The organism is Anaeromyxobacter soli (assembly GCF_022808855.1).
GTDB lineage: Bacteria > Myxococcota > Myxococcia > Myxococcales > Anaeromyxobacteraceae > Anaeromyxobacter > Anaeromyxobacter soli.
Window position 1 is genome coordinate 66195 of record NZ_JAKZLF010000009.1, and the last position, 56090, is coordinate 122284.

At 74.0% G+C, this 56090-nt stretch carries 54 protein-coding genes (1 of these 54 only partly in view); 23 read left to right on the top strand and 31 right to left on the bottom strand.

The features are described 5' to 3' along the window. Window positions 1-78: 78 nt before the first annotated feature. A complete protein-coding gene (locus tag MLV88_RS08895; RefSeq protein WP_242336732.1) occupies window positions 79-954 on the top strand; it encodes a lysophospholipid acyltransferase family protein in 876 nt (291 codons plus the stop codon). Between the two features lie 22 nt (window positions 955-976). Here the strand turns inward: MLV88_RS08895 and MLV88_RS08900 are convergent, their stop codons facing one another. From MLV88_RS08900 to MLV88_RS08925, 6 genes are all read right to left on the bottom strand, one after another. After that, window positions 977-1279 carry a hypothetical protein gene (locus tag MLV88_RS08900; RefSeq protein ID WP_242336736.1) on the bottom strand — a complete coding sequence of 101 codons (303 nt, stop codon included), beginning with the start codon at window positions 1277-1279 and terminating at the stop codon, window positions 977-979. A 103-nt stretch (window positions 1280-1382) separates the two neighbouring features. After that, window positions 1383-2843: a DegQ family serine endoprotease gene (locus MLV88_RS08905; protein WP_242336739.1), complete on the bottom strand. Its 1461-nt coding sequence runs from the start codon at window positions 2841-2843 to the stop codon at window positions 1383-1385. A 73-nt stretch (window positions 2844-2916) separates the two neighbouring features. Further along, window positions 2917-4263, bottom strand: a complete 1347-nt coding sequence (locus tag MLV88_RS08910; protein WP_242336742.1) for an ATP-binding protein — start codon at window positions 4261-4263, stop codon at window positions 2917-2919. Between the two features lie 23 nt (window positions 4264-4286). Further along, complete coding sequence (locus MLV88_RS24560; RefSeq protein WP_242336745.1) at window positions 4287-4949, bottom strand: response regulator; 663 nt, start codon at window positions 4947-4949, stop codon at window positions 4287-4289. 45 nt (window positions 4950-4994) lie between these two features. Continuing rightward, entirely contained in the window at window positions 4995-5621 is a 627-nt protein-coding gene (locus MLV88_RS08920; protein ID WP_242336748.1) for a class I SAM-dependent DNA methyltransferase, read from the bottom strand. Between the two features lie 222 nt (window positions 5622-5843). Next, window positions 5844-6170: a DUF2917 domain-containing protein gene (locus MLV88_RS08925; protein WP_242336752.1), complete on the bottom strand. Its 327-nt coding sequence runs from the start codon at window positions 6168-6170 to the stop codon at window positions 5844-5846. A 161-nt stretch (window positions 6171-6331) separates the two neighbouring features. Here MLV88_RS08925 and MLV88_RS08930 point away from each other — a divergent pair, with 161 nt between their 5' ends. Together MLV88_RS08930 and MLV88_RS08935 are read left to right on the top strand one after the other, a co-directional pair. Further along, a complete protein-coding gene (locus MLV88_RS08930; protein ID WP_242336755.1) occupies window positions 6332-6808 on the top strand; it encodes an Lrp/AsnC family transcriptional regulator in 477 nt (158 codons plus the stop codon). 145 nt (window positions 6809-6953) lie between these two features. After that, window positions 6954-8627, top strand: coding sequence for a sensor histidine kinase (locus MLV88_RS08935; RefSeq protein ID WP_242336758.1), 1674 nt, complete (start codon window positions 6954-6956; stop codon window positions 8625-8627). On the opposite strand, the gene MLV88_RS08940 is transcribed toward MLV88_RS08935, so the two are convergent. The 10 genes from MLV88_RS08940 to MLV88_RS08985 form a co-directional block, all read right to left on the bottom strand. Further along, window positions 8585-9853, bottom strand: a complete 1269-nt coding sequence (locus MLV88_RS08940) for an MFS transporter (RefSeq protein ID WP_242336761.1) — start codon at window positions 9851-9853, stop codon at window positions 8585-8587. The two genes, MLV88_RS08935 and MLV88_RS08940, sit on opposite strands and share 43 nt — an antisense overlap. A gap of 135 nt (window positions 9854-9988) precedes the next feature. After that, window positions 9989-10792 (bottom strand): polyphosphate kinase 2 family protein, encoded by an 804-nt coding sequence (locus MLV88_RS08945; RefSeq protein WP_242336764.1) that lies wholly within the window; start codon window positions 10790-10792, stop codon window positions 9989-9991. A 56-nt stretch (window positions 10793-10848) separates the two neighbouring features. Next, the gene (locus MLV88_RS08950; RefSeq protein ID WP_242336767.1) at window positions 10849-11841 is read right to left on the bottom strand and encodes a sensor histidine kinase; all 993 of its coding nucleotides are present in this window, start codon (window positions 11839-11841) and stop codon (window positions 10849-10851) included. Window positions 11842-11959: 118 nt separating this feature from the next. Continuing rightward, window positions 11960-15148, bottom strand: a complete 3189-nt coding sequence (locus MLV88_RS08955) for an efflux RND transporter permease subunit (RefSeq protein ID WP_242336770.1) — start codon at window positions 15146-15148, stop codon at window positions 11960-11962. Window positions 15149-15163: 15 nt separating this feature from the next. After that, on the bottom strand, window positions 15164-16297 hold the full coding sequence (locus MLV88_RS08960) for an efflux RND transporter periplasmic adaptor subunit (protein ID WP_242336773.1): 1134 nt from the start codon (window positions 16295-16297) through the stop codon (window positions 15164-15166). Between the two features lie 166 nt (window positions 16298-16463). Next, the gene (locus MLV88_RS08965; RefSeq protein WP_242336776.1) at window positions 16464-17768 is read right to left on the bottom strand and encodes a TolC family protein; all 1305 of its coding nucleotides are present in this window, start codon (window positions 17766-17768) and stop codon (window positions 16464-16466) included. 215 nt (window positions 17769-17983) lie between these two features. Beyond that, window positions 17984-18604 (bottom strand): hypothetical protein, encoded by a 621-nt coding sequence (locus tag MLV88_RS08970; RefSeq protein WP_242336779.1) that lies wholly within the window; start codon window positions 18602-18604, stop codon window positions 17984-17986. A 378-nt stretch (window positions 18605-18982) separates the two neighbouring features. After that, window positions 18983-19549, bottom strand: coding sequence for a hypothetical protein (locus tag MLV88_RS08975; protein WP_242336782.1), 567 nt, complete (start codon window positions 19547-19549; stop codon window positions 18983-18985). A gap of 195 nt (window positions 19550-19744) precedes the next feature. Further along, window positions 19745-21145, bottom strand: coding sequence for a sigma-54-dependent transcriptional regulator (locus MLV88_RS08980; protein ID WP_242336786.1), 1401 nt, complete (start codon window positions 21143-21145; stop codon window positions 19745-19747). After that, on the bottom strand, window positions 21120-22439 hold the full coding sequence (locus MLV88_RS08985; RefSeq protein WP_242336789.1) for a two-component system sensor histidine kinase NtrB: 1320 nt from the start codon (window positions 22437-22439) through the stop codon (window positions 21120-21122). The genes MLV88_RS08980 and MLV88_RS08985 overlap by 26 nt, the downstream gene beginning before the upstream one ends. Window positions 22440-22700: 261 nt before the next feature. Here MLV88_RS08985 and MLV88_RS08990 point away from each other — a divergent pair, with 261 nt between their 5' ends. Together MLV88_RS08990 and can are read left to right on the top strand one after the other, a co-directional pair. Next, window positions 22701-23051: an HPF/RaiA family ribosome-associated protein gene (locus MLV88_RS08990; protein WP_242354050.1), complete on the top strand. Its 351-nt coding sequence runs from the start codon at window positions 22701-22703 to the stop codon at window positions 23049-23051. 65 nt (window positions 23052-23116) lie between these two features. Continuing rightward, window positions 23117-23746: a carbonate dehydratase gene (gene can, locus MLV88_RS08995; protein ID WP_242336795.1), complete on the top strand. Its 630-nt coding sequence runs from the start codon at window positions 23117-23119 to the stop codon at window positions 23744-23746. A 36-nt stretch (window positions 23747-23782) separates the two neighbouring features. On the opposite strand, the gene MLV88_RS09000 is transcribed toward can, so the two are convergent. Both MLV88_RS09000 and MLV88_RS09005 read right to left on the bottom strand, forming a co-directional pair. Further along, complete coding sequence (locus MLV88_RS09000) at window positions 23783-24277, bottom strand: CcdC family protein (protein ID WP_242336798.1); 495 nt, start codon at window positions 24275-24277, stop codon at window positions 23783-23785. A 112-nt stretch (window positions 24278-24389) separates the two neighbouring features. Continuing rightward, window positions 24390-24731 (bottom strand): cupin domain-containing protein, encoded by a 342-nt coding sequence (locus MLV88_RS09005; RefSeq protein WP_242336800.1) that lies wholly within the window; start codon window positions 24729-24731, stop codon window positions 24390-24392. A 417-nt stretch (window positions 24732-25148) separates the two neighbouring features. Between MLV88_RS09005 and MLV88_RS09010 the strand changes: the two genes are divergently transcribed. Together MLV88_RS09010 and MLV88_RS09015 are read left to right on the top strand one after the other, a co-directional pair. Beyond that, complete coding sequence (locus MLV88_RS09010; protein ID WP_242354048.1) at window positions 25149-26549, top strand: phosphoribosyltransferase family protein; 1401 nt, start codon at window positions 25149-25151, stop codon at window positions 26547-26549. A 19-nt stretch (window positions 26550-26568) separates the two neighbouring features. After that, complete coding sequence (locus MLV88_RS09015; protein WP_242336806.1) at window positions 26569-27129, top strand: CBS domain-containing protein; 561 nt, start codon at window positions 26569-26571, stop codon at window positions 27127-27129. Between the two features lie 196 nt (window positions 27130-27325). Here the strand turns inward: MLV88_RS09015 and MLV88_RS09020 are convergent, their stop codons facing one another. Continuing rightward, entirely contained in the window at window positions 27326-28084 is a 759-nt protein-coding gene (locus MLV88_RS09020) for an SIMPL domain-containing protein (protein WP_242336809.1), read from the bottom strand. 133 nt (window positions 28085-28217) lie between these two features. On the opposite strand from MLV88_RS09020, the gene MLV88_RS09025 reads away from it, so the two are divergent. The 8 genes from MLV88_RS09025 to MLV88_RS09060 all read left to right on the top strand — a co-directional run bounded on the left by MLV88_RS09025 (window position 28218) and on the right by MLV88_RS09060 (window position 34777). Further along, entirely contained in the window at window positions 28218-28586 is a 369-nt protein-coding gene (locus tag MLV88_RS09025; RefSeq protein WP_242336812.1) for a response regulator, read from the top strand. A 95-nt stretch (window positions 28587-28681) separates the two neighbouring features. Continuing rightward, window positions 28682-29452: a TSUP family transporter gene (locus MLV88_RS09030; RefSeq protein WP_242336815.1), complete on the top strand. Its 771-nt coding sequence runs from the start codon at window positions 28682-28684 to the stop codon at window positions 29450-29452. 82 nt (window positions 29453-29534) lie between these two features. Continuing rightward, a complete protein-coding gene (locus tag MLV88_RS09035; protein WP_242336818.1) occupies window positions 29535-30809 on the top strand; it encodes an acetyl-CoA hydrolase/transferase family protein in 1275 nt (424 codons plus the stop codon). A gap of 263 nt (window positions 30810-31072) precedes the next feature. Next, window positions 31073-31342: an STAS domain-containing protein gene (locus tag MLV88_RS09040; protein WP_242336821.1), complete on the top strand. Its 270-nt coding sequence runs from the start codon at window positions 31073-31075 to the stop codon at window positions 31340-31342. A gap of 406 nt (window positions 31343-31748) precedes the next feature. Continuing rightward, a complete protein-coding gene (gene ku, locus MLV88_RS09045; protein WP_242354037.1) occupies window positions 31749-32630 on the top strand; it encodes a non-homologous end joining protein Ku in 882 nt (293 codons plus the stop codon). Then, entirely contained in the window at window positions 32627-33652 is a 1026-nt protein-coding gene (gene ligD / locus MLV88_RS09050; protein WP_243337323.1) for a non-homologous end-joining DNA ligase, read from the top strand. Before ku ends, ligD begins: the two co-directional genes overlap by 4 nt. Window positions 33653-33872: 220 nt before the next feature. Continuing rightward, on the top strand, window positions 33873-34319 hold the full coding sequence (locus MLV88_RS09055) for a phage holin family protein (RefSeq protein WP_242372769.1): 447 nt from the start codon (window positions 33873-33875) through the stop codon (window positions 34317-34319). Then, window positions 34316-34777 (top strand): hypothetical protein, encoded by a 462-nt coding sequence (locus MLV88_RS09060; RefSeq protein ID WP_242341274.1) that lies wholly within the window; start codon window positions 34316-34318, stop codon window positions 34775-34777. Before MLV88_RS09055 ends, MLV88_RS09060 begins: the two co-directional genes overlap by 4 nt. Window positions 34778-34837: 60 nt before the next feature. Here MLV88_RS09060 and MLV88_RS09065 read toward each other — a convergent pair whose 3' ends face one another. Next, complete coding sequence (locus tag MLV88_RS09065; RefSeq protein WP_242341275.1) at window positions 34838-35077, bottom strand: hypothetical protein; 240 nt, start codon at window positions 35075-35077, stop codon at window positions 34838-34840. A 201-nt stretch (window positions 35078-35278) separates the two neighbouring features. Between MLV88_RS09065 and MLV88_RS09070 the strand changes: the two genes are divergently transcribed. Next, window positions 35279-35749, top strand: a complete 471-nt coding sequence (locus MLV88_RS09070) for an SRPBCC family protein (RefSeq protein ID WP_242341276.1) — start codon at window positions 35279-35281, stop codon at window positions 35747-35749. Here the strand turns inward: MLV88_RS09070 and MLV88_RS09075 are convergent. Together MLV88_RS09075 and lpxC are read right to left on the bottom strand one after the other, a co-directional pair. Then, window positions 35746-35979 (bottom strand): hypothetical protein, encoded by a 234-nt coding sequence (locus tag MLV88_RS09075; protein ID WP_242354033.1) that lies wholly within the window; start codon window positions 35977-35979, stop codon window positions 35746-35748. The genes MLV88_RS09070 and MLV88_RS09075 overlap by 4 nt on opposite strands. 6 nt (window positions 35980-35985) lie before the next feature. Next, window positions 35986-36900 carry a UDP-3-O-acyl-N-acetylglucosamine deacetylase gene (lpxC, locus tag MLV88_RS09080; protein ID WP_243337325.1) on the bottom strand — a complete coding sequence of 305 codons (915 nt, stop codon included), beginning with the start codon at window positions 36898-36900 and terminating at the stop codon, window positions 35986-35988. A 291-nt stretch (window positions 36901-37191) separates the two neighbouring features. Here lpxC and MLV88_RS09085 point away from each other — a divergent pair, with 291 nt between their 5' ends. Next, window positions 37192-37935, top strand: coding sequence for a rhomboid family intramembrane serine protease (locus MLV88_RS09085; protein ID WP_242341279.1), 744 nt, complete (start codon window positions 37192-37194; stop codon window positions 37933-37935). A 53-nt stretch (window positions 37936-37988) separates the two neighbouring features. On the opposite strand, the gene ruvB is transcribed toward MLV88_RS09085, so the two are convergent. The 6 genes from ruvB to MLV88_RS09115 all read right to left on the bottom strand — a co-directional run bounded on the left by ruvB (window position 37989) and on the right by MLV88_RS09115 (window position 44984). Beyond that, window positions 37989-39017 (bottom strand): Holliday junction branch migration DNA helicase RuvB, encoded by a 1029-nt coding sequence (gene ruvB / locus MLV88_RS09090; RefSeq protein WP_242354028.1) that lies wholly within the window; start codon window positions 39015-39017, stop codon window positions 37989-37991. An 88-nt stretch (window positions 39018-39105) separates the two neighbouring features. Then, complete coding sequence (ruvA, locus tag MLV88_RS09095) at window positions 39106-39699, bottom strand: Holliday junction branch migration protein RuvA (protein WP_242341281.1); 594 nt, start codon at window positions 39697-39699, stop codon at window positions 39106-39108. Next, complete coding sequence (gene ruvC / locus MLV88_RS09100; protein WP_242354013.1) at window positions 39696-40319, bottom strand: crossover junction endodeoxyribonuclease RuvC; 624 nt, start codon at window positions 40317-40319, stop codon at window positions 39696-39698. The genes ruvA and ruvC overlap by 4 nt, the downstream gene beginning before the upstream one ends. Before the next feature lie 53 nt (window positions 40320-40372). Next, window positions 40373-41629, bottom strand: a complete 1257-nt coding sequence (locus tag MLV88_RS09105) for an MFS transporter (RefSeq protein ID WP_243337327.1) — start codon at window positions 41627-41629, stop codon at window positions 40373-40375. Between the two features lie 40 nt (window positions 41630-41669). Next, entirely contained in the window at window positions 41670-42914 is a 1245-nt protein-coding gene (locus MLV88_RS09110) for an MFS transporter (protein WP_242356307.1), read from the bottom strand. Between the two features lie 75 nt (window positions 42915-42989). Beyond that, a complete protein-coding gene (locus MLV88_RS09115) occupies window positions 42990-44984 on the bottom strand; it encodes a potassium transporter Kup (protein ID WP_242356306.1) in 1995 nt (664 codons plus the stop codon). A gap of 277 nt (window positions 44985-45261) precedes the next feature. Here MLV88_RS09115 and MLV88_RS09120 point away from each other — a divergent pair, with 277 nt between their 5' ends. The 6 genes from MLV88_RS09120 to MLV88_RS09145 all read left to right on the top strand — a co-directional run bounded on the left by MLV88_RS09120 (window position 45262) and on the right by MLV88_RS09145 (window position 52466). Continuing rightward, on the top strand, window positions 45262-46659 hold the full coding sequence (locus tag MLV88_RS09120; RefSeq protein WP_242356305.1) for an MATE family efflux transporter: 1398 nt from the start codon (window positions 45262-45264) through the stop codon (window positions 46657-46659). A 48-nt stretch (window positions 46660-46707) separates the two neighbouring features. Further along, the gene (locus tag MLV88_RS09125; protein WP_242361497.1) at window positions 46708-47142 is read left to right on the top strand and encodes an archease; all 435 of its coding nucleotides are present in this window, start codon (window positions 46708-46710) and stop codon (window positions 47140-47142) included. Between the two features lie 208 nt (window positions 47143-47350). Next, on the top strand, window positions 47351-48790 hold the full coding sequence (locus MLV88_RS09130) for an RtcB family protein (RefSeq protein WP_242361499.1): 1440 nt from the start codon (window positions 47351-47353) through the stop codon (window positions 48788-48790). 104 nt (window positions 48791-48894) lie between these two features. Continuing rightward, a complete protein-coding gene (locus tag MLV88_RS09135) occupies window positions 48895-49119 on the top strand; it encodes a hypothetical protein (RefSeq protein WP_242361502.1) in 225 nt (74 codons plus the stop codon). Window positions 49120-49173: 54 nt separating this feature from the next. Further along, window positions 49174-51351 (top strand): thioredoxin domain-containing protein, encoded by a 2178-nt coding sequence (locus MLV88_RS09140; RefSeq protein ID WP_242340361.1) that lies wholly within the window; start codon window positions 49174-49176, stop codon window positions 51349-51351. A 65-nt stretch (window positions 51352-51416) separates the two neighbouring features. Further along, window positions 51417-52466 carry a threonine aldolase family protein gene (locus MLV88_RS09145; RefSeq protein WP_242340360.1) on the top strand — a complete coding sequence of 350 codons (1050 nt, stop codon included), beginning with the start codon at window positions 51417-51419 and terminating at the stop codon, window positions 52464-52466. Between the two features lie 7 nt (window positions 52467-52473). Here the strand turns inward: MLV88_RS09145 and MLV88_RS09150 are convergent, their stop codons facing one another. From MLV88_RS09150 to MLV88_RS09160, 3 genes are all read right to left on the bottom strand, one after another. Beyond that, complete coding sequence (locus MLV88_RS09150) at window positions 52474-53508, bottom strand: cytochrome d ubiquinol oxidase subunit II (protein WP_242340359.1); 1035 nt, start codon at window positions 53506-53508, stop codon at window positions 52474-52476. Next, entirely contained in the window at window positions 53505-54836 is a 1332-nt protein-coding gene (locus MLV88_RS09155) for a cytochrome ubiquinol oxidase subunit I (RefSeq protein WP_242356304.1), read from the bottom strand. The genes MLV88_RS09150 and MLV88_RS09155 overlap by 4 nt, the downstream gene beginning before the upstream one ends. A gap of 95 nt (window positions 54837-54931) precedes the next feature. Then, window positions 54932-56090, bottom strand: the 3' portion of a protein-coding gene (locus MLV88_RS09160) for a sigma-54-dependent transcriptional regulator (protein ID WP_242356303.1). The gene runs 194 nt beyond the window's last position; 1159 of the gene's 1353 nt are visible here — the last part of the coding sequence; its start codon lies beyond the right edge, outside the window — the gene reads right to left on this strand; it ends in the stop codon at window positions 54932-54934.

Sequence of the window (56090 nt, forward strand, 5' to 3'; positions counted from 1 at the left end):
CGCCGCCTCCGTCCCCGCCGCCGCGGCGCCGGCGCCCCCCCCCCCCCCCCCCCCCCCCCCCCCCCCCCCCCCGCGACGGTGATCCTCGCGTTCGTCCGGACCCTGGCGGTGCTGCCGCTCGGCTTCGGCCTCGCGCTCGGCGGCGCGCTCGGCCGGCTCGCCTGGCACCTCTCCTCGCGGATGCGCCGCGAGATGCGGGCGAGCCTCGCCGCGGCCTTCCCGGCGCTGGACGTCGCCGAGCGCGACGCGATCGCGCGCGCCAGCCTCGTGCACCTGGGCTGGCTCGGCGGCGAGGTGATCACGCTGCGGAGCTGGGCGCCGCGCATGGACGAGTACGTCGAGGCCACCGCCGAGGCGGTGTCGGCCCTGAAGCGTGCGCAGGCGCGGGGCACGGGGGTGATCCTCGTGCTCGGGCACATCGGGAACTGGGAGCTCACCTGCCGGCTGTCCCGCTACGTGCAGCCGAACGCGGTCATCGCCAAGCGGAGCTGGCACGCGAGCATCGACGCGACGGTCGCGCGCGCCCGGGCCGAGAACCACGTGGAGACGTTCTGGCGGGACGACCCGGCGACGGGGCGCGCCATGCTGAGGCTGCTCAAGCAGTCCGGCACGCTCGGCATCCTCATCGATCAGGACATCCGCGGCGTGCAGAGCGTCCACGTGCCCTTCTTCGGGCGCCCCGCCGCGACCCCGCGCGCCGCCGCCGACTTCGCGCTGCGCTTCGGCGCTGCCGTCCTGGTCGTGACCTGCCACCGGCGGGGACCGCGCCCCGGCGACGGTCACCGCCTCGAGGTGACCGAGGTCCCGTACGACCGCGAGCCGCTGGACCGCGAGGCGGAGGTGATCCGGCTCACGGCCGCGTGCGTCGCGCTGCAGGAGCAGGCGATCCGCCGGCATCCCGCCGAGTGGGTGTGGATGCACCAGCGGTGGAAGTCGGCGCCGCCGGCGGCGTAGCCCGTCACGCCCGTCACGCCCGTCACGCCCTCTCGCCCGCCCCGCTCCCCGCTCCTCCGCGGGGATCGGTTGCGTGGGCGTGGCGCTGATGGCGCATCAGCGCGTCCGCCAGGGAGAGGGGCCCGGAGGCGATCTCGTCCTCGTCGAGGACGATGACGTCGGGCGACGCGGGCGGGGGCAGGTTGGCCGCCGCGACGACGAGCAGCGCGGCCGGCACGAGCTGCCTGAGCCAGCTCAGGATCGGGCGCGTCCGCCCGCCAGGGTGGAGCACGATCACGAGCTGCGAGGATCCCGATCCCGTCGAGTGCTCTCGGAGTGCGTTCATGCGGGGACTGCCTCCTGCTCGCGGCCTTCGCGTCATCGGCACTCGCGCGTCCCGCGCACCTCTCGCGCCGCTTCGGCGTGCGGTGCGCGGGACGCGTACCGGCTCAACCCAGGTCGATCGGGACGAAGATGCGCGCCTCCCCCCGCTCGACGAGCAGCGCCACGTGCTTGTCGGCCTTCGCGGCGAGCCCCCGGAGCTGCTCCACGCTCGTCACCGGGGTGCCGTTCAGCGCCAGCACCACGTCGCCGGGCTGGATGCCGGCGCTGGCGGCGGGGCCCTGGACGTCCTCCACGAGCGCCCCGCCCGCCACCCCGACCTGCTGCTGCTCCTCGGGCGTCAGCGGGCGGACCGTGAGCCCGAGCCGCCCGTGGTCGTCGCGCTCGGGCGCGGCGGCCGCGGTGGCGTCCTTCGCCTCGCCCACCTGGATCTCGAGCTCGCGCTTGCGGCGGTCACGCCAGACCTCCAGCTTCGCGCTCGTCCCGGGGCGGAGATCGGCGACGCGCGGAGGCAGGTCGGACGAGCTGGAGACCTCCTTCCCGTCGAGCGCGAGGATGACGTCGCCGGGCAGGAGGCCCGCCTTCGCCGCCGGGCTCCCCTTCTCCACGGCGCTCACCAGGGCACCGCCGGTCTTCGGCAGCCCGAAGGACTCGCCCAGCGACTGGTTCACGTCCTGGACCGTCACGCCGAGCCGGCCGCGGACGACCTTGCCGTGGGCGAGGAGCTGCTGCTCGACCTTCATCGCGACGTCGATCGGGATCGCGAAGGACAGGCCCATGTAGCCGCCCGACTGTGAGTAGATCTGGGAGTTGATCCCGATGACCTCGCCCGCGGTGTCGAACAGCGGACCGCCGGAGTTGCCGGGATTCACCGCCACGTCGGTCTGGAGGAACTGCACGTACCCCTCGCCCGGGAGCGAACGGGACCGCCCCGACACGATGCCGGCGGTCGCGCTGTTCTCGAACCCGAAGGGCGAGCCGATGGCGAGGACCCACTGGCCGACCCGGGTCGGCGCGGGATCGCCGGTCTTCACGACGGGCAGATCCTTCGCCTCGATCTTCAGCACCGCGACGTCCGTGCTCTTGTCGACGCCGATGACCTTGGCCGGAAACTCGCGCTTGTCGGTGAGCTTCACCTTCACCTCGCTGGCCCCGGCGACGACGTGGGCGTTGGTGAGGATGACGCCGTCGTCCCTGACGATGAACCCGGAGCCGAGGCCGCGCGTGAGCTGGTGGTCGTTGCCTTCCGGCACCCGGAAGCGCCTGAAGAACGGGTAGAGGGGATCGTTCGGATCCAGCTGCCCGAACGGCGAGCCGGCCTGGGCCGTCTTCACCATGCCGGTCGTGCTGACGTTCACGACCGCCGGCCCGTACCGCTGCACGATGCCGCTGAAGTCCGGCAGCGCCGCGGCTGCGGTGGGCGCGGCGACGGGGACTGCCGGTGCGGGCTGCTCCACGCCGGCCGTGGGGGCCGAGGCCATCGCGCGGCCCCGGTAGAGGTAGCCGCCGGCGAGCGCCGCGACGAGCGCGGCGGTCACGGCGGAGCCCTGGATGAATCTGCGTGGCATGTCTGCTCCTTCCATTCGTGCCCTTCTGTCGAGGGCTCGGAACGAACGGTAAGGGGCGAGGCTTAAGGGGTGCTTAAGGCCGGCCGTCCTCGCCGGGTACCCGCGCCGGCGGCGTGGCCCCGGCGTCGGATGGCGCCTGCGCCGCGAAGCGGGCCGGGAAGTCGACGCGGGCGGTGAGTCCACCTCCGGGCGTGTCGCGAAGCACGACGCGCGCTGCGTGTCGCTCCGCGATGGCCTTCACGATCGCGAGCCCGAGGCCGCTGCCCGTGTCGGAGCCGGCGCGGCGGTAGAACCGGTCGAAGACCCGCTCGCGCTCCGCCTCGGGGATGCCGGTCCCGTGGTCCGACACCTCGAGGTAGGGACGATCGGCCTCGATCCCGGCGTCGACGTCCACGCGCGCGCCGGGGGGCGAGTGCCGGATCGCGTTGTCCACGAGGTTCGCGAGCAGCGTCCGCAGCGTCGCCGGATCTCCCGCCACGACGGCGTCCTCGGCGGCCTGCCCCGCGCCGAGGTCGATCCGCCTCGCCTCCGCCAGGAGCGCGTGGTCCGCGACGGCCTGCGCCACGAGCTCGGACAGGCTCACCGGCTCTCCCGCCAGGGCCGCGCCGGCGTCGGGCCCCGCGCGCGCCAGCGTCAGGAGCTGCTGCACGACGTGGGTCATCCGGCCGAGCCCCGCGCGCAGATCGGCGAGCGCCGCGGCGTGCCCCGCCGTGTCGGGGGCGCGCTCCACGAGCTGCACCTGCAGGTCCAGGGCGGCGAGCGGCGTGCGCAGCTCGTGCGCGGCGTCGGCGACGAAGGCGCGCTGGGCGGACAGCGCCGCGCCCAGGCGCGCGAGGAGATCGTTGAGCGCGCGCACGAGCGGGATGGCCTCCTCCGGAGCGCCGGCCTCGCCGATGGGCTCGAGCGCCGCGGGAGTCCGCGAGGCGACCTCCCCCGCCAGCCGGTTCAGCGGCGCCAGCGCCCGGGCGACGATGTTCCAGATCAGCAGGGCGAGCAGGGGCAGCATGAGGAGGACCGGGGCGAGGGTCCGCGTCGCCGCGGCGACCGCGAGCGCCTGCCGCACGCGCACGGGCTGGGCGACCTGGATGACGAGGTCCCCGAGCTCGACGGAGTAGACGCGCCAGTCGCCGCTCCGGGCGCGCACCGTCGCGAACCCCAGCTCGGCGCTCTCGGGCAGGCCTGCGACGAGCCTGGAGCGGTACAGCCGCCTCCCCTCGCGGTCCCAGATCTGGATGACGAAGTCGAGCTCGGCGTCCTCGCCACCCACCACCGCGCCGCCCCGCGGCGCGCGGTCACGCAGCGTGAGCGCGATCTGGCGGAGGTGGTAGTCGGAGACGGCGTCGATCTCCTCGCGCGCCATCCGGTAGACCACCAGGGCGGCGGCGAGCGTGACCGCCGCGGCCGACGCGAGGAGCGCCACGAGCAATCTCCGGCGGAGCGATCTCACATGCGCCTCGGGACCATGTAGCCCACCCCGCGGAGCGTCTTGATCCACTCGGCGCCCAGCTTGCGGCGGAGCGCGTGCACGTGGACCTCGACTGCGTTGCTCGCGACCTGCTCCGACCACCCGTAGAGCCGCTCCTCGAGCCGCGCCCGGGAGATGGGCCGGCCGGGGTGCTCGAGCAGCGCGTGGAGCAGGGCGAACTCCCGGGCGGACAGGGTGACCGGGGTGCCGGAGAGGAAGACCTCGTGGGTGGCCGGGTCGAGCGTGAGGGGTCCGTGCTCGACGAGGGGATCCGCGCGTCCGCTGGCGCGGCGCTGGACCGCCCGGATGCGGGCGGCCAGCTCGTCGAGGTCGAAGGGCTTCACGAGGTAGTCGTCCGCCCCCGCGTCGAGCCCCGCGACGCGCTGCGAGATCGCGTCCTGGGCGGTGATGATGAGCACCGGCACGCTGCGGCCGCGGCGGCGCAGCTCGCGGAGCACCTCCAGGCCTCCCTTGCCCGGCAGGCCCAGGTCGAGGAGGACGACGTCGTACGGCTCCCCTGCCAGCGCGAGGTCCGCCTCGCCCCCGTCCCGGACCCAGTCCACGGCGTGCCCGAGCTGCCGGAGCCCGCGCCGCACTCCCTCGCCCAGCATCGAATCGTCTTCGACCACGAGGACGCGCACCGGCTCATCATAGCGAGCGGCGGCGGAGCGTACCGCCGCGGTGGGTCACGCCCGCTCTGCGATCGCGAGGAAGACCGGGAAGGCGCGCGCGCCGTCGGCGGTCTCCCTGACCACCTCGTGCACGGTCGAGAACCGCACGTTCCGGAAGCCGCTGCGCTCCATCCGCGCCCCGAGGTCCGCGCGCTCGAACCCCTTGTGACCCGAGAAGCCCGGGCCGTGAAACGAGCCGTCCTCCGCGTCGAGGTCGGCGATGCAGAGGACCCCGTCCCGCTCCAGCAAGCGGTGAAAGGCGCCCAGCACCCCGTCCGTGTCGGGGATGTGGTGGAGGGTCATGAGCGAGCAGACGAGGTCGAAGCGCAGGTCGGGCGGCGGGCCCGCCGCGAGGTCGAGGTACAGCGTCCTCGCGTTGCGGACGCCGCCCGAGGCGATCTTCTCGCCTGCGACCGCCAGCATCTCGCGGGAGCTGTCGGCGAGCGTCACCTCGCGGACGAGCGGCTGGAGCGCGAGGCCGAGGAGCCCCGTCCCCGCGCCGTACTCGAGCACCGCCTTGCCCGAGAGCGACGGGACGACGGACGCGATCGCCGCGGCGACGCGCTGCGCCCGCTCCACCTTGGAGGCGTCCTCGTCCCAGGTCCTCGCCCGGGCGTCGAAGTCGCTCGGAGGGCGGGTCAACGCGCGCTCCAGCGGTCGGGCACGTCCACGACGAGGAGCCGCTCCGCCTCGCCGAGCTGCTCCGCGCGCGGAGCAGCGTGATCGGTGCTCGACGTCGTCATCCCGCTCTTCATGCCTGCTTCGAGCCGCGCCTCGCGACGGAGATTCCGGACCCGTCCCGAGAGAGACGAGGCGTTCGTGGACCGGCGTACTCCCGGCCGGCCGTGCAGGGGCCGGCGGGCGCTACCGCCGGGCGACGCGCGCGCGGCTCGGGCGAAGCGCCGAGACGACATGGTGCCCGCGCCGGCGCGTGACGTACGTCTCGCCGCGAACGACGACGTGGTCCTCGAGATCGCCCTCGCAGGTGACGAGCAGCTCACCCTCGAGGCAGGTGATCGCCACGGGGGCCGATCCGACGCGCACGCTCCTCGCGTCGGTGAGCTCGAGCCTCAGCTCGAGCGGCGCGCGGGTGCTGCGCGCGGAGTCCTGCTGCTCCCACGCTCGCCCCCACGTCCAGTCCCAGAGCCGCGGGTTCAGTCGCGCCATCGCCGTCGCCCGTGCAGCCTTCATCGCTCGTCTCCTCCGCAAGAGCCGAGGCGATGATGCGACCGGTCATGAAGGGAATGCCATTCGGTTGTGAGGGGTCGAAACCTTCCGGAATGAGCCTGCGACAACGCGTCCACGGAAGCTGGTTAGGCATAGACGCCTCGGCCCGGCTAGAATGGAAAGCGATGGCCCGAACCCCCTGGAATCTCGACGAGATCGACCTGAAGATCCTGAAGTTTCTCCAGGTGAACAACCGAATTTCCAATCAGGAGCTGGCGGGGAAGATCGGACTGTCGCCGCCCGCCTGCCTCGCGCGCTGCCGGCGGCTCCGCGAGCAGGGCGTCATCAAAGGGGACGTCTCCCTGGTCGATCCCGCCGCGCTCGGGTACAGCGTCTTCGTCCTGATGCGCATCGCGCTCGAGCGTCCCCGCGAGGACCTGCTCGCCGCTTTCGAGAAGAAGGTCCGGGACTTGCCGGAGGTGCTGCAGTGCTGGACGGTCACGGGTGACGTGGACTTCGTCCTGCTCGTCTGCGCCACCTCGATCGAGGACTACCAGCGCTTCGCCCGCACGGTCGTCGCCGCCGAGCACAACATCAAGAGCTACGCGAGCGACGTGATCCTCTCCACGACGAAATCCAGTTTCGCCCTGCCGATCCCCTGAGGAGCCGGCGCCCCGCGAGACTTCTGGGGCTCGCGGGCGCGCCCGCCCGGGCCTTCTTCTCGAGTCGACTGGAGACGAGGCGCGCGCGCCGCTATCTCAGCGCCGCGCCGTGGTGCCGGCGCACCACCGATCGGGGAGCAGAGCGTTGGAGGTTGGCGACCAGAGCTGCAAGTTCGTCGCACGGCTGTCCCTCCTCTCGAAGGTGGGCGCGCTCGCCGCGACCCTCGACTACGAGGAGGTGCTCTCCGCGGTCGCGCGGCTGTCGATCCCGGAGCTCGCCGACTGGTGCATCGTCGACTTCGTCGAGGACGGCGAGGTCCGCCGGATGGAGGTCGCTCACCGCGATCCCAGCCGCGCGCCGCTCGCCGCCGCGCTGCGCGGCTTCCCGCTCGATCACTCCGCCCGGCGGAGGCTCCCGGCCTCGCGGGCGCTGCAGTCGGGACGCCCCGTGCTCGTCCCGGACTACGGCGACGACACGCTCCGCGCGGAGACCGAGGGCGAGTACCTCGCGCTCGCCCTGCAGCTCGGGGTTCGCTCGGTGCTCGTGGTGCCGGTCACGCTCTCGAGCTCGCTCGCGACCATGACCTTCCTCACGACCTCCGAGTCGGGGCGGCGGTACGGACAGGAGGACGTCGCGCTCGCCGAGGAGCTGGTGCGGCGCGCCGCGCAGGTCGTCGAGAACGCGCGGGTGCACCAGCGGCTCAGGCAGACCGAGGAGCGGATCCGCGTCGCGCTCGCCCACTCCGACATCACCCTCTTCGAGCGGGACCTCGGGCTGCGCTACCGCTGGCTGTACAACCCGCCCTTCGGCTACCCCGCCGCGGAGATGCTGGGGCGCACCAACGCCGAGCTGATCGCGCCGGACGAGGCGGCGCGGATGGACGCCCTCGACCACCTCGTGCTCAGGACCGGAGCGCGGATCCAGGAGGAGCTGCAGGTCTCGGACCGTCGAGGGCAGGTCCATCACATGCTGGTGTCGGAGGAGCCGCTGCGCGACGGCTCCGGCGCGATCGTCGGCATCACCGGCGCGGCGAAGGACATCACCGAGCAGCAGCGCGCGCAGGAGCAATTGGCGCGGGCGCTCGTCTTCCGCGAGCAGATGATCGGCATCCTCGGCCACGACCTGCGGAGCCCGCTCGGCGCGGTGCGGGCGCTCGCCTCGCTCCTCCTCCGCCGCGAGGACCTCGCCGAGAACGTGCGCGAGAGCATCGGCGAGATCGATCGCGCGGGCGCGCGGATGCTCGAGCTCATCGGGACGTTGCTCGACTTCACCCACAGCCGCTTCAAGGACGGGCTGCCGATCGCCCCCGAGCCGACGGACCTGCACGCGCTGTGTCGCGCGGTCGTGGGCGAGCTCCGGGCCGCCCAGCCGGAGCGGGCGATCGAGCTCGCGCTGGAAGGAGACGGGCGCGGCACCTGGGATCCGGGGCGGATGGCGCAGGTCGTGTCGAACCTCGTGGCGAACGCGCTCGAGCATGGCGCGAGGCACGGCTCGGTGCGCCTCTCGGTCGGCGGCGGCGACGAGGAGGTGGTCCTCGAGGTGCTGAACCAGGGACCGGTCATCCCGCCGGAGCTCATGGCCGTGCTGTTCGAGCCCTTCTGCCGCGGCTCGCCCCGGCGCGCCTCCCAGACGCGGGGGCTGGGCCTCGGGCTCTACATCGTGAGCCAGATCGTGACCGCGCACGGCGGCGCGGTCCAGGTGGAGTCCACGCCCGAGCGCGGGACGCGGTTCACGGTCCGTCTCCCGCGGGCGAGCGGAGCCGCCGCTGCGGGGCGTCACCGGGAAGCCTGGGACGAGGGCGCAGCCGCGGGCGCGTGAGGGGCGAGCGTCGCGGGCACCGGGGTCCTTCGCTCGCGGGGACGGACCCGCCGCTCGAGGCGCCACAGGAGTGCTGGGGCCGCGGCGGCCAGCGCCACGGCGAACCACGCCGCGCGATCCATCCCCGCGAGCCTGCCGCCGGGCAGCTGCTCGAGCACGCCCGCCGCGAGGAGCGCGCCCGTGGCCGACCCCAGGTGCTGGACGACCGACTGCGCCGACATGAAGCGGGCGCGCTCCTGGGGCGCGGGCACCTGGCTCGCGAGGGCCTGCATCGGCACCATCCGGAAGCTGCTCGCGGCCATGAAGGCCACGAACAGGGCGAGCGCCGGCGGCGCCCGGGACGGGAAGACGAAGGCGGCGAGCACCACCGCGACGAAGACGGCTGTCCCTCCTGCCGCGGTGACCGCCGCGCCGAAGCGGTCGGCGAGGCGGCCGGAGAGCCGCATCACCGCGAAGCTCACCGCGCCCCCCGCGACGAAGAGCAGGCCCAGGTGCTCCCGCGGGTAGCCGAGGTTGTACTGCCAGTAGGCCGCGATGTTCGGGACGAGCGCGAACTGCGCCGTCATGACCGCGGCCGTCGCGCCGAGCGCGAGCGCGACCGCGGGACGGCGCAGGAGCGCGCCCGTGCTCGAGCCGGGCTCCGGGCGCAGGCCGAGGTGCCGCCGGAGAGGTGGCAGGAGGGTGACCGCAGTCGCGGCGAGCACCGCCCCGAGCGCCGCCACGGCGAAGAACGGCATCCTCCATCCGCCCAGCCGCGCGAGCTCGAGGCCCGCCGGGACGCCCAGCACGGAGGCCAGCGCGAAGGCCCCCATGACCGCCCCCATGGCGCGTCCGCGACGCTCGGCCGGCACCACGTCCGAGATGATCGCCAGCGACAGCGACGTCGCCGGCCCGCCGAAGGCGCCCGCGAGGATCCTCGCCCCCAGCATCGACGAGAGGCTCGTGGCGAACGCGCCGGCCGCCGTGCCCACCACGAGCCCGCCGAGCACGACGCCGAGCGCCTTGCGCCGGTCGAAGCGATCGAGGATCAGGGCGCCCAGCACCCCGCTGAGCGCGGCCGCGGCCGTGTAGCTCGCGCCGACCAGGCCGAGCCGCGCGTTCGGGATGCCGAGGGCCCGCGCGAAGTCGGGGCCGAGCGGCATCACCATCATGAAGTCGAGGACGTTGACGAACTGAACCGCGCCGATCAGGAGGAGGAGCCGGCGCTCGGTGATCCGTTTCCGCATGGGGATCACCGTTGCAGCCCTCGCGCCAGGGAGCGCACGTCGCGCCTCGGGGCCGGACCCGCCGTGGGCGCGGGCTTCGCGCTCGCCCCTCCCCTTCGAGCCGTGGGCGCTGCGCCGAGACGCCGAGCGATCCGCTCAGGCCTTGAGCTTCTTCAGCTCCTTCTCGAGGCGGCGCGCCTGGGCCTTCTCGTGGACGCGCGCCTCCATCCACTCCGCGTGCCGGGCGAGCCGCTCGGTGACGATGCGCAGCACCCGCTCGCGCGCGTACCACTTGCGGTCCGCCGGGACGAGGTGCCAACGCGCCCTGGCCGTGTCCGTGCGCTCGAACATGTCGTCCACCGCGTCCACGTACGAATCCCAGCGCTTGCGGGCGCGCACGTCGGCGTCCGCGAGCTTCCACTGCTTGTAGGGATCCTTCAGCCGCTCCTCGAACCGGCGGAGCTGCTCGGCCTTGCTGATGCCGAGGAAGATCTTGACCACGTCGATCCCGTCGTCGACGAGCGTGCGCTCGAACTCGTTGATCTCGCGGTAGGCGCGCTTCCACTCGGACTTCTTCGCGAGCCCGTCCACGCGCTCGACCAGCACCCGGCCGTACCAGGTGCGGTCGAACACGGTGAGCGTCCCCGGGAGCGGCAGGTCGCGCCAGAAGCGGTACAGCCAGTGCCTGCCCTGCTCGTCCGCAGCCGGCGGACCGATGGGCACGACGCGGACGCCGCGCGGATCGACCGCCTCGGTGAGCCGCCGGATCGCGCCGCCCTTCCCGGCCGCGTCGAAGCCCTCGACCGCGATGATGGCGCGCCGGCCGGTGTGGAACATGCCCTGCTGGACGAGGAGCATGCGGCGCTGCAGCTCCTCCACCTGGCGCTCGTAGGCGTCCTTGGACGAGACCTTGGGGAACGCGTCCTTCGCGAGGAGGCGGGACAGGGACGGGTGGGCCATCGGAACCCTCGGAGAGCTCCGACGAGCCTAGCACGCGCGATCCGCCTTGCCCGCGCTCACGCGGACCGCGAGAGCTCCGCCGCGCTCGCGCCCGAGGCGACCCGACCGGGCAGGATGGCCCTGACCGTGGTCCCCTTCCCCGGCACGCTCTCGTACTGCAGCGACCCGCCGTGATCCGCGATGACCGCGCGCGCCAGCACCACGCCGAGCCCGGTGCCGTCCTCGCGGGTGGTGAAGAACGGCGTGCCGAGGCGCGCCAGGGTCTCGGAGGACATCCCGCGGCCCGTGTCGCTCACCAGGAGCTGCGCCCCGTCGCCGCTCTCGCGCACCTCGACCGTCACCGCTCCGCCCGGCGGGGTCGCCTCGATCGCGTTCGCGACGAGGTTGAGGAGCGCCTCCCTGAGCCGGCGCGGATCGCCCTCGACCGTGGCGTCCCCGCGCGCGACCAGCCGGACCCGCGCCTCGCCCGCGATCGCCGAGAGCGCGAGCAGCGCGTCGGCGACGAGCGGCGCGAGCGCGAGCCGCGGCGCCCTCCCGCCCTCGCGGAGCCGCGTCGACGAGAGGTAGCGCCGCAGGATCTCCTGCATCCGCGCGACCTCGCGCTCGATGAGCACGAGGCGCTCGTGCGCGGGGGCCTCGGCCGGGTTGCGCAGCCCGAGCTGCACGAGCGCCTTCACGCCGGCGAGCGGGTTCTTGAGCTCGTGCGCCACCTCGACGCCGAGCGCGTCCACGCTCGCGCCCGGGGCCTCCGCCTCGGAGGCCGGCTCGGCGCCCCCGCGCGCGAGGATCCGGAGCCCGTCGCGCACGGAGAGGGTCGCGTCGGTGAACGCCCACGCGACCGCGAGCCCGCCGCGCGGCAGGACCAGCTCGTCGCCGGCCTCGAGCACGTGATCCTCGCGATCGCCGTTGCGCGTGACGAGCACCGTCCCGCGCTCGGCGCGCACGACCGACGCGACGCGGCGGCGCGGCAGCCTCAGGGTCGCGTTCTCCGCGAGGTCCCAGCTCTCGCGGGGGGAGGGCTTCCGGGTCGAACGCTCCGTCCTGGCCATGGTGTGCTTCCTTTCGCCTCTGACCGCTCTCCTGCGGCGGGACGGATCATTCGCCGCGCACCGGTGGCCCGCACCGCGCGGTCTTGCGCGCGGGGCGGGCACCGATGCGCGGCCCCGTCTAGAACCCGGGCTCCGGTCTCTCCGGACCGCCCTCCGCCGCCTGGTACGCGGCGCGGAGCGGACCGCCCCCCGTCGTCGCGGGCACCGGCTCCGGCTCGAGCACGCTCGGGGCGGTGGCCCGCCCCTCGGCGCGGTGGTCCCGGGCGATGAGGAGGTAGATGGCGGGCACGAAGAAGAGCGTGAACGCCGTGCCGATGGTCATCCCCGCGACGAGCACCAGGCCGATGCTGTTGCGCGCCTCGGCGCCCGGCCCGCTCACGAGCGTGAGGGGGAAGTGGCCGAAGACCGTCGCCACGCTCGTCATGAGGATGGGCCGCAGCCGCGTGACGGCGGCGCTCTGGACGGCCTCCAGCTTCGAGAGCCCCTGCTCCTGCAGCTTGTTCGCGAACTCCACGATGAGGATGCCGTTCTTCGCGACGAGCCCGACGAGCGTCACGAGGCCGACCTGCGAGTAGACGTTGAGCGTCGTCGTCCACCCGTCGGTGAAGAACCGGAGGGTCGGGTTCGGCATCTTGAGGAACATCATGACGAGCGCGCCGAACATGCCGAGCGGCACGGAGCCCGCCAGGATGACGAACGGGTCCCGGAAGCTGTTGAACTGCGCGGCGAGCACGAGGAAGATCAGCACCACCGCGAGGAGGAACGCGGGCAGGAACTTGTTGCCCTCCGTCCGCAGCTGGCGAGACTCGCCCGTGTAGTCGAGCTTGTAGTTCGCCGGGAGGATCTTCGCGGCCTCCCCCTCGAGGTACGCGAGCGCCTGGTCGAGGGGGCGGATCGCGACGCCGCTGATCTTCACGGCGTTGAGCTGCTGGAAGCGGTTGAGCGACCGCGGCGTGACCGAGTCCCGCAGGGTGGCGATGGAGGCGAGCGAGACGAGCTGCCCGCCCGGCCCGGTGACGTACACGTCCTTCAGCTGCTCCGGGTTCAGCCGCTCGGAGCGCAGGATCTGGGGTATCACCTTGTAGCTGCGGCCGTCGATGCTGAAGCGGTTCACGTAGTTCCCGCCGACCGCGGAGGCGAGATCGCGCCCGACCGTCTGGAGATCGAGCCCCAGCTCCGCCACCTTGTTCCGATCGAGCTCGATCTCGGTCGAGGGCTGGTCGATCTTCACGTCGATGAGCGGCGGGAACGCGAACATCCCGCTCGCCGTCGCCTTCTCCTGGAGCTTCTTCGCGAAGTCCAGGATCTCGGAGCTCTCCGCGGTCGAGGCGATGATGAACTCGACCGGGAACTGGCCGCCGCCGGGGAGCGCGGGCGGCAGGATCGGGAACGCCTGGATGCCGGGGATCGCCGCGACCTTCGCCTGGATCTGCGGGAGGAGCTCGAAGGCCGACCGCCCCCGCTCCTCCCACGGCTTGAAGACCGCGCCCCAGAACCCGTTGTTCGGGAACGTGACCTGGAACGTGAACTGCGACTCCGGGAACGCCATCACGCTCTCGTTCACCTTGTGCACCGAGGGCACGAGCTGGTCGAGCGTCGAGTTCGCGGGCGTGTTGACGACGCCGAAGATGTAGCCCTGGTCCTCCGTCGGGGCGAGCTCCTTGGGCGCCTGCGTGAACATCGCGAGCGCGAGCAGGCTCACCACGATCCACGCGGTGTAGATGGAGCCGCGCGACCGCAGCGCCAGCGCGAGGTGACGGGCGTAGATCGCCTTCAGGCGATCGAAGCCCCGGTTGATGCGCCCCGCGAGCCCGCGCTCCTCACCGCCGCCGCGGAGCAGGTACGCGGACATCACCGGCGAGAGCGTCAGCGCCACGACGCCCGAGATGGCCACCGCGCCCGCGAGCGTGAGCGCGAACTCCCGGAACAGGGCGCCCGTGAGCCCGCCCTGGAAGGCGATCGGCGTGTACACCGCGGCGAGGGTGATGGTCATCGCGATGATGGGCCCGACGAGCTCCCGCGCGCCGCGGAGCGCCGCGTCGACGGGACTCATCCCGTCGCGCAGGTGTCGCTCGACGTTCTCGACGACCACGATGGCGTCGTCCACCACGAGCCCCACCGAGAGGACGATGGCGAGCAGCGTGAGGAGGTTCAGGGTGAACCCGAAGACCTGCATCAGGAACACCGCCCCGATGAGCGACACGGGGATCGCGACGACGGGCACGAGGACCGAGCGCAGCGAGCCGAGGAACAGGAAGATGACGATGACGACGATGAGCAGGGTCTCGGCGAGCGTCCGCTCCACCTCGCTGATGGCGTCCCGGACGTAGGTGGTGGCGTCGAAGGCGACGCGGGCCTGGATCTGGTCCGGGATCTCCTTCTGCAGCGAGTCGAGCTCCACGCGGACCCGCTTGATCACGTCGAGCGAGTTCGCGTTCGGCAGGGCCCAGACGCCGATGAAGACGGCCGTCTGCCCGCTGAAGTTGGTGAGCGCGTCGTAGTCCTCCGCGCCGAGCACCACGTCGGCGACGTCACCGAGCCGGACGACGGCGCCGCCCTGCTGCTCGCGGATGGGGAGCTGCTGGAACTCGCGGGGCGAGCGGAGGTCCGTGTTGGCGGTGAGGTTGACCTGGACGAGCGAGCCCTTCGTCTGGCCCACCGCGGCCTGGTAGTTGTTCCGGGAGAGCGCCTCCCGGATCTGGGCCGGGCTGACGTTCAGGGCCGCCATGCGGTCGGGCTTGAGCCAGATGCGCATCGCGAAGGTGCGGGCGCCCAGGATGTCGGCGCGCTGCACGCCCTCGATCGCCGAGAGCCGCGGCTGGACGACGCGGACGAGGTAGTCGGTGATCTCGTTCTGCTTGAGCGCCTTCGAGGAGAAGGAGAGGTACGCCGAGGCGAGCGCGCTGTCGGCGGACTCGATGGTGATGATGGGGACCTCCGCCTCGGGCGGGAGATCGCCGCGCACCTGGTCCACCTTCGCGCCGATCTCGGCGAGCGCCTTGGTCGCGTCGTAGTTGAGGCGCAGGCGCGCCCGGATGATGGAGACGTTCTGCTTGCTCTCGGACTCGATGTAGTCGATGCCGTCCGCCGCCGCGATGACGCGCTCGAGCGGCGTGGTGATGAACCCGCGCACGAGCGAGGCGCTCGCCCCGACGTAGTTCGTCGTGACGATGATCTGCGCGTTCTCGCTGCGCGGGTACTGGCGGGCGTTGATCGTCCGGATGGCCTGGACCCCCGCGATGACGATGACGAGGCTGACGACGATCGCGATGACGGGGCGGCGGATGAAGAGATCCGTGAACTTCATGTGGTGGCCTCCGGCTCACTCTTCGGTCGGCTTGGGTGAGAGCTGCGCGTCGGGCGCGAGGGCGTTGTTCACGGCGACCGAGGCGCCGTTGCGCAGCTTGAACGCGCCGCTGCTCACGACGGCCTCGCCAGCCTTCAGCCCCTCCGCGACGGCGACGACGTCTCCGCGCCGCTCCCCGGTACGGACGAACTTCTGGCGGGCGACGGTGGTCGTCCTCCCCGCGGCGTCCTTCTTCTCCTCGATGGCGTAGACCGAGTCGCCGTAGGGCGCGAAGATGACCGCCGTCGCGGGGACGACGAGCACGCTGCGCTTCTCCGAGGAGAGCACCTGCACGTTCGCGAACATCCCGGGGCGCAGCCGCCCGTCCGCGTTCTCGAACGTCGCCCGCACCCGGACGTTGCGCGTGGCCGGGTCGACCTCGGGGTTGATGGTGGTGATCTCCCCGTCCCACGTAGCGTTGCGGAACGCGTCGACGACGAGGCGCGCCCGCTCGCCGGCCTTCAGCTCGGCGAGCGCCTGCTGGGGCAGCCAGAAGTCCGCGTAGATCGGGCTCACGGACTGGAGCGACGCGATGGGGGTCCCGGGCGCGACGACCTGGCCCAGCTCGACCTGGCGGATGGCGACGCGCCCGTCGAACGGGGCGCGGATGGTCTTCTTGGCGATCGTCGCGCGCAGGTTCGCGACCGTCGCGTCGGCCTGCTTCGCGCGCGCCTCTGCGGTGTCGAGATCGGCCTGGGCGTTGGCCTCGCCCTGACGCAGCCGCTTCGCCCGCTCGAGGTTGACCTTCGCGAGCGACGCCTCCGCCACCGCCGAGGCGAGCTGCGCCTCCTCCGCGGAGGTGTCGAGCTTCACGAGCACGGCGCCGCGCTTCACCGAGGAGCCGGACTCGAACGTGATGTCCCGGACCGCGCCCGGCAGCTCCGCGGAGAGCATCACGCCGCGGACCGCCACGAGCGATCCGATCGCCGCCCGCGTCGCCTCCCACTGCGTCGCCTCGACCTTGGCCGAGGTGACGGCCTCCGGCGGCGGCACGAAGGACTCGCCCGCCCGCACCATGGTGACGATCTGGCCGGCCTTCACCCCGACGAGGATGCCGACGACCGCCAGCAGACCGACGATGACCACGACCCACTGCTTCTTGCTCTTCATGGACGCCCCCGACGGGATTCGGAAACCACGGGAAACTGCAGACGCTGGGCCAGACGACGGATGCGCTCTGTCAGCAAAACGGCGCGGCTCGAGGCGTGGCGGGCAGGGGGGTGCTGAGCGGATCGCTCAAGCCGTGAGCACCCCCTGCCGCGACGGGGGCTGCCGATCATGGCGCTCCCCCCCCCGGCGGCTCGAGGAGGCTCTCGCCCGCCGCGAGCCGCAGCTGCGCGCGCGCGTTCACGAGGTCGGCGTCCGCCTGGATGCGCGCCGCGTCGGCGCCGAAGGCGTCGCGCTGCGCCTGGAGGAGATCGATCTGGGTCGCGGCGCCGGCCCGGTACCGCTCCAGCGCGAGCTCGGAGGCGCGCGCGCTGACCTCCGACTGGACACGGGCGGAGCGGCTCCGGGCGATCTGGCTCCGCACGGTGCTCCAGGCGCGGTGGATGTCGTCGTGCGCCGCGAGCCTCGCCCGCTGCTCGCGCGCTCGCGCGACGTCCGCCGCCGCGTCCTGCGCGCGGATGCCGGCGAAGGTGGTGAGATCGAGCGACCAGCTCAGGCCGACCACGGCCTGCCAGGAGGCGTCCCGGCCCGCGAGGCCCTCCGCGCTGGTCACGCGCTCCGTCAGGCTCGCGCCCAGGCTGGGGGCGAGCGTGAGCCGCTGCGCCCTCGCCTGCTGCTCCGCGGCCTCGCGGCCCTCCATGGCCGCGGCGAGCGCGGGGAGCTTCTCGTCCGGCGGCTGGAAGCGCTCGAGCGGCGGCTCCTCGTGCAGGTCGTCGGTGAGCGGACGATCGCCGTCGAGCTCCGGCGCGATCCCGGTCAGCGACTGGAGGGCGCGCGCCGAGAGCGCGACCTGGAGCTCCGCGCTCGCGAGCTGCTGCACGTTGCGCTCGACCTCGCCCCGCGCCCGATCCACGTCGAGGAGCCCGGTGGAGCCGGCCTGGTGGCGCTCGTCGGCGATGGAGAGGCTCGCCCTCGCCACCTCGAGCGCCTTGCGCGACGCGCCGACGAGCGCGCGGTTCGCCAGGAGCTGGAAGTACTCCTGTGACACGAGGGCCTGGACGCGGAGCTCCGTCGCGGCCGCCTGCGTCCCCGAGGCGCGGGCGCCCGTGCGGGCCGCGCCGATGCGGGCGAACCGCGCGAGGTCGACGAGCGGAACGTCCAGCGTGGCGGCGCCGTCGAGCTGATCCTTCGGCGTGATCGTGACGCGCGCCGGGGGCCCGCCCGCCGCCCCCGGGAGCTCCAGGGTCGTCTCGAACTGGTTGCGGGTGTACTGCCCCTGCAGCGACAGGCGCGGCAGGGCACGGCCGAGCTCGGCGTCGGCGTCGGCGTCGAGCTGCCTGCGCGCCGCGCGGGCCTCCGCGTTGTCGGGGCTCGCGCTCCGCGCACCGCGCAGGAACTCCTCGAGCGGCTGCAGCGCGCTCGCGCGCCCGGCCACTCCCAGCCAGAGCGCCGCGAGCAAGACCTTCGCCTGCATGACGACTCCTCCCTCGCGACCTTCCGCGTCGCAGCGTTCCCCGCGCGCCGTCGCGCTCTCGCGACGCTCGCCGGCGGAAGCTGCGGCACCACCGTGTCGCGCGCGCTTCCGTGAGTTGAAGTTCCATGAAGACGAGGAGGGCCCCGGCGATCGGGCCGGAGGCCCTCCTCGGTCCGCGGGGCGCGCGTCGCGCGCGGTCCGCGGCGCCGCTCGCGTCAGAACTCGTACCCGACCGACGCGCCGACCGACCACCGCTCCATGCTCGCCGGCGCCTGGCCCGTCGCGAGCGGGAGATCCTCGTTGAAGCTCGTGCGGTAGGTGAACCGCGCGTCGAGGAGGAAGCGGTCGTAGCCCACGGTGACCCCTCCGCCGAACGGGACGACGCCGATCTCGTCCGAGTCCTTCACGCCGGGCGCGGCGTCCCGGAGCGAGAGGTGGCTCCAGCCGATGCCACCGAAGGCGAAGGGCTCGACGAGCCAGGCGCCCGTGGCATACGGGTACTGGAGCCGCAGCACGGCCTCGGCGCCGTTCGTCAGGAGATCGGAGCCCGATCCCTTGGCGTTGAGGGCGGAGCCGACGTAGGCCAGCTCGGCGCCGACGAAGGAGCGGCTGCCGATCCCGAGCCGGGCGTCCCACGTCCCGCCGACGTCGAAGCGATCCTTCACCGCGCTCTCCTTGAAGTCGGTCACCCCGCCTCCGAAGAGCACGTACTCGCCCAGCGGCGTCAGGAGCCCGTCGGCCCCCGCGGCGCGCCAGCCCTGGGCGCTCCCGATACCCGGCGCGGCGACCACGAAGAGCGCCGCGACGAACGCGAACCTCGATCTCTCAGCACGCATCTCTCATCTTCCTTCTCCGGCGAGCGCCGGTGCGGTCCTGCGTTGAGGCGTCGGCGTTGCCGACGCCGAGACGCGGTTGCAGTTCGCGGGCCACGCCATACACCCGCGGGAAATGCGAGGTTTCCCGCTCCGCGCCGTTCGCGATCCCCACAGGCCGCGCGGCTCGGCGCGCAGATCGCTCAAGCCCTGAGCACGCACGCTCGCGCGGTCCCGGCGCCGCCGCACGGCGCGCGAGGCGCGGCGCAGGGTCGATGCGTCGGATCCGAGCGCACGCGCGCGAACGCCGCCCGTGAGTCGCGGGCGGCGTTCGCGCGGTGGAGCGCCTGCAGTGGAGCGCGCTCGGGTGGGCGCGTCCGGCGAGCGGCGCGCTCGGCGGCGCTATCCCGCGCCGCTGCCCGCGAGGCGCGCGCTGCGCCCGGGGTGCACGAGGCTGGCGGCGAGCCCGGCCACCACCGACGCCGTCAGGACGAGCGCCGAGCCGGCGGCCTCCGGCTTGAGCGTCATGAGCGCCAGGATCCCCAGCCCGATCGCGATCCTCACCCGGAGTGACCCCGTCAGCGCGGCGCTCCCCTGGCCCGCCCGGAACGCGGGCGAGAGCACCGCGCCGTCCTCCGTCGCGAGCGCCGCCCGGAGCCGCCGCATCGCGCGCCCGCTCACGCCGCCGCCCGCGATCCCCATCCCGACCATGCCGATGAAGGCGGCGAGGATCCACGGCCGGTGGCCCCAGGTCGTCGCCATCATCCAGGCTCCGGAGGCGAGCGCCACGAGCATCGCGCCGGGGAGGAGGCGCCCGGGCAGCGCGTGCAGCCGGAGCCAGACGCCGGCCTCACCCGGAGTCTCCGCCCGCCGGAGCCCGCCGAGCGCGACGGTCTCGATGCCGAGCGCGACGTAGACGCCGACTCCGGCGAGGACGTGGAGGAACATCAGGATCGCATACGTGTTCATGGGTCACCGCCTCTCCCGCGTCCGGCATTGCAGGTGGCGGGCCACGCCCTGCGGCGCGTCGGCGCTGCGAGCTTCGCGCCGGCGGCGCCGGCGCGAGCGGCGGCGGATGCGCAGATCGCTCCTTTCCTGAGCACCCGCCCCGGCGACGCCGTCGCGCCGCTCGCGACGGGCTCGGCTCGAGCGAGCGGTGCGGCGTCAGGCCGCGCCGCCGGCGCCGAAGTCCGCGGCGATCTCGTAGCGGCGGAGGCGCTCGGTGAGCGTGTTGCGGCTGATGCCCAGCCGGCGAGCAGCCTCCGACTGGTTGCCGCGGACGGCGGTCATCGTCCGGGCGATCACGTTGCGCTCCAGCGCGTCGAGCTGCTCCCGCAGGGTCCGGGCGCCCTCGGGATCGCCGTCGTCGCCGTCGCCCGCGGGGACGCCGCCGTCCCGAGGCGTGACGGGCTCCGCCGAGACGGTCGCGGTGAACGCGCTCGGCTCGAGCTCGCCGCCGCCGCTCAGGGCCACCATGCGCGCGACCACGTTCTCGAGCTGGCGCACGTTCCCCGGCCAGTCGGCGGCCCGCAGGCGCTCCACGAGCGCGGGGGCGAGGCGGACCTCCTCGGCCCCGAAGCGCTCCGCGTAGCGGTGCGCGAACTCGTGCGCGAGCGCCGGGATGTCCTCCCGGCGATCGCGCAGCGGGGGGACCACGAGCTCGACGACGGCAAGCCGATAGTAGAGGTCCTCGCGGAAGTGGCCGGCGCGGACCTCGGCGGCGAGGTCGCGGTTCGTGCACGCGACGATGCGCACGTCCACCTTCTCGACCCGCCCGGAGCCGACCGGCTGGATCTCGCCGTCCTGCAGGGCGCGCAGGAGCTTCGCCTGGATCGCGAGGGGGAGCTCGCCCACCTCGTCGAGGACGAGCGTGCCGCCGTTCGCCTCGGCGAAGAACCCGGGGCGGGCCTGGTTGGCGCCGGTGAACGCGCCGCGCGTGTGGCCGAAGAGCTCCGCCTCAGCCAGCTCCGCCGGGATCGCGCTGCAGTTGAAGCGGACCAGAGGGCCGTCCGCGCGCCGGCTCTGGGCGTGCAGCAGCGATCCGATGAGCTCCTTGCCCGTGCCGGTCTCGCCACGCACGAGGACGGTGATCTCCTTCGCCGCCACCCGCGACGTCGCGTCGAGGAGGTGCCGCATCTCCGCCGACTCGCAGACGACGCGCCGCCCGATGGCGTGCTCCGCGGTGAGCTGGCGGTTGCGCTGGCGCAGCCCGCGGGCCTCGACGGCGCGCTCCAGCGCGACGAGCATCTCGTCCACGTCGAACGGCTTCGTGACGTACTCGTACGCGCCCGCCTTGATGGCGCGCACCGCGAGCCGCTCCGAGCCGTGCGCCGTGAGCAGGATCACGGGGAGGCTCTCGTCGCGCTCGCGGACGGCGCGCAGGAGGTCCATCCCGTCCATCTCGGGCATGGAGAAGTCGGTCACCACCGCGTCGGCGCGATCGACGAGCTCGAGCGCCTCGGCGCCGGAGCGGGCGACGAGCGGCTCCCACCCGCGTCCCTGGACGAGCTCCCTCAGCGCGACGCGCACCGACGGCTCGTCATCGACGAGTAGGACACGCGGCATCGCACGCCCCCGTGGACACGCGCGGGAGGGTGACCTTGACGCGGGTTCCCTTGCCCGGCTCGCTCTCGTACCGCATCGACCCTCCGTGCTGCGCGATCACCGAGCGGGCGAGCACGACGCCGAGGCCGGTGCCGTCCTCGCGCGTGGTGAAGAACGGCGTCCCGATGTGCTTCAGCGTTTCGGGCGGCATCCCCCGGCCGTTGTCGCGGATCACGATCTCTGCCTCGTCTCCCGCCGGCCGGACCTCCACCACCACCTCGCCGCCCGGCGGCGTGGCCTCGATCGCGTTCGCCACGAGGTTGAGGAGCGCCTCCTTGATCCGGCGCGGGTCGGCCTCGAGCGTCGCGTCGCCCTGCGCGTACAGCCGCACGCGCGCCTCGTCGGCGCGCGCCGAGAGCACGACCAGCGCGTCCGAGACGAGCGGACCGAGCTCCACCCGCCGCGGCGTGACCGCCTGGAGCGGGCGCGTGAACGACAGGTAGTTGTGGAGGATCTCCTGCATCCGCGTGACCTCGCGCTCCACCACCTCCAGCCGCTCGTGCGACGGCGCCTCGGCCGGGTTCCGCAGCCCGAGCTGGACGAGCGCCTTCACGCCGGTGAGCGGGTTCTTGAGCTCGTGCGCCACCTTCGAGCCGATCTGCTCGAGGCTCTGGGCGCGGGCGAGCGCGTCGGCCGCCATCTCCTTGCGCGCCCGCGCGAACGCGTCGCGTCGCTTGCGGGCCCGCGCGTGGACCGGCGCGAGCAGGAGGCCGACGCCCAGGACGCTCACCAGCGTGAGGAAGGTGTGGGCCGGACCCGCGACCTCCGGCCCGGTGATGGAGCGCGGAAGGAGCGCGATGACGCCCACCTCGAGGGCGGTCGCGCCGAGCAACAGGCGCGTCTGGCGGCGGTCGCCGACCGCCGCCACGGCCGCGACGTACGCCCCCATGATCGTGAGGAGCAGCGGGCTGCGGATCCCGCCGGTGACGGTCACCGCCACGCCCATGGTGAGGAAGAAGCAGGCCTGGGCGGCGACGACGATCCAGGCGAGCTGGTCGATGTCGGCGTTCACGCAGAGCTTGATGTCGCGCTTGCGCCAGGTGAGGTAGTGAGCCTTCTGGACCGCCGCGGCGAGGGCCAGGATCACGATCCTGCCGGCGGGGTAGCCGGTCGCCGCCAGCGCCGCCACGGCGATCAGGTGGAAGACGACGGGGAGCAGGTCCTCGCTCGGCCAGCGCACGCCGCTGTGCACGGACGGCACCGCTCCGGCCGACCGGGGCACCAGGGGGGGCTGCAGGCGGGCGAACCCGATCATCGTGCTCGATCCTTCCGCAAGTTCCGGGCCGGACGTCAGGGTTCGCTCCATGCCCACGCTTTAACGGGGGAACACGCCCGCGACCCGCCTCCTGCCCAACGGGGATCTCTTCAGGTCGCGCAGATCGCTCAAGAACTGAGCAGCCCGGCGACACATTCAAGGACCCGAGGCGACGCGGCGAGATAACGTCATTTTCGCGGGGACGCGACGGCGCTAGACCGGAGCTCGGAGGGGAACGGAGGTGACGACGTGCACATCGACGTGAGGACGCGTGGTTTCTCCATCACCCCCGGCCTGCGCGACGCGATCGAGCGGCGGCTCTCGTTCGCGCTCGACCGGTACGAGCAGCGCATCGCCGGGGTGCGGGTCGTGGTCGGGGATCTGAACGGGCCGAGGGGCGGCGAGGACAAGTCCTGCCGGGTGGAAGTCCGGCTGCGCGGGGCGCGCACGGTGCGCGCGACCGCCCTCGACTCGGACGCGTACACCGCGATCGGCGCCGCAGCACATCGCGCCGGACGCGCGGTCGGGCGTACCCTGCAGCGGGAGCGGGCCACGATGCTCGAGCTGCTGTGGCTCGCGCGATCGCTCTCGCGGAGCCCATCCGCGGCGTGAACCCAGCGGCGACCTCTCCCCCGCGTCGCGCGTGGGAGGGGTCGCCCTCCGGAGGAGGAGAACGGGTGAAGACCTTGCAGTCGTGCTTCGAGGCGAACCGCGCCTGGGCGGCGAGGATGCGGGAGCGCGAGCCGGGCTTCTTCGAGCGGCTCGTCCACGCGCAGAAGCCGGAGCTCCTGTGGATCGGCTGCTCCGACAGCCGCCTACCCCCCGATCAGGTGGTGGGACGCCTGCCGGGCGAGATCTTCGTGCACCGCAACGTGGCGAACGTGGTGGTGCACACCGACGTGAACTGCCTCTCGGTCCTGCAGTACGGGATCGAGGTCCTCGGCGTGAGGCACGTCATCGTGTGCGGCCACTACGGCTGCGGCGGCGTGAGGGCCGCCATGGAGGCCACCCCGCTCGGCCTCATCGACAACTGGCTGCGGCACATCCGCGACGTCTACCTCGTGAACCGCGCGGAGCTCGACGCCATCGCCGACGCGGACGCGCGCGAGGATCGCCTGTGCGAGCTCAACGTCGCCGCGCAGGTCGCGAACGTCTGCCACACCACCATCGTGCAGGGCGCCTGGACGCGGGGCCAGGAGCTCACCGTGCACGGCTGGATCTACGATCTCGCGGACGGGCTCCTGCGCGACCTCGATCTCACGGTGGATCGGGCCGAGCAGATCCCGCCGATGTTCCGGGTCCGCTGAGGAGGGCCGAGCCCGGGCGGGCAGGCGCCCCGAGGCCTACGCGGCGTCCGCCGTCGCCGGCTCGGCGCGCAGGCGCCGGTACGCGAGGAGCATCGCGACGCGCCAGCGCACGATCATGCCGAACGCGAGCAGGAAGAAGAGCGCGCCCGTCTGCACCTGCGTCACGACCTGCTCGATGTAGACGCGGAGCACGAACCGCACCGCGACGAGCCCGAGCAGGATCCAGAGGAACGCGCTCGAGCGCTGCATCACGACGGCGTCGCCGCTGCGGACGAGCCGGGAGGTGCGGGAGAGCGGGTACGAGAACACGAGCGCCCCCGCAGCGAACGCGGCGCTCGCGTAGCTCCACGGCACCCGCGCGGCGGGCGCGAGGAACATGAGGAACCCGGTGCTCATCCCGAGCGGAGGGATGACGATCTTCCGGGTGGAGATCGGGCTCCTCGTCTCGCGCATCCGCCAGCCGATCATCACCGCGGCGCCGGCGAGCGAGACGAGGACGACGACGGCGGTGGGGACGTGGCCGAGAGGCATCGAGGTTCCATTGCGCCGGACGGGGCGCGTCGCTTGGCGAGAGAGGATACAGCGGGTCGCCGGCCGGACGCGACCGGCCGGGCGGCCGCGGGCCCGCCGCGAGACGGGAGGCTCACCCGCGCTCGCGCACCATCGACAGGAGCATCTTGAACCGCTCCGTCGCCTTCACCGCGTGCGGCACGCCCGCGGGCATGAGCACCGTCTCGCCCGCCCTCGCCGGCACGCGCTCGCCGCCGATGGTCAGCTCGACCGCCCCGTCGAGCACCTGCACGAACGCGTCGAAGGGCGCCGTGTGCTCCGACAGCTCCTGCCCGGCGTCGAACGCGAACAGCGTGAGCGAGCCGCCCGGCGCCTTCGCGAGCGTGCGGCTCACCACGGAGCCAGCCACGTACTCCACCTGCTGCTCCAGCCTGACCGCCTTCGCGCGCGGCAGCTCATTCTTGAGGACGTTCATGCCCCCTCTCCAATGCGAAGGCCCTGCCAGCACGAAACCTCCGTGAAATCAGGCCAGTGGTCGGCTACGAGCCCGCGTCACCGCGCTTTCGGTACCGACATCGCGGTGCGGCGTCGCGGTGCGGCGCCGAGGGTCCCGGCGAGCGAGCGACCCGGCGCGTCCCCGGTGGCGGCCTCGTGCCTTCGACGATCGCCGAGGGCCCGGAGCGGGTGGGCGCTTCTCCGCGCGCCGCGCCCGCGGCTCACCGGGCGCGATCATGGGCGTACGTACGCACGCGCGGTGCGGCCCCACCCGAACAGCGCGCCCCGCCCGACCCGTCCGCGCGCTGGACGCCGGCGGTAGCGTTCCCTCGAGAGCGCCGGCGGCGGCGCCGCGCGTGGATCGCGCGTGAGCGCGCGTCAGGCGAAGGAGGCGCGCATGGTCTTCCGGGACAGGGAGCAGGCAGGACGGCTGCTCGCGGAGGAGCTCGGGAGACTCCGCGCGGAGCGGCCCGTGGTGCTCGGGCTCACGCGGGGCGGCGTGCCCGTCGCCTTCGAGGTGGCGCGCGCCCTCGACGCGCCGCTCGACGTCGTGGTGGTCCGCAAGATCGGCGCGCCGGGATCTCCGGAGTACGCCATCGGCGCCATCGCCGAGGGCGGCGCGGTGTTCGTGCGCCGCGACGCGCTTCGCGAGGTGGGCCTCACCGAGGCGGACGCCGCCGAGCTCGCCGAGCGCGAGGTCGTCGAGCTCGCGCGGCGCGTCCGGCGCTACCGAGGCGATCGCCCGCCGGCGGAGGTCGCGGGGCGCACGGTCATCGTGGTGGACGACGGCGTCGCGACCGGGGCCACCGCCCGCGCCGCGGCCCGCGGCGCGAGGCAGCGGGGCGCCGCGCGCGTGGTGCTCGCTGCGCCGGTCGTCGCGGCGGCCTCGGTGGCGGAGCTCCGCGCGGACTTCGACGAGGTGATCGCCCTCGAGCTCCCCGAGCCGTTCTACGCGGTGGGCGCCTGGTACGAGCGGTTCGACCAGGTGTCCGACGAGCAGGTGGTGAAGAGCCTGCGGCGCGCCCGGGGCGAGCCGGCGGAGGGCGAGGTCGGCGAGCTCTGGAATGGAGAGTGGACCGCGCCCTTGGGCGCCGATCCGCCGGGCTCCGAGGCCGAGATCCTGTCGATCCCCTTCGACGGCCCGGCCGGCGGTCCGGGGGTCCTGGAGGGGGAGCTCGCCGTCCCCGATCGCGCCCTGGGGCTCGTCCTGTTCGTCCACGGGAGCGGCTCGACGCGCCGGAGCCCCCGCAACCAGCTCGTCGCGCGCGCGCTGCGGCGCGCCGGCCTCGCCACCCTCCTCTTCGATCTGCTCACGCCGCCCGAGGCGGCCGAGGACGAGGTCACGGCGGAGCTCCGGTTCGACATCGAGCTGCTCACCGGCCGCGTCGTCTCCGCGACGCGCTGGATCGCGGCCCTGCCCCGCGTGCGCGGGCTGCGCCTCGGCTACTTCGGCGCGAGCACGGGCGCCGCCGCCGCCCTCGCTGCGGCCGCGGAGCTCCCCGAGCTCGTCGGGGCGGTCGTGTCGCGCGGAGGCCGTCCCGATCTCGTGCCCGCGGCGGTGCTGGAGCGGGTGCGGGCGCCGGTGCTCCTCGTGGTCGGCGGCCGGGACTCCACCGTGCTGCGGCTCAACCGCTCCGTGCTCCCGCACCTCCGCTCAGCCGAGCTGACGATGGTGCCGGGCGCGAGCCACCTGTTCGAGGAGCCGGGCGCGCTCGAGTCGGTGGCCCGGCTCGCGGCGCGCTGGTTCGAGCGGACCTTCTCGGCGCCGGCGGCGCTCACTCCGCCGCCTTTCGCCTGAACGTGGGAGGAGGCTCGTCATGCGCAAGGCAGTCCCGTTCCTCGACGTCCCCATCCGCCGGGTCATGACCCCGCAGCCGGCGACGGTCGGCCCCGAGGACTCGCTGGGGGACGCAGCGGGCGCGATGGTGCAGGGCGGGTTCAGGCACCTGCCGGTGGTCGACGCGGACGGGTCGGTGGTCGGGATGCTCTCCGAGCGCGACCTTCGCGCGCGGCTCGGGACCGAGCTCGAGCGCTTCGCGGACGCCGCGCTCGACCTCCTCTCCGAGGAGGTCGAGGGCACGCTGCGCCCCGATCCGGTCACGATCCCGAGCACGGCGACGGTGCGGGACGCGCTCGAGATCCTCGCGGACGAGCGCGTCGGCGCGCTACCGGTCATGGACGGAGAGCGGCTCGTCGGGATCGTCTCTTACCTCGACCTGCTCGTGTACCTGCGCAGGGAGGCGCCTCCGGCGCCCACCCGGGGGGTGGAGCGAGCGGAGCCGCCCCGGCGCCGGGCACCGTCCCGGAAGCCGCCCGCGCGCAAGCCGCCGTCGCGGCAGACCGGCGCGCGCGGGGGTCGCCGCCGCGCGACCCGCTGACGGCGCGCTGGACACCCCCTGCGACACGATGCCTCGACCGCGTTGCCCCTCGATCGAGGGCTTTCGCAAGGGCTCCCGCCGCGGTTGGATCATCGACGGGGGCTGCTCATGACCACGGTCGCGGTCGTCTCGTTCGTCGTGCTCGTCGCGGTCGCGACGGTCCACGCCGTGCTGCCGGCGCGGACCCGGGCGCCGGTCAGCGGATCGCGTACGTCACGGACACGCTCGCGTCGATCTCGAGCTCGCCCGGCGTGACCGGCGCGCCGTCCGTCGCCACCATCGCCTGCGTCCGGTACTTCGCGAGCGGGATCGGCCGTTCGGCGGCGCCCTCCTCGATCGCCACCACCGCGCCCAGCGAGACCCCGGCCGCCTTCGCCATCGCCTCCGCCTTCGCCCGGGCGACCGCGACCGCGTTCGCGAGCGCCTCCTGGCGCTGCGGGGCCGGATCGTCGCGCTCGAAGGTGAGACCCCGCAGCGAGTTCGAGCCTGCGGCGACCACGCGCTCCAGGATCTGGCCGAGCTTCGCGAGATCGCGCACGGTCACGCGAACCTCGTCCACCACCGTGTAGCCGGTGATGTCCCGAGGCTTCCCGTCCACCCACGGACGCTCCACCTGCACGTCGTGGCGCGTCGTCTGGACGTCCTTCTCGGCGACGCCGGCCTTCGCGAGCGCGTCGATCATCCGCCGCATCTTCGCCGCGGCGTCCGCGACGGTCGGCGCGAGGGTCTTGCCGGTCGCCTCGATCCCCGCGAGCACCACCGCGACGTCGGGCCGGACCCTCACCCTGCCCTCTCCCGTCACGCGGAGCGTCCGGTCGAGGCTCCGCACCTCGACGGCGGGCGAGGCGGCGAGCACCGACTGCGCGGCGGGCGCGGGGACCTGAGCGGCGGCGGCGCGGGTCGCGCAGCCGAGCGGAACGAGCAGCAGGAGGGCGAGAGGGCGGGTCGTGGACATGGCTGCGTTACATACCTCGGCTCCGCCCCGCGAGGACGCGCCGCCGTGTCGCCGTGCGGGGCAGGTCGGCGCGCGCACTCCCCGCATGGGCGCGCGATGACGGGGTCGCTCTCGCCTAGGATGCGCCCCTTCGATGACCGACGGCTGCCCGATCCTCGTCGTCGACGACGACACCGACCTGCGGGAGACGCTCGGGGAGCTGCTCGAGGAGGAGGGCTACGACGCGCACCTCTGCGAGAACGGCCGCGTCGCGCTCGACCGCCTGCGCAAGGGGGAGCGCCCCGCGCTCATCCTCCTCGATCTCATGATGCCGGAGATGAACGGCTGGCAGTTCCGCGAGGAGCAGCTGCGCGACGCGCAGCTCGCGGAGATCCCTGTCGTCGTCATGACGGCGAGCCGCGGCTTCGAGGGACACCCCATCACCGCCTCCGAGATCCTGTACAAGCCCGTCGGCCTCGGCGATCTCATCGAGGCGGTCGAGCGGAACGTCCGGCCCCACTAGACGGGCCGCCCACGCCGCCCGCGCGGCGAAGCGAGGCGCAGCCGCCGTGCGCCAGCCCGTCGACTCCGGCCTGGCGTGCTATGACGCTGCCCCGCATGGCAGAGCCGGGCCTCCTCCAGATCGCGCTCCTCACGCTCGTCGCGCTCGTCGCCGGCGTCATCGACGCGATCGCCGGCGGCGGCGGCCTGCTCACCGTCCCCGCCATCCTCTGGGCCGGCCTCCCGCCGCACCTCGCCCTCGGCACGAACAAGGGCCAGTCGGTGTTCGGCTCGTTCGCGGCGCTCGCCCGCTTCACGCGCGGAGGGCTCGTGGACGGCCGCCGGGCGCGCATCACCTTCCCCCTGGGGCTCGCCGGCTCGCTCGGCGGAGCGGCGCTCGTCCTCGTAACGCCCCCCTCCGCGCTCCGGCCGATCGTCGTCGCGCTGCTCGCCTTCGCCGCGGTGTTCGTCGGCCTGCGCAGGGGGCCGCCGCCCCGGCTCGAGGACGCCGCCCCGCCCCGCAGCGCGGCGGCCATCGCGGGCGCCATCGCCCTCGCCGTCGGCGCCTACGACGGCTTCTTCGGGCCCGGCACGGGGACGTTCCTCATCGTCGCCTTCGTGGCGCTGCTCGGGGACGGGCTCTCCCGAGCGTCGGCGAGCGCCAAGGTCGTGAACTTCGCCTCCAATCTCGCGGCGGTCGCCCTCTTCGCGTCCCGCGGCGTCGTCCTCTGGCGGATCGCCCTCCCCATGGCGGCGGCGCAGCTCGCGGGCGGCTGGGTGGGCGCCCACCTCGCCATCCGGCGCGGCGACGCCCTCATCCGGCGGGTGGTGGTCGCGGTGGCGCTCGTCCTGGCCGCCAAGCTCGCCTGGGACATGCGCAACCCATGACGTGACGCGGCAAGCCTCCCCCGCGCGAGGCGCGCTTGCTACACTGCCGCGGCGAAACGCCCCTCCAGGAGGAAGCCGCGCGATGAGCCGAACCGTCTCGGCCGAGGAAGCCGTCTCCGTCGTCAAGTCGGGCGATCGCGTCTTCATCCACAGCGTCGCCGCCGCGCCGCAGCGGCTCGTGGACGCCCTCACGGCGCGCGCGAGCGAGCTGCGCGTCGTCGAGATCGTGTCGCTGCACACGGAGGGGCGCGCGCCCTACGCCGCCCCCGAGCACGCGAAGAGCTTCCGCGTGAACGCGCTGTTCGTCGGCGCCAACTACCGCGCGGCGGTCGAGGAGGGGCGGGCCGACTACCTGCCGGTGTTCCTCTCCGAGGTGCCGAAGCTGTTCCGCTCCGGCGTCCTCCCGCTCGACGTCGCGCTCGTCCACGTGTCGCCGCCCGACCGCCACGGCTTCTGCTCCCTGGGCGTGTCGGTGGACGTCACGCGGGCGGCGGTGCAGACCGCCCGCACCGTCATCGCGCAGGTGAACCCGCGCATGCCGCGGACGCACGGCGACGGCCTCATCCACGTCGACGCGATCGACTACCTCGTGGAGGTGGACGAGCCGATCCACGAGCTGCCGGAGCGCGAGCTCACGGAGGCGGAGCGCGCGATCGGGCGCCACTGCGCGGAGCTCGTGGAGGACGGCGCGACGCTCCAGCTCGGGATCGGCGCCATCCCGCAGGCGACCTTCGCGTACCTCGGCGATCACCAGCGGCTCGGCATCCACACCGAGATGCTCTCCGACGGCATCGTCGACCTCGTCGACAAGGGCGTCATCACCGGCGAGGCGAAGCGCGTCCACCCGGGCAAGATCGTGGGCGGGTTCGCCGTCGGCACCCGCAAGCTCTACGACTTCCTCCACGACAACCCGCTCGTGGCGATGCTCGACATCGCGTACGTGAACGACACGGCAGTCATCCGCCGGAACCCCCGGGTCACCGCGATCAACAGCGCCATCGAGGTGGATCTCACCGGCCAGGTGTGCGCCGACTCCATCGGCGACCGGCAGTACTCGGGCGTGGGCGGGCAGATGGACTTCATCCGCGGCGCGGCGCTGTCCGACGGTGGCAAGCCCATCATCGCCCTGCGCTCGACCACCGCGGCGGGCGAGCCGCGCATCGTCTCGTACCTGAAGCCGGGCGCCGGCGTCGTGACCACCCGCGCCCACGTGCACTTCGTCGTGACGGAGCACGGGATCGCCGATCTCTTCGGCAAGAACCTGCGCCAGCGCGCGGCGGCGCTCATCGCGATCGCCCACCCCGCGCACCGCGACGCGCTCGCCGCCGAGGCCCGCCGCCGCTTCGGCAGCTGGTGATCCGGCGGGCCGAGCGCCCGCCTTCCGGGAGTTCACCGATCCGGCGCCTGCGCGCCGCGGCCGCGTCACGCCGTGCGCGCACGATCCCCGCTCCGTCGAGCCGCGGCCCCGGACGCGGCGGCGGGTTGCGGTAGCCCGGGGGAGTACAAATTCTCTTAACCGACCACGTCACGCACGCGAGAGACGACGAAACGCGCGTCCGGAGGGCCGAGGCGATGCCAGGCGCTTGCAAATTCGTCCGGGAGTCAGAGGCCGGTCGGACGGTGATCCGCCTGTCCGGCGTCTTCGACCGGACGTCCGCCGCCGAGCTGGCGGAGCGGCTCGAGGCGGAGCGCGGAGGCGAGGTGGTGCTCGACTTCAGCCTGATCCGCGAGTTCGCCGACCTGGGCGTCGCCGCGCTCGCGCACGAGCTCGCCGGCGGCGACCGGCGCCTGCTGCTGCGCGGCCTGCGCCAGCACCAGCTCCGCATCTTCCGCTACTTCGGCGTGGACGTGGAGGCCTTCCAGCACCCGCAGGCGCCCGCGCTGCACTGAAACGGCAGGCGGCGTGCCTCGGGGGGGCCGGGGGGGGCCCCCCCCCCCCCCGGGGGGGCGCCCCCCCCCCCGCCCCCCCCCCCCCCCCCGCCGCCCCCCCCCGCGCCCCGCGCCCCGCGGCGCGGCTCGTCGCCGCTCTCCTCCTCGCGGACGGCGCCCTCCTCCTCCTCCGTGCCGAAGTACCCCTCGTAGTACGGCTCCCGCCGCGGCGGCAGATCCGTCCGTGGGGTCTCGTCGCGGCCTTCCTTCCGGCGCTCTTCCTCGGGCTTTCGCGGCATACGCCCTCCTCACGTCCCCGAAAACCTGCGCTCCCGTGCCGCCGCCGTGAAGCGGCACCCCGCGTCGGGCCCCACCCGGCGTTGCCGCGGGCCGACGGGCGCACGATCGTACTCAGGGGGGACGATCCATGGCTCGAGCGATCTGGAGCGGAGCGCTGACGTTCGGCCTCGTGAACATCCCGGTGAAGCTCGTCACCGCGGTGACGCAGAAAGAGGTCCGCTTCAACATGCTCCACGACAAGGACGGCGGGCGGATCCACCTGAAGCGCTTCTGCGCCAAGGAGGACGTCGAGGTCCCCTACGAGCACATCGTGAAGGGCTACGAGATCTCGAAGGGGAAGTACGTCGCCCTCGATCCCGACGAGCTCGAGAAGTTCGACCCCAAGGCGACGCACACGGTGGACATCCACGACTTCGTGGAGCTCGCCGAGATCGACCCCATCTACTACGACCGCACCTACTACCTCGTGCCGGAGGCGAGCGCCGCGAAGCCGTACGCCCTCCTGCTCGACGCGATGCGCCGCTCGGGCAAGGTGGCGATCGCGACGTTCGTGCTGCGCACGCGCGAGTCGCTCTGCTGCGTTCGCCCCATCGAGGACGCGCTCGCGCTCTCGACCATGAACCGCGCCGACGAGGTGATCCCGGTGTCCTCGCTCGACCTCCCCCGGCACGCGAAGCCCGCCGAGCGCGAGCTCGCGATGGCCGAGCAGCTCGTCGGCTCCCTCACGACCGCGTTCGAGCCCGAGCGCTACCCCGATACGTACCGCGAGCGCGTCCTGGAGCTCGTCGAGAAGAAGGCGGAGGGCGAGACGATCGAGGCCCCCGAGGCGGAGCGCGCGCCCGCCGAGGTGGTGAGCCTCGCGGATGCGCTGTCCGCCAGCCTCGCCGCAGCGCGCCGGCGGGGGGGCGAGCCCGCCGCGCACCCGGCGCGAGGCGAGCGGCGACACCGGCCCGCCGTGGCGGCGCGCGCCGCCGGCAAGAAGAAGGCGGCGAGGAAGAAGCGGCCGTGACCGCCCGCCCCCAGCGGCCGGCGGCGAGGCGCGCTCCCGCGAGCGAGCCCGGGCCCAAGCGGCCCGCCGCGCGGCGGGCCTCCGCGAGCAAGGCCGGCGTCGAGGTCGAGGTCGGGGGGCGCCGCCTCGTCCTCAAGAACCTGGACAAGGTCTTCTACCCGGAGGCCGGGTTCACGAAGGGCGACGTCGTCGACTACTACGCGCGGATCGCGCCGGCGCTGCTGCCGCACCTGGCTGGCCGGCCCCTCACCATGAAGCGCTACCCGGAGGGCGTCGAGGGCATGTTCTTCTACGAGAAGCGCTGCCCCCCTCACCGGCCGGAGTGGGTGCACACGGCGAAGGTGTGGAGCGAGCGGAACGACGAGTTCATCGACTACTGCGTCGTGAACGACCTCCCGTCGCTCATCTGGGCGGCGAGCATCGCCGACCTCGAGCTGCACACGTCGCTGTCGCTCGCGCACGCGATCGACACGCCGACGACGATCGTGTTCGACCTCGACCCCGGCCCGCCCGCGGACGTCGTGACCTGCTGCGACGTGGCGCTCCTCGTCCGCAAGCTCCTGCACCGCCTGGAGCTCGAGGTCTACCCAAAGACCTCCGGCTCGAAGGGTCTCCAGCTCTACGTCCCGCTCGGCGGCAGGGCGACCTACGACGAGACGAAGCCCTTCGCCCACGCCGTGGCGCAGGTGCTCGAGCGGGGGCACCCGAAGCTCGTGGTGGAGCGGATGAAGAAGGACCTCCGCGTGGGGAAGGTGCTCGTCGACTGGAGCCAGAACGATCCGCACAAGACCACGGTCTCCGTGTACTCGCTGCGGGCCCGGGCGCGCCCGACGGTGTCCGCCCCGGTGACCTGGGCAGAGGTCGAGAAGGCGGCGCGCACCCGCCGCGGCGACGGCCTCGTGCTCGAGGCGAAGGACGTCCTTCGCCGGGTCGAGCGGATGGGCGACCTGTTCGAGCCGGTGCTCACCCGCCGGCAGCGGCTCCCCGGTCCCGACGGCGTCGAGCGGGTGCGTCTCTCCTGAGGGGCCGCTGGAGGATCGCGAGGAGGCGAGCGACGCGAGCCTCCCGCCCGGAGCCGCGCGCTGCGCCGGAAGCCCGACCGGGCCGCTCCCTCGGCCGCACCCCGAGACGTGACGACCTGAGGGCCCCGTCGGATCGCCCGCCGGCCCGCTGCGCCGGCCGCGCGCCGGCCGCAACTTCTCACTCGGACACGGGCGGCGCCGAGGCGCGGAGGAGAACGGGATGGATCAGCATGAGCGCTTGATCGAGGCAGGGGCGCGGGAGCCCTCGGCCCCCCGGCCGGACCCGCTGCGGGCGGCGAAGACCCGGGACCTCGTGACGCAGCTCGCCCAGAAGGCGAGCCTGCTCGCCCGGAAGGAGGTCGAGCTCGCGAAGGCGGAGCTCAAGGAGGACCTCCGCTCGGAGATCAAGATGGCGAGCGGGCTCGGCGTCGCGGGCGTCTGCGCGCTCATGGTGCTCCAGCTGCTCCTCACGGCGATCGTGTTCGCGCTGTTCGAGGCCCAGGTGATGCCAGGCTGGGCGGCGTCGCTCCTCGTGGCGGCGGTGGTGCTCGCGGTGGGGACCGCGGTCGGGCTGTGGGGCTGGGCGAAGCGCGTGAGGAAGCCGCTCGACACGACCCGTCGCTCCCTCCAGGACAACGTTCGCTTCGCGAAGGAGCGGATCGCATGAAGGACGGATCCCCGCAGAACGTCAGCCGCGTCTCGGGCGAGATCGAGGCGCTCCGCAACGACCTCGGCGCGCTCATCGGAGAGCTGGACCGCCGGCGGCACGAGCTGTTCGACCTGCGGCTGCAGGCGAAGCGCCACCCCGTGGCCGTCATCGGCGCCGGGGTCGTGGCCGCGCTGGTGGTCGGCGGCCTCGTCGCGTTCGCGGTCCGCTCGCGCCGCGAGGCGCAGCGTCCGAGCCGCAGGGCGCGCGAGACGGCCCGCGCCCTCTCGCGCCTCATGGAGCACCCGGACCGGGTGGCCGCGGAGCAGTCGATGCGGGACAAGATCCTCGCCGCGGCCGGCATCGCCGCCGGCACCGCGATCGCGAAGCGGCTCGTCGACCGGCTCGTCGCCCCCACGCCCGCTCCGCGCCGCGCGCGCGGCAACGGCGCCGCCGGCGAGGTCCGGACGCACGCCTGAGCGGCTAGCCCCGGTGCGGCGCGGCGGCCGGCGCGACGACCGCCCGCGCCGGCCGCGCCGTCACTGCGCCCGGTCCTGGAGCGCGTGCACGCCCGTCGCGTGCGCGCAGTGGGCGCAGCAGAACTGCTTGCCGCCCGCCTCCACGCCGTGGCCGATCACCCGGCACCCGCAGTGCGCGCAGCGCGGCGCGAGCGCCTGGATGGCGCACTCGAAGCTGTCGAACACGTGCCGCTTGCCGCCCGCCGTCACCTCGAAGGCCTTGTCGTACTCGTTCCCGCACACCTCGCAGCTTCCGGTCATCGCTCCCCTCCCTCGCTCTGCCGTCCGCCGGCGAGCCGTCGCGCCGTGCCGCGTGTCGGACGCCGCCGTGGATCATGGCCACTCGCGCGCGCGCCAGCACCGCCGCTGACAATGCCCACCTGCGTGCCAAGGCTTTCACGGGTGATGGACGGAGGGACCCGCCGCGGAGCTGGGCGGGCGTTCGACCGAGGGAGGAGACACATGGCACGCGTGGAGAAGAGCATCGAGATCGAGCGGCCGGTCCGGATGGTCTACGACCAGTGGACGCAGTTCGAGGAGTTCCCGCGCTTCATGGAGGGCGTCGAGGAGGTCCACCAGATCGACGACACGACGCTCCACTGGATCGCGAAGGTCGGCGGGAAGCGCGAGGAGTGGGAGGCGGAGATCGTGCAGCAGGTCCCGGATCAGAGCATCGCCTGGCGGCACACCGCCGGCGCGGTGAACTCGGGCGTCGTGCTGTTCACGCCGCTCGACGGGCAGCGCTGCCGCGTGACGCTCGCGCTGGAGTACGATCCCAAGGGCTTCGTCGAGAAGGTCGGCGACGTGCTGGGCGTCGTGTCCCGGCGCGTCGAGGGCGACCTCCAGCGCTTCAAGCGCTTCATCGAGGAGCGCGCGAGCGAGACCGGCGGGTGGCGCGGGGAGGTGCACCCCGGCGACCATCACGCGCATTAAGGCAGCGCCTCGAGCGCCGCCCGCACGGCGGCGAGCCCCACGTGGAGCCGCGCGCCGTCCCACAGCGCGGGCGTGGCGCTCCCGCCGTGCGCCGCGAGCGCGTCGCGGTGCGCGTCGAAGGCGACGTTGCGGAAGTCGATCACGCCCTCGAGCCCGAGCGCGACGACGCGCTTTCGCGCCGCGGCGGAGTCCGGCTCGGAGATCCGGTGGAACAGCTCCGGCGCGGCCATGCCGCGCTAGGCGATCTCGGGGAGGCCCAGCGTCACCGGGCGGCGCTCCGGCACGCCCGACTCCGCCGTGACGCGCACCACGCGGTGGCAGGCGGGATCGGCGAGCACCTTGCGCACCAGGGCCTGGTTCAGCGCGTGGCCGCTCTTCACGGCGGTGAGCGCGCCGACCACCGGCATGCCCAGCAGGGCGAGATCGCCGATGGCGTCGAGCACCTTGTGCCGGGCGAACTCGTCGGGGAAGCGCAGGCCCTCCGGGTTCAGTATCGAGAACTCGTCGATCACGATCGCGTTGTCGAGGCTGCCGCCCTTGGCGAGGCCGGCCGCCTGCATCCGCTCGATGTCGCGCCTGAAGCAGAACGTCCGCGCCCGCGCCACCTCGCGCTCGAAGGCGCGATCCGACAGCGACACCCGGAACGACTGGTTGGTGACGAGCGGGTGGTCGAAGTCGGCGGTGAAGTCGACGACGAAGCCGTCGGCCGGCTCGAGGCGCGCGAGCTTGTCGCCGTCGCGGATCTCGACGGCCTGGTCGACCACGAGGTAGCGGCGGCCGGCGCGCAGCTGCTGCACGCCCGCCTCCTGGATGAGGCAGACGAACGGCGCCGCGGAGCCGTCCACGATGGGGACTTCCGGCCCGTCCACCTCGACGCGGCAGTTGTCGATCCCCATCCCGGAGAGCGCCGCGAGCACGTGCTCGACGGTGGACACGCGCGCGCTGCCGAGGGCGACGCTCGTGGAGAGCATCGTGTCGACGACGAGGTCGTTCTTGGCGGGGATCTCGACGCCGAGATCCATGCGCACGAAGGTGATGCCAGAGTCGGCCGAGGCCGGCGCGAGCGTGAGGGTCGCGGGCTTGCCGGAGTGGAGTCCCACCCCTGTGCAGCTCACGCGCTTCGCCACCGTTCGCTGGTTCCAGTAGGTCATCATGATGAAGGTCCGGTGGGCTCGTCGGCCCGTGCGGCACCCTTCCGAGCAATCGATGTGCCAATCACCTCGGAATTCGGCCGCTTTTCGTCCCCGGCTTGGGCCTGCGCCAACCCCTCGTAGCTCCCCGGGAATCCGGCCGCCGGCGGCGGGCGCTCGCCCGCTCTCTCGCTCGCGGGGGCTCGCGCCCTCATTCCCTGTGACGGGACCGCGACATCCGTGTCAGGCCGGCACGGGCGAACGACTATTTTCGTGCGGCGGCTTATAGCACGTGCGACCCGAGGCGAACGCTTGATCCCACTGAAAGACGACACCCCGCTCGAGCGCACACCCGTCATCACCATCGCCCTCATCGCCCTCAACGTCGCCGTCTACCTCTGGCAGATCGACGCGCTCGCGCTGCCGGCGCTCGTGGCCTCCGGCGGCGACGTCGTCGCCTTCATGAGCGCGCGGCTGAACGAGACGGCGCTCCGGGGCGGGGCGATCCCCTACGAGATCCTCACGCTCACCGACCCCTGGCCGCGCGCGTACGTGCCCGTCCCGCTCACGATCTTCACGAGCATGTTCCTGCACGGCGGCCTCATGCACCTCGGGTCGAACATGCTGTTCCTCTGGATCTTCGGGAACAACGTCGAGGACGCCCTCGGCCGCGGCCGGTTCGTGCTCTTCTACCTCGCCTCCGGCGTCGCGGCCGCGCTCGCGCAGACGGTCGCGTCCGCGGCGAGCGGCGACGTCTACGTGCCGATGGTCGGCGCGAGCGGCGCGATCGCGGGCGTGCTCGCTGCGTACATGACGCTCTTCCCGCGCGCGCGCGTGCTCTCCGCGATCATCATCTTCATCTTCATCCGGCTCGTGGCGGTCCCCGCGTCCTTCTTCATCGGGCTCTGGTTCGCGCTGCAGATCCTGTCGGTGGTCTTCGGCGGATCGCCGGGCGTGGCGGTGATCGCCCACGTGTTCGGGTTCGTGGCGGGGTGGCTCCTCGTCCGCGTGATGGGGCGGCGCGGCACCTGGCGCGCGCGACGCATGTCGTGGTGAGGCGCGGCGTCTCGCGTCCCCCGCGAGCACCGAGGAGTCCCTGCGCCGCAGCTTCAGATCAGGCTGCCCTGCTTGCCGTGCGGCCTCTCGCGCCCCAGGTGCGCGTAGGCCGGCGGCAGCGCCACGCGGCCGCGCGGCGTGCGCGCGAGGAAGCCCTCGCGCACGAGGAACGGCTCGTAGACGTCCTCGAGCGTGTCGCGCTCCTCGCCGACCGCCGCCGCGACGGCGTCGATGCCGACCGGGCCCCCGCCGAACGTATCGAGGACCACGGTGAGGATCCGGCGGTCCATCGCGTCGAGCCCGCGCGCGTCCACCTCCAGCCGCGCGAGCGTCGTCTCGACGATCTCGCGCGTGAGGCGGCCGTCCCCCTGGACCTCCGCGAAGTCGCGGGCACGCTGCAGGAGCCGGATGGCGATGCGCGGCGTGCCGCGGGCGCGCCGCGCGAGCTCCTCCGCGCCGGCGGGCTCCACCGGCAGCGCGAGCTTCCGCGCCGCGCGCACCGCTATCTCGCGGAGCTCCGCCGGCTCGTAGTAGCCGAGCCGCTCCTGGATGGGGAAGCGGTCGCGGAGCGGGCTCGCGAGGAGCCCGGTGCGCGTGGTCGCGCCGACGAGGGTGAAGCGCTCGAGCTTCATCTCCATGGTCTGCGCGCCGAGCCCGGCGCCCAGGACGACGTCGAAGCGGAAGTCCTCCATCGCCGGGTAGAGCGCCTCCTCCACCGCGGGCGAGAGCCGGTGGATCTCGTCGATGAAGAGGATGTCGCGTGGCGCGAGCGCGGTGAGGAGCCCGGCGAGGTCGCCCTTCTTCACGAGCGCGGGGCCGCTCGTGACGTGGAGCGCGACGCCCAGCTCGCGGGCGAGGATGTGCGCGAGCGAGGTCTTGCCGAGGCCCGGCGGTCCGGAGAGGAGGACGTGATCGAGCGCCTCGCCGCGCGCCTTCGCGGCCTTCGCGTACACGCGGAAGTTCTCGACGAGCTTCTCCTGCCCGACGTACTCCTCGAACGTGGCCGGCCGGAGCGACTGCTCGAGCCGCTCCTCGCCGTCGGTCGCCCTGGGCGACACCTCGCGCACGGGTATGCCGGTCATCGATCGGCGGAGGCTAGCACGCTGCCCCGACAGCAGCGCTCCTGCGTCTCACTGCGGCCGGGGCGGACCGTCGCGACCCTCGCGCGGGTCAGCCGCGCAGCCGCTTCAGCGCCTCGCGGAGCAGCGCGTCGAGCTTCTTCCCCTCCGCCTCGTCGCGCAGCGCGTCGGCGGCGGCGTCGGCCTGGGGCGGCTTGTAGCCGAGGTTCACGAGCGCCTGGCGGAGCTGCTCGAGCACGCCCGCGCCGGGCTTCGCCCGCCCCGGGCCGGCGGCGCGCGCGAGGAGCGCGAGCTTCTCCTTCAGCTCCACGACGAGCCGCTCGGCGGTCTTCTTCCCGACGCCGGGCACCTTCGTGAGCCGCGCCACGTCGGCGCCCGCGACCGCCTGGGCGAGCTCGCGCGCGTCGATGCCGGAGAGGATGTTCTGCGCCGCGCGCGGGCCAACGCCCTTCACGTCGATGAGCGCGCGGAACACCGCCTCCTCGTCCTCCGTCGCGAAGCCGTAGAGCTCGATGGCGTCCTGGCGCACGTTCGTGAACGTGCGGAGCGCGGCGTCGCCGCCCTGCGGCGGCAGGGTCGCGAGGGACACGGCGGAGAGGTGGACGAGATAGCCGACCCCGCCCACGTCGAGCACGACGTGGTCCGCGCCCTTCTCGGCGACCTTCCCGGAGAGCCGCGCGATCACGCGAGCCCCCGGTGATCGCGGCGCGAGGGCCGCAGGCGCGCGGCGGCGCGGGCGGCGCGATCGCGGGCGGGGACCGGCGCGACGGCGTCCTCGCGCGCCCGGCCGGCGGACGGCACGGCGACCGCGACGTTCCGGACGGACGGGAGCGCGAGCCGCCCCGCGCGGCGCGCGAGGTGGCAGACGGCGACCGCGAGCGCGTCGGCCTCGTCGGAGAGGTCGGGCGCGGCGCCGAGGAGCATGCGGGCGGTGCGGAGCATCTGGTCCTTCGACGCGCGGCCGGAGCCGGTGAAGGCGAGCTTCACCTCCGAGGGCGCGTACTCGAACACGGGGAGGCCGGCCTGCGCGGCGGCGGCGAGCGCGACCCCGCGGGCCTGGCCGAGCACGAGGGCGGAGCGCGCGGAGACGCCGCAGAAGACCTGCTCGACCGAGACCTCCGCCGGGCCCGAGCGGCGGATCACCTCGGCGAGGCCCTCGAGGATGCGCGCCAGCCGCTCGGCCATGGGGCGGTCCGCGCCGGGGACGAGCACCCCCGACGCGAGGACGACGAGCCGCGTCCCCTCGCGCGCCACGACGCCGTAGCCGCAGCGGCGCGAGCCGGGGTCGATCCCGAGGGCGATCACGAGGGCAATGTAGCAGAGGGCGGGCGACCGTAAAGCGAACGCCCGGCGCGGCCTCATGCGGTGCGCGGCGGCGACCCTCGCGGCGCTGGGGCCGGGGCGGCGCCGCGGGCGAGCGACGCCGCCGCGGCGAGCACGGCCACCGCAGCGCCGGCGCGGAGCGCGAGCGCGTAGCCGCCGAGGAACGCCTCGCCGCTCGCGCCGGGTCCGGCGCGCAGCGCGAACAGCGCGCCCGCGAGCCCCACCCCCGCCGCCATCCCGGCACTCCGCGCGGTCGCGAGCAGGCCGCCGCCCGAGCCGAGCCGCTCGCGCGGCAGCGCGCCCATGACGAGCGCGTTGTTCGGCGCCTGGAAGAGCCCCATCCCGGCGCCGCACAGGGCGAGGCGCGCCGCGAACCCGGCGGCGCCGCCCTGCGCGCTCGCGAACGACAGCGCCGTGAGGCCCGCCGCGAGGAGCAGCATCCCGACCGCGGGGAGCCACCGCCCCCCGAGGCGATCGGCGATCCAGCCGGAGAGCGGCGACGCCACCGACAGCGCCAGCGGGACCGCGGCGAGGACGAGCCCGAGCGACCCGGGGGCGAGCCCGAGCACGCGCGCGAGGAAGAAGGGCGTGAGGAACGTCTGCGAGAACATCGCGGCGTAGGAGAGCAGCCCCGCGACGAGGCCCCAGGTGAAGAGCGGGATCCTGAACAGCCGCGTGTCGAGCAGCGGCCCGCCCGCGTTCCCGCCGCCGCGCGCGAGGACCCGCAGCGCCCAGGCCGCGCCGGCGATCCCGATGGGCACGTTCACGTAGAAGATCCAGCGCCAGGAGAGGTGCGTGAGGATGAGGCCCCCGAGCGGCGGCCCCGCGGTGAGGCCGAGGGCGACGACGGTGCCGGCCGCCCCGAGCGCGCGCCCGCGCATGCTGGCCGGGAACGCCGCGGTGATGATCGCCGGTCCGATCGCCATCATCGCGCTCGCGCCCAGCGCCTGGACCCCGCGCGACAGGACGAGCACGCCGAGCCCGCCGGCGAGCCCGCAGAGCGCCGACCCCGCCGTGAACACGAGGAGCCCGGCGGTGTAGACGGCGCGGTGCCCGAACCGGTCGCCGAGCCGGCCGAGGGGGACGAGCGTCGCGGTGATCGCGAGCAGGTACGCGTTCACGACCCACTGCAGCGGCCCGACCGCCGCGCCGAGCTCGCGGCCGAGGGTCGGCAGCGCGACGTTCACGATGTTGCCGTCGAGCGTCGCCATGACCGTACCGACCGCGACGACGGAGAAGGCGAGCCAGCCCTGGGGCGGCGTGGCGCTGGATGGGGGGAGGGGGCGGCGCAAGGGGGGTCGGGTCCGGTTCCGGGGGCGGGGCCTCTCGCGCTCACTGCGACGCAGGCGGGAAGAGCGTGGGGTGCTGCGCGAGCACGGTCCGGCGCAGGCGCGGGAGCGCGAGGTGAAACACGGCGCTCGCGCAGATCACCACCGCCGCTCCGGCGCCGATGGTGCGCGGGGCGCCGAAGCGGCTCGCGGCGAAGCCGGCGGCGAGGGAGCCGAACGGCGTCACGCCCACGAACAGGGTCGAGAAGAGCCCCATCACCCGCCCCCGCATGTCGACCGGCGCGAGCCCCTGCAAGAGCGTCATCGTGCCGGCCATCTGGGTGATGAACCCGAACCCGGCCACGACGAGCGAGGCGCCGGCGACGACCGGGTGGCGGGAGAAGGAGAGCGCGAGGAGGCCCGCGCCGAGGAGGGTCGTGCCGAGCGCCACGCGGCGGCCCAGGCCGGCGAGCCCCTTGCGCAGGAGGAGGCCGACCGCGCCGACGAGCGCGCCGGCGCCGGCGCTGCCGAGCAGGAGCCCATACAGCCCCGCCCCGCCGTGGAGCACCTCCGCCGAGACCACCGGCAGGAGCGCCTGGTAGGGCATGGCGAAGAAGCTCGAGACGGCGAGGAGCGCGAGCAGCGCCCGCACGTGGCCGGTTCGCCCAGCGTAGGCGAGCCCCTCGAGCAGGTGGGCGCGACGGCCCCCCTCCACCGTCGGCTGCGGCGGCGGATGCATCTTCACGAGCGCGTAGTAGGTGCCGGCGAAGGAGAGCGCGTTGAGCGCGAAGCAAAAGCCCTCCCCCACCGCGGCGACGAGGGCGCCCGCGAGCGCCGGGCCCACGATGCGCGCCGAGTTCACGATCGAGGAGTTGAGCGCGATGGCGTTCGGCGCGTCGCTGCCGGCGATGTCGGCGAGGAGCGCCTGGCGGGCCGGGATCTCGAAGGCGTAGGTGAGCCCCAGCATCCCGGCGAGCACCACCACGTGCCAGGGCCGGACGACGCCCGCGAGGGTGAGCGCGGCGAGCAGCACCGCCTGGAAGATCGCGTTCGTCTGGGTGAGGAGGACGATGCGCCGGCGGGGGTGGCGATCGGCGATCGAGCCCGCCCAGATGCCGAACAGGAAGACGGGCACCTGGCCGAGGAAGTTCACGACGCCGAGGAGCTCGGAGGAGCGCGTGAGCCGCCACACGAGCCACGACTGCGCGACGCCCTGCATCCAGGTGCCGGCGAGCGAGACGCTCTGCCCGGCGAAGAAGAGCCGCAGGTCGCGCTTGCGAAGGGAGCGGAGGGCGTCGGGCCAGCGCATCGTCGGGAGCGGGGCGGCGTCGCGGCGTGCTCGGCGAGGCGGCGAGCCGCGTCCGCGCCGACCGGGCCGGGCTCGCTAGAGCTGGATCTGCGCGCCCATCTCGACCACGCGGTTCGGCGGCAGGCCGAAGAACGCGCTCGCGGTCTGGGCGTTCCGCGCCATGATGATGAAGAGCCGCTTGCGCCAGCGCGACATCTTGGAGGGTCCCGTCGGCAGGAGCGTCTCGCGGCCGAGGTAGTAGGTCGTCTCCATCGGCTTCAGCTCGATCTTCGGCCCGTCGAGCTTGCGGCGGGGCAGCGACGCGAACATCGCCGGCACGTCCGGGGTCTCCATGAAGCCGTAGCGGGCGACCACCTGGAAGAAGCCGGAGCCGAGCTCCTTCACGCTGACGCGCTCGGCGTCGGGGATGGAGGGGATCTCCTCGGTCATGAGGGAGGCGAGCACCACGCGCTCGTGCAGCACCTTGTTGTGCTTCAGGTGGTGCAGGAGCACGGGCGGGACGGTGCCGGTGTTCCCGGTCATGAACACGGCCGTCCCGGGCACGCGCTGGGGCTTGCGGCGCGCGATGTCCTCGAGGAACACGTCGAGCGGCAGGCCCGCGCCGCGCATCATCTCCGCGAGCGCCTCGCGGCCGCGCTTCCAGGTGGACAGCAGCGTGAACACGAACGCGGCGGCGGCGAGCGGGAACCACCCGCCCTCCTCGACCTTGATGATGTTCGCCCCGAGGAAGGACACGTCCACGAACAGGAAGAGGAGCGTGACGGGCCAGGCGCGCCAGCGCGGCCAGCGCCACAGATCGCGCGCGACCCTGTGGAAGAGCAGCGTCGTGATCGCCATCGTGCCCGTCACCGCGATGCCGTACGCGGCCGCCAGGTTCGAGGAGGTCTTGAACCCGAGCACGAGGGCGATGGTCGCCATGCCGAGGAGCGCGTTCACCTCCGGCACGTAGATCTGGCCGATCTCGGTCGAGGAGGTGTGCCGGATGGTCACGCGCGGCGAGTAGCCGAGCTGGACCGCCTGGCGCGTCAGCGAGAACGCGCCGGAGATGAGGGCCTGCGACGCGACGATCGCGGCCGCGGTGGCGATCGCGATCATCGGGTAGAGCGCCCACTCGGGCACGAGCAGGAAGAACGGGTTCCGCGCCGCCTCCGGATCGTGGAGGAGGATCGCCCCCTGCCCCATGTAGTTGAGGAGCAGGGCGGGCATCGCCACGAGGAGCCACGCGAAGCGGATCGGGCGCTTCCCGAAGTGGCCCATGTCCGCGTAGAGCGCCTCGCCGCCCGTGATGACGAGGACCACGCCGCCGAGGACGAGGAACCCCTGCCAGCCGTTCCGGGCGAAGAAGCCGATCGCGTGCGTCGGCAGCACCGCCTGCAGGATCGAGGCGTCGAAGAGGATCCCGCGCACGCCCAGGATGGCGATGCAGGCGAACCACACGAGCATCACCGGGCCGAACACCGCGCCGACCACCGCCGTGCCGCGCCGCTGGATGAAGAACAGGAGCGCGAGGATGCCGACGGTGACGGGCACGACCCAGTGCGCGAGCGCCGGCGCGGCGACCGTGAGGCCCTCGACGGCGCCGAGGACGGAGATGGCCGGCGTGATGACGCCGTCGCCGTAGAGGAGCGCCGCGCCGAAGAGCCCGAGGATGAGGAGGAGCTGTCTGCCCCGGCGGCGGGCCTCGTGGCGGCCGACCAGGGCGAGCAGGGCGAGGATGCCGCCCTCCCCTCGGTTGTCGGCCCGCATCACGAAGGACAGGTACTTGAACGTGACGACGAACGTCATCGCCCAGAACACGAGCGAGAGGACGCCGAGCACGTTCGCCGCGCTCGGGGCGACGCCGTGGTGCCCGGTGAAGCACTCCTTCAGCGAGTAGAGCGGGCTCGTGCCGATGTCGCCGTAGACGACGCCGAGGGCGCCGAGCGCGAGCTTCGCGAGCGCGGCGCCTCTCGCGGGCGCGCGATGCCCGTGGGCAGGTGCCAGCGTGGCGACGACGGCCGCCTCGGCGGCGGCCGGGGTGGCGCTGCGGGAGGTTTCAGGACCGGCGCGCGGTGAGCGGGTTTCTGACATCGAGGGCCCAGCGAGGGCGGCGGGAGGTAAACATGTCGGGCCCCGGCCGTCGAGAGGCTAACCCGCGATCGGGCCAGATCTCCGGGATCTCTGCTGATTCAAGCTGTGGACGCCGCCCGGCCGATGACGGCACCCGGACCCTGGGTACGCTACGCCGCGCCAGAGAAGGCGGCGGCTCCCCCGCCGGCGTGGACCCCGCCGTGGCCGGAGGGCGAGGTGTGGAAGGGTACGCCGACCGGCTGCGCCCCCGGCCGGTTGCGAGTATGTTCCGCCCCCCGTGACGCCCGCCGTAAGCCCGCTCCGCGCGGAGGTCTCCGCGCTCGTTCGACTCGCCGTCCCGCTCGCGATCGCCCAGGGCGGACAGGCGCTCATGGGCGTCGTGGACACCGCGGTCGTGGGGCGGGCGGGCCCCCTGCCCCTCGCCGGTGTCGGCCTGGGCAACGTGCTGTTCATGGCGCTGTCCGTGCTGGGGATGGGGGTCATGCAGGGCCTCGATCCCCTCATCGCGCAGGCGCTCGGCGCGGGGGACGACGCCCGCGCGCGCCGCCTCCTCTGGCAGGGGACCTGGCTCGCCCTCGCCCTCTCCGCGGCCCTCGCCGTCCCGTTCCTGCTCGCGCCTGCGGCGCTCGAGCCGCTCGGGATCGACGCGGACGTCGCGCGAGAGGGGGGGCGCTACCTCGTGTGGCGGCTGCCGGGGCTGCCGTTCTTCCTGCTCTACTTCTCGGGCCGCGCCTACCTCCAGGCGCACGGCGTGGTCCGGCCGATGGTCGTCGCGACGGTGCTCGCGAACCTCCTCAACGTCCCCGCCGACGTGCTCCTCGTGTTCGGCGGCGCAGGGCTCCCCGCCGTGGCCGGCCCGCTCCGCGCCATCCCGCCGCTCGGCGCCGCGGGGGCGGCGATCGCGACGAGCCTCTGCGCGGTCGCCCAGGCCGCCCTGCTCGCGCTCGCCGTTCGCGGCGTGCCGCGGCCGCCGGGGCGCGTCGCCCGCGCGCCGGACGGCCCCGCGCTCCGGGCGGCCCTCGCGGTCGGGCTCCCCGTCGGCCTGCACATGGGCGCGGAGGTCGGCATCTTCGCGCTCGTCGGCTTCCTCGCCGGCCGGTTCGGCGCGCTCCCGCTCGCGGCGCACCAGCTCGCCATCTCCATCGCGAGCCTCACGTTCACCGTCGCGATCGGCTTCGGCAACGCCGGCTCCGTGCGCGTGGGCTGGGCGGTGGGCCGTCGCGATCGCGCGGGCGCGCGCCGGGCGGGCCTCGCCGCGTTCGGCTCGGGGGCCGCGTTCATGTCGCTCTCCGGGCTCGTCTTCTTCCTCTTCCCCGGGCCCATCGCTCGGGCGATGACCGACGACCCCGCGCTCGTCGCGGCCGCGGTGCCGCTGTTGCGCATCGCCGCGCTGTTCCAGCTCTCCGACGGCATCCAGGGCGTCGGCGCCGGCGTGCTGCGCGGCGCGGGCGAGACCCGCTTCGCGTTCGCCGCGAACCTGGTCGGCCACTGGGCGCTCGGCTTCCCCGCGACCGTGCTGCTCGGGTTCACCCTCGGGCTGGGCGTCACCGGGCTGTGGTGGGGCTTCGTCCTCGGGCTCACCGCCGTGGCGGTGGGCCTCTACGCGCGCTTCCTCCGCGTCTCCGCGCGCGAGATCGTGCCCCTCGCCGACCGGGCGGCCGTCGAGGCGGGCTGACCCGCGCGGACCCGGCGCCGGCGCGTGCGGAGGCTAAGCTCCCCCGGGATGCGCCTCTCGCTGCCGCAGCCGTACGAGGACCTCGGCCACACGGCCGACGTGGGGGTGCGCACCCGCGGCGCCACGGCGGAGGAGGCGCTCGCGCGGCTCGTCCTCGCGTTCGCGGCGCTCGCGGCGGGCGGCGCCGCCGTCGCGGCCGAGCGGGAGGAGCGCGTCGCGGTGGAGGGTGGGCCGGGCCTCGCGGGCAGCGCCGTGGCGCTGCTGCGCGAGCTCCTGTACCGGCTGGCGACCGAGGCGCTCGTCCCGGCGGCCTGCGAGGTGCTGCGGGTGGACGCGGCGGGGACGGAGGCGGTCGTCGCCTTCGGCCGGCGCGATCCGGTGCTGCACGCGGAGGGCGCGGATCTGAAGGCGGTCACCTGGCACGCGGCGCGGCTCGAGCGCGAGGGTGCGGGGTGGGTGGCGCAGGCGGTCTTCGATATATGACGGGGGCTGCGCCCCCGCCCCGCCGACGGCTGGCCGCCGTCGTCGGGGCCCCACCCCTGCTCGGCGGGGCCCGTGAACGGTCGCGCCCGCTTCGCGGGTTCGCGACCGTTCCCCGCCGGGAGGGACTGCGTCCCTCCCCGTCGCTTCGCGACGGGGCCCCTCCCTGGGGACCATCGCGAACCTCGAACTCTCGTCTGGCGAGGAACGAATGAAGCTCCGGCGCATCGAGGGCGACCTGTGGGAGATCCCGCGCGAAGGGCGCATGCGCGTGCCGGGCCGGGTCTACAGCGTCGGGCCGCCGGCGCCGGACGACCCCGCGCTCCAGCAGGTCGCGAACGTCGCGCACCTGCCCGGCATCCTCCGCTTCTCGCTGGCGATGCCGGACATCCACTGGGGATACGGGTTCCCCATCGGCGGCGTGGCGGCGATGGACGCCGAGCACGGCGCCGTGTCGCCGGGCGGCGTGGGCTACGACATCAACTGCGGCGTGCGGGTCCTCACCACCGCCCTCGAGGCGGAGGACGTCCGCCCGCGGCTGCACGCGGTCACCGCCCAGCTCTACCGCGACATCCCCACCGGCGTGGGGGCTAAGAGCGCCATCCCGCGGCTCTCGGACGACGCGCTCGACGAGGTCCTCGCGGGCGGCGCTCGCTGGGCGGTCCGGCGCGGGTTCGCCGCGGCGAGCGACGACGCCGAGCGCTGCGAGGAGGGCGGCCGGCTCTCCGGCGCCGATCCGTCGGCCGTCAGCGCGCGAGCGCGGACGCGCGGCGCGGATCAGCTCGGCACGCTCGGGAGCGGGAACCACTTCCTGGAGGTGGACCGGATCGCCGAGGTGTACGACCCGGTGGTCGCCGAGGCGTTCGGGCTCGTCCCGGGCCGGGTGGCGATCCAGATCCACACCGGCTCGCGCGGCCTCGGCTACCAGGTCTGCGACGAGTTCGTCGCCGAGATCGCCGCGCGGCGCGGCGAGTTCGGGGAGGACTACGCGACCCTCCCCGATCCGCAGCTCGCCGCCGCGCCGATCGCGAGCGCGCTCGGCCAGCGCTACCTCGGCGCGATGCAGGCCGCCGCGAACTTCGCCTGGGCGAACCGCCAGGTGATGACCGGCCTCGCCGTGCGCGCGCTCCTCCACGCCCTCGCGATCTCGGAGCGCGAGCTCGGCGCCCGCGTCCTCTACGACGTCTGCCACAACGTCGCGAAGCTCGAGGAGCACGCGGTCGACGGGGTCGTCCGGCGGGTCCTCGTGCACCGCAAGGGGGCGACGCGCTGCTTCGGGCCCGGCGATCCCCGCGTGCCGGCGCCCTACCGCGCCGCCGGCCAGCCGGTGCTCATCCCGGGCGACATGGGCCGCTACTCCTACGTCCTCGCGGGGACCGCGCGGGCGATGGCCGACACCTTCGGCAGCTCGTGCCACGGCGCAGGCCGGCTCATGTCGCGCGGGGAGGCGCTCCGGCGCGGGCGCGGGCGCTCCATCGCGCGCGAGCTCGCCGCGCGGGGCATCGAGGTCATCGCGCGCGGGAAGAAGACCCTCGCCGAGGAGATGAGCGAGGCCTACAAGGACGTGGCGCAGGTCGTGGCGGTCATGGACGGCGCGGGGATCTCGCGCCTCGTCGCCCGGCTCGAGCCGATGGGTGTGATCAAGGGCTGAGCGCCCGCTCGGGGCGACCGGGGGCGCCGCGAGACGTCGGGCGGGGCCGCGTGGGCCTTCCGCGGGTCCCTTCCCGCGCCCGTTCGGCGCCGTAGCTTGTTCTCATGGACGTGGACGTCCCACGCGCGCGGCTCGTGGTCCTGCCCGGTGGGCGGCGAGGCGGCGATGCGCCCGCGGAGGGCCGCCTCCCCCGGGAGGCGCTGCGCGTCATCCCGGGCGGGTCCGCGGGCGATCTGCAGGCCGCCATCGAGGAGACCGTGCAGGCGGCCCGGCGCATGCGCGCGGAGATCGAGGCCCGGATCGCCAAGTCCCTCGAAGACCTCTTCTGAGGGTCCCTGGCGGGTCACCATGAGCGGGCGCCCGCCCCCCGTTAAGCACCGTCCATGATGGACAGGCTGCCCGGAGCGGACCCGTTCCCGGAGGCGCTCGCGCGACGGCTCACCGACGCGGTGCGCGCGAAGGGCGACGGCTACGTCCCCCGCACCCATCACCTCGACGCGCAGGGGCGGCCTCGGTTCACGAACCGTCTCATCCTCGAGAAGAGCCCCTACCTCCTCCAGCACGCTCATAACCCGGTGAGCTGGCGGCCGTGGGGCGAGGAGGCCTTCGAGGAGGCCCGTCGCACCGGCCGCCCGGTGTTCCTCTCCGTCGGCTACTCGACCTGCCACTGGTGCCACGTGATGGAGGGCGAGTCGTTCGAGGACGAGGAGATCGCGCGCGTCCTCAACGAGCGCTACGTGCCCATCAAGGTGGACCGCGAGGAGCGGCCCGACGTGGACGGGCTCTACATGACCGCGGTGCAGCTCCTGACGGGCAGCGGCGGCTGGCCCATGAGCGTGTGGCTCACGCCGGACCGGGAGCCGTTCTTCGGCGGGACCTACTTCCCGGCCCGCGACGGCGATCGCGGCGCCGGCCGCGGGTTCCTCTCGATCCTGGGCGAGGTCGCCGACCTGTACGCGCGCGACGCCGGGCGCGTGGAGGCGGCGACGCGCTCGCTCGTGGAGGCGGTCCGCGGGGCGCTCGCGCCGCAGGGGCCGCCCGCCTCCGACACGCCGGGGCCGGAGGTGCTCGAGGCGGCGTTCCGCGGATTCCGCGACGCGTTCGACCCGGTGAACGGCGGGCTGCGCCGCGCGCCGAAGTTCCCCTCCAGCCTGCCGGTGCGCTTCCTCCTCCGCTACCACCGCCGGGCGCGCGATCCGGAGGCGCTCCGGATGGCGACCCTCACGCTGGAGAAGATGGCGGCGGGCGGGCTGCACGACCAGGTGGGCGGCGGGTTCCACCGCTACTCCACCGACACCGCCTGGCTCGTCCCCCACTTCGAGAAGATGCTGTACGACAACGCGCTCCTCGCGGTCGCCTACGCCGAGGCGTTCCAGGTCACCGGGCGGCGGGACCTCGCGCGCGTGGTCCGCCAGACCCTCGACTACCTCGGGCGCGAGATGACCTCTCCGGAGGGGGCGCTCTACTCCGCCACCGACGCCGACTCCGAGGGCGAGGAGGGGAGGTTCTTCGTCTGGAGCGCGGCGGAGCTCCGCGAGCGCCTGGGCGAGGGGGCCGAGCGCTTCATGCGCTTCCACGGCGCGAGCGAGCGGGGGAACTTCGAGGGCCGGAACATCCTCCACGTCCCCGCGCCGGACGAGGACGCGTGGGAGGCGCTCGCGCCGCAGCGCGCGATCCTGTACGCGGCGCGCGAGGAACGCCCGCGACCGCTGCGCGACGAGAAGATCCTCGCCGGCTGGAACGGCCTCGCGATCTCGGCGCTCGCCTTCGGGGGTCGTGCCCTCGGCGAGGAGCGCCACGTCGTGGCGGCGGCCCGCGCCGCCGAGTTCGTGCTCGGGCGGATGGTCGTGGAGGGCCGGCTGCGCCGCGCCTGGCTCGACGGCGCGGCGGGCGTCCCGGCCTTCCTCGACGACCACGCCTTCGTCGCGCAGGGGCTGCTCGATCTCTACGAGGCGACGTTCGACCCGCGCTGGCTCGAGGCGGCGGTCGAGCTGTCCGAGCGGCTCGAGGCGCTGTTCGGCGACCCGCAGGGCGGCGGGTGGTTCGGCACCGCGGCCGACCACGAGCGGCTCCTCGCCCGCGAGAAGCCCACCCACGACGGCGCGGAGCCGTCCGGCGCCTCGGTCGCGCTCGTGAACGCGCTCCGGCTCTCGGCGTTCACCACCGACGACCGCTGGCGCCTCCGCGCCGAGGGCGCGCTCCGCCACTACGCGCTGGCGATCGGGGAGCACCCCGCCTCCTTCACCGAGCTGCTCCTCGCCGTCGACTTCGCCCTGGACGCCGCGCGCGAGGTGGTGCTCGTCTGGCCGGAGGGCGAGAGCGCGCCGGAGCCGTTCGTGTCCGTGCTCAGGCGGAGCTTCCTCCCGAACCGCGCCATCGCCGGGGCCCCCGAGGGCGCGGTGCTCGAGCGGCTCGGGCGCGTGGCGCCGGTGGCGGCGGAGAAGGTCGCCCTGAACGGCCGGCCGACCGCCTACGTCTGCGAGCGCGGCCAGTGCCGGCTGCCGGCGATCGCGCCCGAGAAGCTGGCCTCGCAGATCGCGCCGGTCCGCCCTTACCGGTGAGGCCGCAGGCCCGTCCTCGCCGCCGCTGGCGCGCGGCGGGCGCCCGGCCTTACCATGCGCGCCTCATGATCACCCCCCCGCACGAGCGGCGCCACTTCGCGAGCGACAACTACGCCGGCATCTGCCCGGAGGCCTGGGCGGCCATGGCGGAGGCGAACGCCGGCCACGCGCCGGGGTACGGCGACGACCGCTACACCGCGCGAGCGGCCGACCTCCTCCGCGAGACGTTCGAGACCGACTGCGAGGTGTTCTTCGTCTTCAACGGCACCTCCGCCAACTCGCTCGCCCTCGCGTCCCTCTGCCAGTCCTACCACTCGATCCTCTGCCACGAGGCCGCCCACGTCGAGACCGACGAGTGCGGCGCGCCCGAGTTCTTCTCGAACGGCACGAAGGTGCTCACCCTCCCCGGCGCGGACGGCCGGATCGACCCCGCCGGCATCGACCACATGGTCGAGAAGCGCAGCGACATCCACTACCCGAAGCCGCGCGTGGTCTCCGTCACGCAGGCGACCGAGCTCGGCACGGTCTACCGGCCGGAGGAGCTCGCGGCGATCGGCGCGCGCGCGAAGGCGCGCGGGCTGCGCTTCCACATGGACGGGGCCCGCTTCGCGAACGCGGTCGCCTCGCTCGGCGTCGCGCCGAGGGAGCTCACCTGGAAGGCGGGCGTCGACGTCCTCTGCTTCGGGGGGACGAAGAACGGCATGGCGGTCGGCGAGGCGGTGGTGTTCTTCGATCGCGCCCTCGCTGCGGAGTTCGACTATCGCTGCAAGCAGGCCGGCCAGCTCGCCTCGAAGATGCGGTTCCTCGCGGCCCCGTGGGTGGGCATGCTCCGCGACGGCGCCTGGCTCCGCCACGCGCGGCGCGCGAACGAGCAGGCCGCCCGCCTCGAGGCCGGGCTCCGCGCCATCCCGTCGGTCCGGATCCTCCACCCGCGCGAGGCGAACTCCGTGTTCGCCGCCCTGCCGCCCGGGGCCGCGGACGCGCTCCGCGGGCGCGGCTGGCGCTTCTACGACTTCATCGGCGGCGGCTCCCGCTTCATGTGCGCGTGGGACGTGACCGACGACGACGTCCGCGCGCTCGTCGGCGACGTCGCGGCGGTGGCGGCGCAGCGGTAGCCGGCGCCTAGCCCTCGCCCCGCGGGCCCGGCGCGGGCCGCCGGTCCAGGACCGAGAACGGCCGCTCGCCCTTGAACACGCGGAACAGCAGGTACAGGGCCGGGAAGAGGAAGATCGCGCCCGCGGCGAGCGCCCACAGCACGGCCACCTGCGTCGCGCGCGGCGCGCTCGCCGTCGCCAGCGTGAGGCCCGGGACGACGAGGTACGGGTACTGCGAGGCGCCCCAGCCGAGCACGATGAGCGTGACCTGCGCCGCCGCCGCCGCGCGCGCGAGGCGGTAGCGGCGGCGGAACAGCGCGGCGAACGCCGTCACCGCCGCGACCGCGGTGGCAACGTGGAGCGGCAGCGAGAAGCCGCGCCGGAGGAGCCCGGCGAACACGAGGGGCGCGTCGTACCAGGACAGGACGCCCGCCAGCGCGGCGGCGAGGAACACGGCGGCGCCCGCCCCGATGGCGCGGCGCCGGAAGTCCTCCCGCAGCGCGTCCCGCGCCTCGACGGCGAGGTAGGTCGCGGCGAGGAACGCGAAGAGGGCCGCCGCGAAGAAGCCCACCGCGAGCGGGAACGGCGCGAGCCAGGCGAGCGGATCGACCCCCTCCGGCGGCCCCGCGAGCCGGCCGGAGGCGATGGCGCCGACGATCACCCCGAGCACGACCGGCGCGAGCACGGAGGAGGCGGAGAAGACGAGCCCCCAGCGCACCTGGACGCGGTCCTCCGGCGTGTCGTAGGTGCGGAAGGTGAAGGCCGCCCCGCGGAGCACGATCCCGAACAGGAGCAGCACGAGCGGCACGAAGAGCGTGATCGAGATCGCCGCGAACGCCTTCGGGAAGGCGGTGAAGAGGAGGACGATGACGAGGATGAGCCAGACGTGGTTCGCCTCCCAGATCGGGCTGATCGCGTGCTCGACGAGCTCGCGCTGCGCCCGCTTGCGCGGGCCCGTCGCCAGGAGATCCCAGATGCCGCCGCCGAAGTCCGCGCCGCCGAGGAGCGCGTAGAGCACGAGCGCGGCGAGGATCGCGCCGCCGAGGAGATCCGCGGCTGTCACAGGGCGCCCTCCGCCGGCGCGGGCGCCCCGACCTCGGACGCGGGCGGGCTCTTCGCGATCTGGCGGCGGAGGAGGACGATCACCATCGCCGCGAGGAACAGGTAGAGGATCGTGAACGCCACGAACGGGACGGCGATGTTGCCGACCGGCGTCACCGCGTCCGCCGTCCGCATGACGTCGCGGATCGTGAACGGCTGCCGGCCCCACTCGGTGACGAGCCAGCCCGCCTCGAGGGCGAGGAAGCCGAAGGGCGAGGTGACGAGCACCGCCCGGAGGAGGAGGCGCGGCAGGGGCTTCCCGCGGAGCCGGTGATACAGGTACGCGAGCGCGACGAGCGCGAGCGCGCTGCCGAGGCCGACCATGGCCTGGAAGGCGAGGTGGACGTTCCGCACGTTCGGCCAGTTCTCGCGCGGGAACGCCTCGAGGCCGCGCACCTCCGCCCGCGGGTCGTGGAAGGCGAGGAGCGAGAGGCCGTAGGGGATCTCGAGGGCGAGGCGCGTCTCCCGCGCCTCGACGTCGGGGAGCCCGCCGACCCGGAGCGGCGCGCCGCGCTCGGTCCGGAACTGCCCCTCCAGCGCGGCGAGCTTCACGGGCTGGGTCGCCGCCACCTGGCGCGCGGAGAAGTCGCCCGAGATGGGCTGGAGGAGGGCCGCGACCGCCCCGACGCCGAGGGCCACGCGGAGCGCGCCGCGGTGGAACGCGTTCGCCGGATCGCGCAGCAGGAAGAGCGCGTGGATGCCGGCCACCGCGAACCCGGTCGCGACGTAGCTCGAGAGCAGCACGTGCACCACCTCGTGCGCCCAGCCCGGCGGGAACATGGCCACGAGCGGCTGCACGTCCGAGGCGGCGCCGTGGAGCACCGCGAAGCCCGCCGGCACGTTCATCCACGCGTTCGCGAGCGTGACGAAGAACGCCGAGGCGGCGCCGCTCGCCGCGACCACGACGCCGCTCGCGAGGTGCAGCCGCGGCCCCACCCGGCCCCAGCCGTACAGGTAGATGCCGAGGAAGATCGCCTCAGCGAAGAACGCGAAGCCCTCGAGCGAGAAGGGCATCCCGATGATGGGCCCGGCGAACTCCATGAAGCGCGGCCAGAGGAGCCCGAGCTCGAACGAGATCACCGTCCCGGAGACCGCCCCGACGGCGAAGAGGATGGCGGTCCCCTTGGCCCAGCGCTTCGCGAGCTCGAGGTAGGCCGGCGCGCCGGTGCGCCGGAAGCGCCACTCGGCGAGCACCATGAAGAGCGGCATCGCGACGCCGACCGCCGCGAAGACGATGTGGAAGGCGAGCGAGGTCCCGAAAAGCCAGCGGGCAGCGAGGAGGTCGTTCACGGGCCCCTGATGTAGCGCTGCGGCGGTCCCGCGCGAGTCCCGCTCGGGCGTGGGCACTTCGCCGCAGGGTGACACCGAACCCGCGGGCGGCTCCGCTAGGCCTTCGACTCCTCCCGCTCCTCCCCCAGGATCCGGTAGAGCGTCTTGCGGTCGATGCCCAGCACCTCCGCGGCGCGCGTCTTGTTCCCCCCCTGCTCGGCGAGCACCTGCGCGGCGTAGCGGCGCTCGAGCTCCGCGAGGGTGGGGCGCTCACCGGCGGCGACGGCCGGGATGGGCGCCGCGCCCGGCCCGCGGATCGACTCGGGGAGCGCGTCCGGCTCGATGACGCCGGTGGGGTTCAAGGCGAGGGCGCGCGCCACGACGTTCTCGAGCTCGCGGACGTTCCCCGGCCAGCGCCAGCCGACGAGCATCTCGCGCGCGGCGGGCGTGACCACCGCCTGCGGGTGCCCGTGCTTCGCGGCGAAGTGCTCGACGAGCAGCGGGATGTCCTCCCGCCGATCGCGGAGCGGCGGGATGCGGAGCGTCACCACGTTGAGGCGGTAGTAGAGGTCCTCGCGGAAGCGCCCGGCCTGCACCGCCGCCGCGAGGTCCTTGTTCGTCGCCGCGACGACGCGCACGTCCACCTGCACCGGCTCGTTCGCGCCCACCCGGCGGATCTCGCCCTCCTGGAGGGCGCGCAGGAGGCGCGCCTGCAGCGCGGGGCCGACGTCGCCGATCTCGTCCAGGAACAGCGTTCCGCCGTGGGCCTCCTCGAAGAGCCCGCGCCGGCTGGCCTGCGCGCCGGTGAACGCGCCGCGGGCGTGGCCGAAGAGCTCGGACTCGAGCACCCCCTCCGCGATCGCCCCGCAGTCCACCGGCACGAACGGCCCCGAGGCGCGCGGCGAGGCGGCGTGGATCGCGCGGGCGACGAGCTCCTTGCCGGTCCCGCTCTCGCCGAGGATGAGCACGGTGGCCGGGCTCGGCGCGACGCGCGCCGCGGTCTTGTAGACCTCCAGCATCGCCTCGCTCCGGCCCACGACGTCCTCGAGCCGGTAGCGCTCGCGGACCTGCCCTCGCAGCGCCCGGTTCTCGAGGACGAGCGCGCGCTGGCGGAGCGCCCGCTCGACCACCACGGCGATCGCGTCGACGTCGTAGGGCTTCGAGATGTAGTCGAACGCGCCGCGGCGGATCGCCTCCACGGCCCCCTCGACGTTGCCGAACGCGGTCACGAGCACGACCGGGGTGTCGGGGGCGGCCTCGCGCATGCGATCCGTG

Coding starts and splice junctions, on each gene's coding strand:
- MLV88_RS08965 (WP_242336776.1), bottom strand. CDS start 17,768: ATGCAGGCGAAGGTCTTGCTCGCGGCGCTCTGGCTGGGAGTGGCCGGG.
- MLV88_RS08940 (WP_242336761.1), bottom strand. CDS start 9,853: ATGCGGAAACGGATCACCGAGCGCCGGCTCCTCCTCCTGATCGGCGCG.
- MLV88_RS09035 (WP_242336818.1), top strand. CDS start 29,535: ATGAGCCGAACCGTCTCGGCCGAGGAAGCCGTCTCCGTCGTCAAGTCG.
- MLV88_RS08945 (WP_242336764.1), bottom strand. CDS start 10,792: ATGGCCCACCCGTCCCTGTCCCGCCTCCTCGCGAAGGACGCGTTCCCC.
- lpxC (WP_243337325.1), bottom strand. CDS start 36,900: ATGACCTACTGGAACCAGCGAACGGTGGCGAAGCGCGTGAGCTGCACA.
- MLV88_RS08925 (WP_242336752.1), bottom strand. CDS start 6,170: ATGAAGGCTGCACGGGCGACGGCGATGGCGCGACTGAACCCGCGGCTC.
- MLV88_RS08930 (WP_242336755.1), top strand. CDS start 6,332: ATGGCCCGAACCCCCTGGAATCTCGACGAGATCGACCTGAAGATCCTG.
- MLV88_RS09145 (WP_242340360.1), top strand. CDS start 51,417: ATGATCACCCCCCCGCACGAGCGGCGCCACTTCGCGAGCGACAACTAC.
- MLV88_RS09065 (WP_242341275.1), bottom strand. CDS start 35,077: ATGACCGGAAGCTGCGAGGTGTGCGGGAACGAGTACGACAAGGCCTTC.
- MLV88_RS08905 (WP_242336739.1), bottom strand. CDS start 2,843: ATGCCACGCAGATTCATCCAGGGCTCCGCCGTGACCGCCGCGCTCGTC.
- MLV88_RS08955 (WP_242336770.1), bottom strand. CDS start 15,148: ATGAAGTTCACGGATCTCTTCATCCGCCGCCCCGTCATCGCGATCGTC.
- MLV88_RS09010 (WP_242354048.1), top strand. CDS start 25,149: ATGGTCTTCCGGGACAGGGAGCAGGCAGGACGGCTGCTCGCGGAGGAG.
- MLV88_RS09020 (WP_242336809.1), bottom strand. CDS start 28,084: ATGTCCACGACCCGCCCTCTCGCCCTCCTGCTGCTCGTTCCGCTCGGC.
- MLV88_RS09130 (WP_242361499.1), top strand. CDS start 47,351: ATGAAGCTCCGGCGCATCGAGGGCGACCTGTGGGAGATCCCGCGCGAA.
- MLV88_RS08900 (WP_242336736.1), bottom strand. CDS start 1,279: ATGAACGCACTCCGAGAGCACTCGACGGGATCGGGATCCTCGCAGCTC.
- MLV88_RS09075 (WP_242354033.1), bottom strand. CDS start 35,979: ATGGCCGCGCCGGAGCTGTTCCACCGGATCTCCGAGCCGGACTCCGCC.
- MLV88_RS09030 (WP_242336815.1), top strand. CDS start 28,682: ATGGCAGAGCCGGGCCTCCTCCAGATCGCGCTCCTCACGCTCGTCGCG.
- MLV88_RS08970 (WP_242336779.1), bottom strand. CDS start 18,604: ATGCGTGCTGAGAGATCGAGGTTCGCGTTCGTCGCGGCGCTCTTCGTG.
- MLV88_RS09005 (WP_242336800.1), bottom strand. CDS start 24,731: ATGAACGTCCTCAAGAATGAGCTGCCGCGCGCGAAGGCGGTCAGGCTG.
- MLV88_RS09110 (WP_242356307.1), bottom strand. CDS start 42,914: ATGCGCTGGCCCGACGCCCTCCGCTCCCTTCGCAAGCGCGACCTGCGG.
- MLV88_RS09015 (WP_242336806.1), top strand. CDS start 26,569: ATGCGCAAGGCAGTCCCGTTCCTCGACGTCCCCATCCGCCGGGTCATG.
- MLV88_RS09140 (WP_242340361.1), top strand. CDS start 49,174: ATGATGGACAGGCTGCCCGGAGCGGACCCGTTCCCGGAGGCGCTCGCG.
- MLV88_RS08950 (WP_242336767.1), bottom strand. CDS start 11,841: ATGGCCAGGACGGAGCGTTCGACCCGGAAGCCCTCCCCCCGCGAGAGC.
- MLV88_RS08975 (WP_242336782.1), bottom strand. CDS start 19,549: ATGAACACGTATGCGATCCTGATGTTCCTCCACGTCCTCGCCGGAGTC.
- MLV88_RS09055 (WP_242372769.1), top strand. CDS start 33,873: ATGGATCAGCATGAGCGCTTGATCGAGGCAGGGGCGCGGGAGCCCTCG.
- MLV88_RS08960 (WP_242336773.1), bottom strand. CDS start 16,297: ATGAAGAGCAAGAAGCAGTGGGTCGTGGTCATCGTCGGTCTGCTGGCG.
- MLV88_RS09135 (WP_242361502.1), top strand. CDS start 48,895: ATGGACGTGGACGTCCCACGCGCGCGGCTCGTGGTCCTGCCCGGTGGG.
- MLV88_RS09125 (WP_242361497.1), top strand. CDS start 46,708: ATGCGCCTCTCGCTGCCGCAGCCGTACGAGGACCTCGGCCACACGGCC.
- ruvB (WP_242354028.1), bottom strand. CDS start 39,017: ATGACCGGCATACCCGTGCGCGAGGTGTCGCCCAGGGCGACCGACGGC.
- MLV88_RS09060 (WP_242341274.1), top strand. CDS start 34,316: ATGAAGGACGGATCCCCGCAGAACGTCAGCCGCGTCTCGGGCGAGATC.
- MLV88_RS09025 (WP_242336812.1), top strand. CDS start 28,218: ATGACCGACGGCTGCCCGATCCTCGTCGTCGACGACGACACCGACCTG.
- MLV88_RS09000 (WP_242336798.1), bottom strand. CDS start 24,277: ATGCCTCTCGGCCACGTCCCCACCGCCGTCGTCGTCCTCGTCTCGCTC.
- MLV88_RS09115 (WP_242356306.1), bottom strand. CDS start 44,984: ATGTCAGAAACCCGCTCACCGCGCGCCGGTCCTGAAACCTCCCGCAGC.
- MLV88_RS09070 (WP_242341276.1), top strand. CDS start 35,279: ATGGCACGCGTGGAGAAGAGCATCGAGATCGAGCGGCCGGTCCGGATG.
- ku (WP_242354037.1), top strand. CDS start 31,749: ATGGCTCGAGCGATCTGGAGCGGAGCGCTGACGTTCGGCCTCGTGAAC.
- MLV88_RS08985 (WP_242336789.1), bottom strand. CDS start 22,439: ATGATCGGGTTCGCCCGCCTGCAGCCCCCCCTGGTGCCCCGGTCGGCC.
- MLV88_RS08980 (WP_242336786.1), bottom strand. CDS start 21,145: ATGCCGCGTGTCCTACTCGTCGATGACGAGCCGTCGGTGCGCGTCGCG.